Origin of the sequence: Pseudomonas cremoricolorata DSM 17059 = NBRC 16634, assembly GCF_000425745.1 — a bacterium.
Lineage (GTDB): Bacteria > Pseudomonadota > Gammaproteobacteria > Pseudomonadales > Pseudomonadaceae > Aquipseudomonas > Aquipseudomonas cremoricolorata.
This window is the reverse complement of record NZ_AUEA01000001.1, coordinates 453,926-511,596: the sequence shown is the minus strand read 5'-3', so window position 1 is coordinate 511,596 and position 57,671 is coordinate 453,926. Positions and strand designations below refer to the sequence as shown.

General features: G+C 64.4%; 49 protein-coding genes and 1 pseudogene (2 of these 50 running past the window's edge). 24 read left to right on the top strand and 26 right to left on the bottom strand.

From position 1 onward, the window contains the following. From H618_RS0102270 to H618_RS23350, 3 genes and pseudogenes are all read left to right on the top strand, one after another. Positions 1–336 carry the 3' portion of a 16S rRNA (uracil(1498)-N(3))-methyltransferase gene (locus tag H618_RS0102270; RefSeq protein WP_028693519.1) on the top strand. 372 nt of this gene lie to the left of the window's left edge, so 336 of the gene's 708 nt are visible here — the last part of the coding sequence; the start codon falls outside the window, past its left edge; the stop codon is at positions 334–336. 97 nt (positions 337–433) lie between these two features. Continuing rightward, positions 434–1,495: pseudogene (locus H618_RS23355) on the top strand (methyl-accepting chemotaxis protein); the annotation flags it as partial. Further along, complete coding sequence (locus tag H618_RS23350; protein WP_425414157.1) at positions 1,478–2,350, top strand: methyl-accepting chemotaxis protein; 873 nt, start codon at positions 1,478–1,480, stop codon at positions 2,348–2,350. The pseudogene H618_RS23355 and the gene H618_RS23350, both read left to right, overlap by 18 nt. Positions 2,351–2,394: 44 nt before the next feature. On the opposite strand, the gene H618_RS0102260 is transcribed toward H618_RS23350, so the two are convergent. From H618_RS0102260 to H618_RS0102205, 12 genes are all read right to left on the bottom strand, one after another. After that, positions 2,395–3,129 (bottom strand): amino acid ABC transporter ATP-binding protein, encoded by a 735-nt coding sequence (locus H618_RS0102260; RefSeq protein ID WP_028693517.1) that lies wholly within the window; start codon positions 3,127–3,129, stop codon positions 2,395–2,397. Beyond that, positions 3,122–4,105: an amino acid ABC transporter permease gene (locus H618_RS0102255; protein ID WP_425414156.1), complete on the bottom strand. Its 984-nt coding sequence runs from the start codon at positions 4,103–4,105 to the stop codon at positions 3,122–3,124. The genes H618_RS0102260 and H618_RS0102255 overlap by 8 nt, the downstream gene beginning before the upstream one ends. 116 nt (positions 4,106–4,221) lie before the next feature. After that, positions 4,222–5,019, bottom strand: coding sequence for a transporter substrate-binding domain-containing protein (locus H618_RS0102250; protein ID WP_028693515.1), 798 nt, complete (start codon positions 5,017–5,019; stop codon positions 4,222–4,224). Positions 5,020–5,456: 437 nt separating this feature from the next. Next, positions 5,457–8,030: a glucans biosynthesis glucosyltransferase MdoH gene (mdoH, locus tag H618_RS0102245; protein ID WP_028693514.1), complete on the bottom strand. Its 2,574-nt coding sequence runs from the start codon at positions 8,028–8,030 to the stop codon at positions 5,457–5,459. Next, on the bottom strand, positions 8,023–9,756 hold the full coding sequence (locus H618_RS0102240) for a glucan biosynthesis protein G (protein ID WP_281169459.1): 1,734 nt from the start codon (positions 9,754–9,756) through the stop codon (positions 8,023–8,025). Before H618_RS0102240 ends, mdoH begins: the two co-directional genes overlap by 8 nt. A gap of 262 nt (positions 9,757–10,018) precedes the next feature. After that, positions 10,019–10,456, bottom strand: coding sequence for a D-aminoacyl-tRNA deacylase (gene dtd, locus H618_RS0102235; RefSeq protein WP_028693512.1), 438 nt, complete (start codon positions 10,454–10,456; stop codon positions 10,019–10,021). After that, positions 10,453–11,424 (bottom strand): prolyl aminopeptidase, encoded by a 972-nt coding sequence (gene pip / locus H618_RS0102230; protein ID WP_028693511.1) that lies wholly within the window; start codon positions 11,422–11,424, stop codon positions 10,453–10,455. Before pip ends, dtd begins: the two co-directional genes overlap by 4 nt. A gap of 125 nt (positions 11,425–11,549) precedes the next feature. Continuing rightward, a complete protein-coding gene (locus H618_RS0102225) occupies positions 11,550–12,122 on the bottom strand; it encodes a lipocalin family protein (protein WP_028693510.1) in 573 nt (190 codons plus the stop codon). After that, positions 12,119–12,373 carry an outer membrane protein assembly factor BamE domain-containing protein gene (gene bamE, locus H618_RS0102220; protein WP_028693509.1) on the bottom strand — a complete coding sequence of 85 codons (255 nt, stop codon included), beginning with the start codon at positions 12,371–12,373 and terminating at the stop codon, positions 12,119–12,121. The genes H618_RS0102225 and bamE overlap by 4 nt, the downstream gene beginning before the upstream one ends. Positions 12,374–12,554: 181 nt before the next feature. Next, positions 12,555–13,151: a DUF924 family protein gene (locus H618_RS0102215; protein WP_028693508.1), complete on the bottom strand. Its 597-nt coding sequence runs from the start codon at positions 13,149–13,151 to the stop codon at positions 12,555–12,557. A 3-nt stretch (positions 13,152–13,154) separates the two neighbouring features. After that, the gene (locus H618_RS0102210; RefSeq protein WP_028693507.1) at positions 13,155–14,165 is read right to left on the bottom strand and encodes a class 1 fructose-bisphosphatase; all 1,011 of its coding nucleotides are present in this window, start codon (positions 14,163–14,165) and stop codon (positions 13,155–13,157) included. A 177-nt stretch (positions 14,166–14,342) separates the two neighbouring features. Then, a complete protein-coding gene (locus H618_RS0102205) occupies positions 14,343–16,793 on the bottom strand; it encodes a glycogen/starch/alpha-glucan phosphorylase (protein WP_028693506.1) in 2,451 nt (816 codons plus the stop codon). A 195-nt stretch (positions 16,794–16,988) separates the two neighbouring features. On the opposite strand from H618_RS0102205, the gene H618_RS0102200 reads away from it, so the two are divergent. Both H618_RS0102200 and H618_RS22040 read left to right on the top strand, forming a co-directional pair. Next, positions 16,989–17,387 carry a YkgJ family cysteine cluster protein gene (locus tag H618_RS0102200; protein WP_028693505.1) on the top strand — a complete coding sequence of 133 codons (399 nt, stop codon included), beginning with the start codon at positions 16,989–16,991 and terminating at the stop codon, positions 17,385–17,387. Positions 17,388–17,631: 244 nt separating this feature from the next. Beyond that, entirely contained in the window at positions 17,632–18,261 is a 630-nt protein-coding gene (locus H618_RS22040; protein ID WP_050577183.1) for a hypothetical protein, read from the top strand. Position 18,262: 1 nt separating this feature from the next. Here H618_RS22040 and typA read toward each other — a convergent pair whose 3' ends face one another. Both typA and thiI read right to left on the bottom strand, forming a co-directional pair. After that, positions 18,263–20,083: a translational GTPase TypA gene (gene typA / locus H618_RS0102190; protein WP_028693504.1), complete on the bottom strand. Its 1,821-nt coding sequence runs from the start codon at positions 20,081–20,083 to the stop codon at positions 18,263–18,265. Between the two features lie 126 nt (positions 20,084–20,209). Beyond that, a complete protein-coding gene (gene thiI / locus H618_RS0102185) occupies positions 20,210–21,664 on the bottom strand; it encodes a tRNA uracil 4-sulfurtransferase ThiI (protein ID WP_028693503.1) in 1,455 nt (484 codons plus the stop codon). Positions 21,665–22,036: 372 nt separating this feature from the next. On the opposite strand from thiI, the gene glnA reads away from it, so the two are divergent. From glnA to H618_RS0102135, 11 genes are all read left to right on the top strand, one after another. Further along, positions 22,037–23,443, top strand: a complete 1,407-nt coding sequence (gene glnA, locus H618_RS0102180; RefSeq protein WP_028693502.1) for a glutamate--ammonia ligase — start codon at positions 22,037–22,039, stop codon at positions 23,441–23,443. Positions 23,444–23,596: 153 nt separating this feature from the next. Beyond that, entirely contained in the window at positions 23,597–24,139 is a 543-nt protein-coding gene (locus tag H618_RS0102175; protein ID WP_028693501.1) for a chorismate mutase, read from the top strand. A 274-nt stretch (positions 24,140–24,413) separates the two neighbouring features. Further along, entirely contained in the window at positions 24,414–25,499 is a 1,086-nt protein-coding gene (glnL, locus tag H618_RS0102170) for a nitrogen regulation protein NR(II) (protein WP_028693500.1), read from the top strand. Further along, positions 25,496–26,932: a nitrogen regulation protein NR(I) gene (gene ntrC / locus H618_RS0102165; protein ID WP_028693499.1), complete on the top strand. Its 1,437-nt coding sequence runs from the start codon at positions 25,496–25,498 to the stop codon at positions 26,930–26,932. The genes glnL and ntrC overlap by 4 nt, the downstream gene beginning before the upstream one ends. A 70-nt stretch (positions 26,933–27,002) precedes the next feature. Next, positions 27,003–29,309: a pyrroloquinoline quinone biosynthesis protein PqqF gene (gene pqqF, locus H618_RS0102160; protein ID WP_028693498.1), complete on the top strand. Its 2,307-nt coding sequence runs from the start codon at positions 27,003–27,005 to the stop codon at positions 29,307–29,309. Positions 29,310–29,447: 138 nt separating this feature from the next. Further along, positions 29,448–29,519: a pyrroloquinoline quinone precursor peptide PqqA gene (gene pqqA, locus H618_RS22255; protein ID WP_003243383.1), complete on the top strand. Its 72-nt coding sequence runs from the start codon at positions 29,448–29,450 to the stop codon at positions 29,517–29,519. Between the two features lie 62 nt (positions 29,520–29,581). Further along, complete coding sequence (gene pqqB, locus H618_RS0102155; RefSeq protein ID WP_028693497.1) at positions 29,582–30,493, top strand: pyrroloquinoline quinone biosynthesis protein PqqB; 912 nt, start codon at positions 29,582–29,584, stop codon at positions 30,491–30,493. 20 nt (positions 30,494–30,513) lie between these two features. Then, positions 30,514–31,269 (top strand): pyrroloquinoline-quinone synthase PqqC, encoded by a 756-nt coding sequence (pqqC, locus tag H618_RS0102150; protein WP_028693496.1) that lies wholly within the window; start codon positions 30,514–30,516, stop codon positions 31,267–31,269. Continuing rightward, the gene (gene pqqD, locus H618_RS0102145) at positions 31,266–31,541 is read left to right on the top strand and encodes a pyrroloquinoline quinone biosynthesis peptide chaperone PqqD (RefSeq protein WP_028693495.1); all 276 of its coding nucleotides are present in this window, start codon (positions 31,266–31,268) and stop codon (positions 31,539–31,541) included. Before pqqC ends, pqqD begins: the two co-directional genes overlap by 4 nt. Next, positions 31,513–32,673, top strand: a complete 1,161-nt coding sequence (gene pqqE / locus H618_RS0102140; protein ID WP_028693494.1) for a pyrroloquinoline quinone biosynthesis protein PqqE — start codon at positions 31,513–31,515, stop codon at positions 32,671–32,673. The genes pqqD and pqqE overlap by 29 nt, the downstream gene beginning before the upstream one ends. After that, positions 32,666–34,474, top strand: a complete 1,809-nt coding sequence (locus H618_RS0102135) for an alpha/beta hydrolase family protein (RefSeq protein WP_028693493.1) — start codon at positions 32,666–32,668, stop codon at positions 34,472–34,474. Before pqqE ends, H618_RS0102135 begins: the two co-directional genes overlap by 8 nt. 21 nt (positions 34,475–34,495) lie before the next feature. Here the strand turns inward: H618_RS0102135 and H618_RS22250 are convergent, their stop codons facing one another. The 9 genes from H618_RS22250 to bioB form a co-directional block, all read right to left on the bottom strand. Continuing rightward, positions 34,496–34,654 carry a YqaE/Pmp3 family membrane protein gene (locus H618_RS22250; protein ID WP_033727371.1) on the bottom strand — a complete coding sequence of 53 codons (159 nt, stop codon included), beginning with the start codon at positions 34,652–34,654 and terminating at the stop codon, positions 34,496–34,498. A gap of 350 nt (positions 34,655–35,004) precedes the next feature. Next, positions 35,005–36,783 carry an acyl-CoA dehydrogenase C-terminal domain-containing protein gene (locus tag H618_RS0102125; RefSeq protein ID WP_028693492.1) on the bottom strand — a complete coding sequence of 593 codons (1,779 nt, stop codon included), beginning with the start codon at positions 36,781–36,783 and terminating at the stop codon, positions 35,005–35,007. A 197-nt stretch (positions 36,784–36,980) separates the two neighbouring features. Continuing rightward, positions 36,981–38,786 carry a phenylacyl-CoA dehydrogenase gene (locus tag H618_RS0102120; RefSeq protein ID WP_028693491.1) on the bottom strand — a complete coding sequence of 602 codons (1,806 nt, stop codon included), beginning with the start codon at positions 38,784–38,786 and terminating at the stop codon, positions 36,981–36,983. A 279-nt stretch (positions 38,787–39,065) separates the two neighbouring features. Beyond that, a complete protein-coding gene (locus H618_RS0102115) occupies positions 39,066–39,362 on the bottom strand; it encodes a hypothetical protein (RefSeq protein WP_028693490.1) in 297 nt (98 codons plus the stop codon). A gap of 131 nt (positions 39,363–39,493) precedes the next feature. Continuing rightward, a complete protein-coding gene (gene bioD, locus H618_RS0102110; protein ID WP_028693489.1) occupies positions 39,494–40,174 on the bottom strand; it encodes a dethiobiotin synthase in 681 nt (226 codons plus the stop codon). A gap of 1 nt (position 40,175) precedes the next feature. Further along, positions 40,176–40,997, bottom strand: coding sequence for a malonyl-ACP O-methyltransferase BioC (gene bioC, locus H618_RS0102105; RefSeq protein ID WP_028693488.1), 822 nt, complete (start codon positions 40,995–40,997; stop codon positions 40,176–40,178). Beyond that, on the bottom strand, positions 40,990–41,721 hold the full coding sequence (locus tag H618_RS0102100) for an alpha/beta fold hydrolase (protein WP_028693487.1): 732 nt from the start codon (positions 41,719–41,721) through the stop codon (positions 40,990–40,992). Before H618_RS0102100 ends, bioC begins: the two co-directional genes overlap by 8 nt. Beyond that, positions 41,714–42,886 carry an 8-amino-7-oxononanoate synthase gene (gene bioF, locus H618_RS0102095; RefSeq protein WP_028693486.1) on the bottom strand — a complete coding sequence of 391 codons (1,173 nt, stop codon included), beginning with the start codon at positions 42,884–42,886 and terminating at the stop codon, positions 41,714–41,716. The genes H618_RS0102100 and bioF overlap by 8 nt, the downstream gene beginning before the upstream one ends. A 1-nt stretch (position 42,887) precedes the next feature. Then, the gene (bioB, locus tag H618_RS0102090; RefSeq protein ID WP_028693485.1) at positions 42,888–43,946 is read right to left on the bottom strand and encodes a biotin synthase BioB; all 1,059 of its coding nucleotides are present in this window, start codon (positions 43,944–43,946) and stop codon (positions 42,888–42,890) included. Positions 43,947–44,035: 89 nt separating this feature from the next. Here bioB and H618_RS0102085 point away from each other — a divergent pair, with 89 nt between their 5' ends. The 4 genes from H618_RS0102085 to rarD all read left to right on the top strand — a co-directional run bounded on the left by H618_RS0102085 (position 44,036) and on the right by rarD (position 47,574). Then, on the top strand, positions 44,036–44,773 hold the full coding sequence (locus H618_RS0102085) for a ComFC family protein (RefSeq protein WP_028693484.1): 738 nt from the start codon (positions 44,036–44,038) through the stop codon (positions 44,771–44,773). A gap of 73 nt (positions 44,774–44,846) precedes the next feature. Continuing rightward, the gene (locus H618_RS0102080) at positions 44,847–45,608 is read left to right on the top strand and encodes a TOBE domain-containing protein (RefSeq protein WP_028693483.1); all 762 of its coding nucleotides are present in this window, start codon (positions 44,847–44,849) and stop codon (positions 45,606–45,608) included. 45 nt (positions 45,609–45,653) lie between these two features. Next, positions 45,654–46,628 carry a serine/threonine protein kinase gene (locus H618_RS0102075; protein ID WP_028693482.1) on the top strand — a complete coding sequence of 325 codons (975 nt, stop codon included), beginning with the start codon at positions 45,654–45,656 and terminating at the stop codon, positions 46,626–46,628. Between the two features lie 61 nt (positions 46,629–46,689). Next, positions 46,690–47,574 carry an EamA family transporter RarD gene (rarD, locus tag H618_RS0102070; protein WP_028693481.1) on the top strand — a complete coding sequence of 295 codons (885 nt, stop codon included), beginning with the start codon at positions 46,690–46,692 and terminating at the stop codon, positions 47,572–47,574. A 245-nt stretch (positions 47,575–47,819) separates the two neighbouring features. On the opposite strand, the gene H618_RS0102065 is transcribed toward rarD, so the two are convergent. Beyond that, positions 47,820–48,338, bottom strand: a complete 519-nt coding sequence (locus H618_RS0102065) for a glycine cleavage system transcriptional repressor (protein ID WP_028693480.1) — start codon at positions 48,336–48,338, stop codon at positions 47,820–47,822. 403 nt (positions 48,339–48,741) lie between these two features. Here H618_RS0102065 and H618_RS0102060 point away from each other — a divergent pair, with 403 nt between their 5' ends. Further along, positions 48,742–50,919, top strand: coding sequence for a malate synthase G (locus H618_RS0102060; RefSeq protein ID WP_028693479.1), 2,178 nt, complete (start codon positions 48,742–48,744; stop codon positions 50,917–50,919). A gap of 210 nt (positions 50,920–51,129) precedes the next feature. On the opposite strand, the gene H618_RS0102055 is transcribed toward H618_RS0102060, so the two are convergent. Then, the gene (locus tag H618_RS0102055; RefSeq protein WP_028693478.1) at positions 51,130–51,588 is read right to left on the bottom strand and encodes a response regulator; all 459 of its coding nucleotides are present in this window, start codon (positions 51,586–51,588) and stop codon (positions 51,130–51,132) included. A gap of 209 nt (positions 51,589–51,797) precedes the next feature. Between H618_RS0102055 and H618_RS0102050 the strand changes: the two genes are divergently transcribed. The 3 genes from H618_RS0102050 to H618_RS0102040 all read left to right on the top strand — a co-directional run bounded on the left by H618_RS0102050 (position 51,798) and on the right by H618_RS0102040 (position 57,367). Then, positions 51,798–53,735, top strand: a complete 1,938-nt coding sequence (locus H618_RS0102050) for a putative nucleotidyltransferase substrate binding domain-containing protein (RefSeq protein WP_028693477.1) — start codon at positions 51,798–51,800, stop codon at positions 53,733–53,735. Continuing rightward, complete coding sequence (locus H618_RS0102045) at positions 53,732–54,442, top strand: 3'-5' exonuclease (RefSeq protein WP_028693476.1); 711 nt, start codon at positions 53,732–53,734, stop codon at positions 54,440–54,442. Before H618_RS0102050 ends, H618_RS0102045 begins: the two co-directional genes overlap by 4 nt. Positions 54,443–54,553: 111 nt before the next feature. Continuing rightward, positions 54,554–57,367 (top strand): dermonecrotic toxin domain-containing protein, encoded by a 2,814-nt coding sequence (locus H618_RS0102040; RefSeq protein ID WP_028693475.1) that lies wholly within the window; start codon positions 54,554–54,556, stop codon positions 57,365–57,367. Here the strand turns inward: H618_RS0102040 and H618_RS0102035 are convergent. Then, on the bottom strand, positions 57,328–57,671 hold the final stretch of the coding sequence (locus tag H618_RS0102035; protein WP_028693474.1) for a lipopolysaccharide kinase InaA family protein. It continues 1,099 nt past the right edge of the window; 344 of the gene's 1,443 nt are visible here — the last part of the coding sequence; its start codon lies beyond the right edge, outside the window; its stop codon occupies positions 57,328–57,330. The genes H618_RS0102040 and H618_RS0102035 overlap by 40 nt on opposite strands.

Below are 57,671 nucleotides of genomic sequence, written 5' to 3'. Positions count from 1 at the left end.
GCGAGCATCCGCGAGAACCTAATCCTGGGCCTTGAGCAGGCACGTGACACGGTGCTGCCCGAGGTGATCATCGAGAAACGCTTCAAGCCCTTCGTCGAAGACCGCCTGCCGGCCATCGCCGCCGGCACCCTCGGCCTGGTCGGCCACCCCGGCAACTACCCCGCCTGCCCCCGCGGGGTGAGCGAACCGGTGACCTTGGCGATTGGCCCGGAAGGTGGCTGGATTCCCTATGAAGTCGAGCTGCTGGGCAAGGCCGGGCTCAACCCGGTGCAGTTGGGCGAGCGCATCTTGCGGGTCGAAACGGCTGTAACGGCGCTGCTCTCACGCCTTTTCTGAACGACCGTTCAGCACTCGGTCATAAAGTTTACCTCCCTAACGCCGATGACCTCGTCAGTAGCAAGGACAGGCGGCCATCACCAGGGAGGTACCGACCATGAACCGCGGTTTCAGTCATTTTCTCAGCAATATCAGCGTCAATTTCAAGCTGGCCCTGGGCTTCGGCCTGGTCCTGCTGCTGACGCTGGCCATCACCATCACCGGCTGGAGCGGTCTGGCCAGTGTTATCGAACGCGGCGACAAGCTGGGCAACCTCTCGCAGGTGCTGCAACTGACCCAGGACCTGCGCATCGCCCGCCAGCAGTACCAACGCAAGAACAACGAAGACGCCATCACCCAGATGGACAAGACCCTCGACGAGCTGGAACGCCAGTTGCAGTCGGTGGCCGAGCGGCTGGCGGTGCCCGGTGATCTACAGCGGGTCGAGCAGCAGCACGAAGCCGTGCGCCAGTACCGACTCGCCTTCACCCAGCTCAAGGACGCCGCACAACAGCGCGACAGCAGCCGCAAACGCCTGGGCGACAGTGCCGATCAGGCCGCCGACTTGCTCGCCAGCCTCGAACAGCGCCTGCAACAGAACGGCAGCATCAGCCAGTACGCCAGCGCCGTCATGGCCGGCCAGGAACTGCAACGGGCGCGCTTCGAAGTGCGCGGCTACACCTACAGCGGTGAAGCCGAGCGGCAACAGACCGCGCTGGCGGCCATCGACAAGGCTATCAGCGAACTCACCGCAGCCACTGCGCAGTTGCCGGCCGAGTACGCCACTGCCCTGCAAGCCGCTCGCCAGGCCTTGAACGGCTACCGCGAGGCGGTGAACCAGGTCGCTGCCGCGCAGACTGCCAGCGAAAATGCCTTGCAGCACATGGCCGAGCAGGGTCAGGTGATGTTCGAGAACAGCAAGGTGCTCACCACCACCCAGACCGAGGCCCGCGACCACGACGCTCGCCAGGCGCAGATCATGCTGGCCGGCGCCACCCTGGTGGCGATCGTGCTGGGCATTCTTGCGGCCTGGGCCATCACCCGGCAGATCATCGTGCCACTGCGCCAGACCCTCGATGCGGCCGAGCGGGTGGCCAATGGCGACCTCAGCCAGACCTTGCAGGTCGACCGCCGCGATGAGCTCGGCCAGTTGCAGGCCAGCATGCAGCACATGACCCAGGGCCTGCGTCAGTTGATCGGTGGCATCGGCGACGGCGTCACGCAGATCGCCAGCGCCGCCGAGGAACTGTCGGCGGTGACCGGGCAAACCAGCGCGGGGGTCAACAGCCAGAAGGTCGAGACCGATCAGGTGGCCACCGCCATGAATGAAATGGCCGCCACCGTGCAGGAAGTGGCACGCAACGCCGAGCAGGCCTCCGAGGCGGCGCTGATGGCCGATCAGCAGGCGCGGCAAGGCGATCAGGTGGTCGGCGAAGCCATCGCGCAGATCGAGCGGCTTGCCAGCGAAGTGCTCAACTCCAGCGAGGCGATGAACGAACTCAAGAGCGAGAGCGAGAAGATCGGCAGCGTGCTGGATGTGATCAAGTCGGTCGCCCAGCAAACCAACCTGCTGGCGCTCAACGCCGCCATCGAAGCGGCCCGTGCCGGTGAGGCCGGGCGAGGCTTTGCCGTGGTCGCCGATGAAGTGCGCAGCCTGGCCCAGCGCACCCAGCAGTCCACCGAGGAGATCGAAGAGCTGATCGCCAGCCTGCAGCACGGCACGCAGCGTGTGGCGGGAGTGATGGACGCCAGCCGCGGCCTGACCGACAGCAGCGTCGAGCTGACCCGGCGTGCCGGCGGCTCGCTGGAGACCATCACCCGCACCGTGTCGTCGATTCAGGCCATGAACCAGCAGATCGCCACCGCGGCAGAACAGCAGAGCGCAGTGGCCGAAGAGATCAACCGCAGCGTGATGAACGTGCGCGACATCTCTGACCAGACCGCCGCAGCCAGCGAGCAGACCGCCAGTTCAAGCGTCGAACTGGCGCGCCTGGGTTCGCATTTGCAGGGGCTGGTGGCGCGTTTCCGGCTTTAAGTCGCACACCGGGCTGCGTGGGCAGCCCGGTGGTGCCTGTGCGGTTACAGCACCTGACGCAGGAAGGCTTGTGCCCGAGGGTCGTTCGGCGCGCTGAAGAACGCGCTGGGCGCTGCGTCTTCGAGCAGCTTGCCGTGGTCGAAGAACAGCACGCGGTCGGCCACTTCCCGGGCAAAGCCCATTTCGTGCGTGACGCAGACCATGGTCATGCCTTCCAGGGCCAAGGTCTTCATCACATCCAGCACCTCGCCGACCATTTCCGGATCGAGCGCCGAGGTCGGTTCGTCGAACAGCATCACCTTCGGCTCCATCGCCAGGGCGCGGGCGATGGCGACCCGTTGCTGCTGACCGCCCGAGAGCCGCGACGGGTACTCGTTGGCCTTCTCGCTGATACCGACTTTCTTCAACAGCGCCTGAGCCTTGGCTTCACGCTCGGCCTTGCCGCGCTTGCGCACCACTTTCTGCGCCAGGCACAGGTTCTCCAGCACGGTCATGTGCGGGAACAGGTTGAAGTGCTGGAACACCATGCCGACTTCGCGGCGATAGGCGTTGATGTCGGTCTTGGGGTCATCCAGTGCCAGGCCATTGATAGAGACATGCCCGGCGTCGAAGTTTTCCAGGCCGTTGAGGCAGCGCAGGAAGGTCGATTTGCCCGAGCCCGACGGCCCCAGCACCACCACCACTTCGCCTTTGCTCACTTGGGTGGTGACGTTGTCCACCGCACGCACCACCTGGCCGCGGGTGTCGAACACTTTCAGCAGGTCACGGACTTCAATCACTTTGCGCAAGCCTCCGCTCGAGCCGGCTGGCCAGGTGCGACAGCGGCAGGTTGATCAGCAGGTACAGGCCCGCCACGCAGAACCAGATCTCGAAGGTCGAGAACGAGGTGGTGATGGCTTCGCGACCGCTCTTGGTCAGCTCGGTGATGGCGATCACCGACACCAGCGAGGTGTCCTTGACCAGGCTGATGAACTGCCCGGCCAAAGGGGGCAGCACGCGCTTGAATGCCTGCGGCAGGATCACATGGCGCATCGACTGGCTGGCATTGAGGCCCAGCGAACGCGCCGCCTCGTTCTGCCCCTTGGCGATCGACTGCACGCCAGCGCGGACGATCTCCGCCACATAGGCGCCGGTAAACAGCGCCAGCGCCGCGACCCCGGCGAACTCACGGGAAAGGTTCAGCACCGTGCCGATGAAGAAGTAGAAGATGAAGATCTGCACCAGCAACGGTGTACCGCGCACCAGCTCGACATACACCGTGGACAGATCGCGCAGGGTCGGGTTGCTCGACAGGCGACACAATCCGGCAACCAGGCCAATCAGCAGCCCCGCCGCGCCGGACACCACCGACAGCCACAACGTGGTCCACAGGCCCCAGGCCAATGGCCCCGCGGCCCAGTGCCGGGTCACGCCGATGGCATCGCCCTCGGCCACATCGTCGCCGCGACTCAGTTGCAGGCTGTCGGCATCGACCTCGAGGGTCTGCGCATCGCCGCTTTCGCTGCTCAACGTCACCGTCGCCGTGCTGCCGGAGACGACGATCTCCTGCACCGAGCCGTAGTCGATGGCGCGTTGGGTTTCCTCGGCCTGATAGGCGAAATACTGCGGCACCCGATTCCAGCGCCATTCATAGGCCATCATCGAGGTCGACAAATACAGGCTGATCGCCAGTCCCACCAGCACCAGCGCGGTCAGCGCGTGCCAGGGCCACTGGGCTTTCTTGTGCTTGATCACAGCGTGCTCCGCGAAGCGCATAGCCCCAGGCGGCAAGCTGCAAGCCTCAAGCGGCAAGAAGAGGCAGCGTATCAGCGCCCAGCATCCTCTTGCCGCTTGCAGCTCGCAGCTTGCCGCTCAAAGCTTGCAGCTATCTCTTATTCCATTTCCTTGAGCCAGTCTTTGTTCTTGAACCACTTATCGTGAATACGATCGTAGGTCCCGTCATGCTTGATCTGGTGCAGGAAGTTGTTGATGAAGTTGATGCTGTCGTAGTCGCCTTTCTTCAGACCGAAGGCCAGCGGCTCGAAGGTGAAGGGTTCATCGAGGAACAGCAGCTTGCCAGCGCCGGCCTTCTCAACCGCCACGACGTTGTACGGAGCGTCGTAGACGAAGGCGTCGGCCTTGCCGTTGACCACATCCATGACCGCTTCCTGCTCGTTGTCATAGCCGTGGTACTTGGCCTTGCTGATCAGCTTCTTGGCGATCATCTCGCCGGTGGTGCCAAGCTTGGAGGTGATGCGGTACTTGTCACTGTTGAGGTCTTTGTAGCTCTTGATCTCGCCTTGCAGCTCCTTGCGAATCAGCAGGGTCTGGCCCACGACGATGAACGGTTCGCTGAAGTTCAGGCGCAGGTTGCGTTCCTGGGTCAGGGTCATGCCGCTGCCGATCATGTCGAACTTGTCGGTGAGCAGGGCCGGAATGATGCCGTCGTAGGCGGTGGAAACGGTTTCCAGCTTGACGCCCATGGACTTGGCCATGGCCTTGAGGATATCGACCTCGAAGCCGATGATCTCGCCGCGCTTGTTGGTCATCTGGAACGGCATGTAGGTCGGGTCCATGCCCACTCGCAACGTGCCGCGCTTGACCGCGTCATCGATGGCACCGGCCTGCGCGCAGGCTACTGCCGCGAGCGCAGTGACGCCCACCAGCAACCGCGAAAGGTATTTCTTCATCATCACCAAGTCCCCTAGCTGTAAAGGAGCGAATCTTATCGTTGGCTCGGCCCCAGGGGCTGTTGCCGTTTCAGCGCAAGCCGCGTTACTGCGCCAAATCTTGCCAGCCGAGGCGAAGGACGCAGAAAAGGGTCATTCCCTTTTCAAGTCCTTCAACGTTGGATGGCGCGATTTGGCGCGTAACCCGAAGGGCCGTGCCTGTTTTTTCGCACCTACCTCTCAAGCCGTGAGCGTGAGACGACGAAAAACAGGCGTCGGCGCGGTTGTGATGAAACGGCAACAGCCCCTAGATCGCCGGCGTGGCATTGCGGGGACGGATGCTAACGCATGGCGGCGCCAGCACCTAGCGCCGCTGGGGAGTTTACCGGGGCAGAAATGAATCGCGGGCGAATCGATCACTCGATTCACCCGCGAAAACTGTCGCAGAGCGGCGCAGCTCAGACGCCAACCAGACCTGCCGGCGCCAGAGGCTGGGGCTGCAACGGCAACAGCGGCGCGTGCGGATCGTTGCCGACCGAACTGCGCCAGGCCTCGAGCCAGCCCTCGTGCTGCTCGGTCCAGACTCGCTCGTGCAGACGCGACAGCGCCACCGGATCGCTCAGCAAGGCCAGGCGAGTGGCCAGGTCGATGCCCTCGGGGCCAACCTCCAGCGCCTTGGCGATACGCTCGCCACGCAACTGCTCGATGGCACCTGACTGACCGTGGCGCGCGGTGCCCATGGCACAGGCCAGAGCGTTCTGACGCGGGTCGACCACGGCGCGGACGAAACCGTCGCGCAAGGCGTGCCAGCGGTTTTCGTGGGCGTACTGGTCGGTCGCCAGCAGTTCGTGCGGCGTGGCGTATTCCTCGGGAATGAGGAACAGCTTCTCGTCCTTGGCCCGCAGGCCCAGGCGCACGCGGCTGGAAATCACCGACACCGGAATAGACAGCACCAACGAACCGACGATAGGCGCCAGCCACCACAGGAAGCTTGGATTCAGCCATGCCACCAGCCCGGCCCAGGCAAAGCCCAGCAGGGTCTGTGGACCATGGCGGCGCACCGCTTCGCTCCAGGGCGTGGAGTCATCGTCACGCTGCGGCGAGTTCCAGGTCGCTGCCCAGCCGAGGAACGCGGCGAGCACGAAGCGCGTGTGGAAGATCATGCGCACCGGCGCCAACAGCATGGAGAACAGCATCTCCAGCAGCATCGACAGGGTGACCTTGATGCGCCCACCGAACTCGGTGGCGCCCTTGGCCCAGATCAGGATGACGCTGAGCAGCTTGGGCAGGAACAACAGCACCACGGTGGTGGAGAACAGCGCAATGGCTTTCTCCGGGTGCCACTGCGGCCACAGCGGGTAGAGCTGGAACGGTTCGAGGAAGTACTGCGGCTCCATCAGCGTGTTGGTCGCCAGCAAGGCGGTCGACAGCACCAGGAAGAAGAACCACAACGGCGCCGACAGGTACGACATGACCCCGGTGAGGAACACCGCACGGTGCACCGGGTGCATGCCCTTGACCAGGAACAGGCGGAAGTTCATCAGGTTGCCGTGGCACCAGCGTCGGTCACGCTTGAGTTCGTCGAGCAGGTTCGGCGGCAGTTCTTCGTAGCTGCCCGGCAGGTCGTAGGCGATCCACACGCCCCAGCCGGCGCGGCGCATCAGCGCAGCTTCGACGAAGTCGTGAGAAAGAATCGCACCGGCGAAGGCACCCTTGCCCGGCAGCGGCGCCAGGGCGCAATGCTCGATGAAGGGCTTCATACGGATGATCGCGTTGTGCCCCCAGTAGTGCGATTCGCCCAACTGCCAGAAGTGCAGCCCGGCGGTGAACAACGGGCCGTACACGCGGGTGGCGAACTGCTGCATGCGCGCATACAGCGTGTCCATGCCCGAGGCACGTGGAGCCGACTGGATGATGCCGGCGTCCGGGTTGGCCTCCATCAGGCGCACCAGGCTGGTCAGGCATTCACCACTCATGACGCTGTCGGCGTCGAGCACGACCATGTACTTGTACTCGCCACCCCAGCGACGGCAGAAGTCGTCGAGGTTGCCGCTCTTGCGTTTGACCCGGCGCCGCCGACGACGGTAGAAGATGCGCCCGAAGCCCTTGGCTTCGCGGCACACTTCCAGCCACGCCTGTTGCTCGGCAACGGCGATGTCGGTGTCGTTGGTGTCGCTGAGCACGAAGAAGTCGAAGCGATCCAGCTCACCGCTGGCCGCCACCGACTCGAAGGTGGCGCGCAGGCCGGCGAACACCCGCGGTACGTCTTCGTTGCAGATCGGCATGACGATGGCGGTACGCGCATCGGACGCGATCGGCTCATTACCGGCACTGCTGCCGGAAATCTTGTACTTGTCACGCCCGGTGAGCAGCTCGAGGAAGCCCATCAACGCGGTCCAGAAGCCGGCCGAAACCCAACAGAAGAGGATGCCGAACAGAATCAGGATGGAGGTCTGCAAGGCATACGGCCAGACCTGCACGACGGTGTCCCACACCGGCTGCGAGGTGATCTCGTCGAGGTCGACGAACGACCAGCCCTGATACGGCAGGATGCCCTTCATGTACCAACCGGCGACCAGGGTCTGGCCGATCATCAAGGTCAGCAGGATGTAACGACGGATCGAGCCGACGGTCCGCCAGCGCGCCTTGGGCAGCTCGCGCTGCTCGGGTTGCGGGGCGTTGGTGCGGCCAGTCATGCGCCGCCAGATGCGCACCAGGATATTGGTGCGCCATGGTTCGGGCAGCACCAAGGTGCGCTTGATCGGCGGCGCCACCTTGAGGTTGAGCCGGCCATTGTCGTCGACGCCGAGCATCTCGGCGTCTTCCAGTTCGCTGGCACTGCCGATGTTCAGGCGTGTGCCGACCGATGCCTGCACGGCATCGGTGTCGGCACCGGCCGGTTGCCCGGCCAGGTGCTGGTGCAGCTCGCTGAACGAGGTGCAGTGGGCCAGCTCGGCGCGCTGCTGGTCGCTCAGCGGGAGGTGGGCCAGGTACTCGGCGAGCGAGACTGGCCGTGCGGTAGAGTTACTCATCGGCAGGCAACTGATAGCTCCAGGTCTCGGTCAGCACCTTCTCGGTGGTGGCCGGAGCCGGTGGGGTGGATGCTGCATCGGCAGCGGGTTGCTCGGCCGGCGCGGCAGCCTTGGCCTGTTTGGTCGCAGCCTTGTCGTGCTTGGTGTTTTTCTCGTGCTTGCTGTCGGCAGCCGGCTTGGCGGCCTCTACCGGCACGTCCTGCACCAGGGCGGCGCGCATCTCGGTGGATTTGCTCGCGTCCTTGACCTTCAAGCGCAGGGTCAGGCGCCAGCCCTTGGTTTCCGGGTTGTAGCGCAGGTTGTTCTCGACCACCTCGGCGTTGTCGCCGACGCTGACCTGACTGCGCACGGCGCTGTCTTCGGGCAAGCCCGCCAGTGCCGGACCTGCGAAGTCGACCAGGAAGGCCACGCTGCCGTCGGGCTGACGGATCAGGTTGGACTGCTTGACGTCACCGGTCGAACGCATGGTCTGGTTGACCCAGCCCAGGTCCTGAGCCTGGAACTTCGGCTCATCGATGGTGAAGTGCAGGCGGTAGTCGTAGTCGGCCGACTTGCCCGGTTCAGGCATGGTTTCGGGGCTCCAGAAGGCCACGATGTTGTCGTTGGTCTCGTCGGCGGTGGGGATTTCCACCAGATCGACGGTGCCCTTGCCCCAGTCGCCCTTCGGCTCGATCCAGGTGCTTGGACGCTTCTGGTAGTTGTCGTCGAGGTCTTCGTAGTCCTTGAAGTCGCGGTGACGCTGCATCAGACCAAAGCCACGCGGGTTCTCGACGCTGAAGTTGCTGACCGCCAGGTGTTTGGGGTTGTTCAGCGGGCGCCACAGCCACTCACCGTTACCACCATGAATCGACAGACCCTCGGAGTCGTGCAGGGCCGGACGGTAGTTGAGCACCTTCGACGGCTGGTTCGGGCCGAACAGGTACATGCTGGTCAGCGGCGCAACGCCCAGGCGGTTGACGTGGTCACGCAGGAACACCCGCGACTTGACGTCGACGATGGTGTCGTTGCCCGGACGCAGGATCAGCTTGTAGGCGCCGGTGGCACGCGGGGAATCGAGCAGCGCGTAGATCACCAGGTGCTTGTCGGTAGGCTTGGGTTTTTCCACCCAGAACTCGGTGAAGCGCGGGAATTCTTCACCCGATGGCAGCGCGGTGTCGATCGCCAGGCCACGGGCGGAAAGGCCGTATGCCTGGTCCTTGCCGACCACGCGGAAATAGCTCGCGCCAAGCAGGGTCATGATTTCATCCTGCTTGTCGGCCTTGTTGATCGGGTAAAGCACGCGGAAACCGGCGTAGCCGAGGTTTTCCGTGGCCTTGGCATCGTGCGGCACGTCGCCGAAGTCGAAGCGGCTCGGGTCGTACTTGATTTCCTCGACCTTGCTGGCGGTGACTTCGTTGATCTTCACCGGCGTGTCGAAGTGCATGCCCTGGTGATAGAACGACAGCTTGAACGGCGTCTTGTCGGCGCTCCATTCAGCCTTTTCCTGGAGGAAACGGATCTTCTGGTAGTCAGCGAATTTCATGTCACGGAACACCGCAGGCAGATTGCTCTTGGGTGCTTCGTACTTCTGGCCGGCCAGATCCTTCGCCTTGCTGGCAACGTCGTCAAGGTTGAATGCCCACAGCTGACCAGCGCTCATCAGGCCGACCAGGGCTACGCCTGCCAGGACTGCCTTGCGCAGCCGTTTCGCGGGAATTCTTGGTGCATTACAGGGACTTACGATCACGAGCAACCCTCGCCGAAAACAGATCATGAAACCAACGGCCAGCGACAATTGCCGGGTTGGCGAGCACTGTTCGGACCCCGTAAGGGCGTAATGATTCCCCAAACGGCTCCAGACAGTCCTCGAGTCAGAGTTAAACCGGCCTGCGGACGCAAGCCTTCGCAGCGCGCGATTATCCAGCAGGCCGCGTTACAACGCATCAGGGTGCCAGCACTATTTATCGTGAAAAATAGCGCTGAACCGGGATAACGAAAGGTTTTTTCGCTCAGATTTGTAACAGGAATGTTACAGGGCCATCATTGACCAGATGAACCTGCATATCGGCACCGAATCGGCCGGTGGCAACGCCCTCGTGTCGGGCCCGTGCCTGGGCCACCAGGTAGTCGAACAATTCGGCGCCCAGCGCCGGCGGCGCGGCAGTCGAGAAGCTTGGGCGCAGGCCGCTGCGGGTGTCGGCAGCGAGGGTGAACTGCGAGACCAGCAGCAGGCCACCGGCAACATCGCTGAGCGACAGGTTCATCTTGCCCTGGGGGTCGCTGAAGACCCGGTAATTGAGCAGTTTGTGCAGCAGCTTGTCGGCATGCTCGCGGGTATCGCCCGGCTCGACGGCGACCAGCACCAGCAAGCCCTGATCGACCGCACCGACCACCTCCCCGTCCACCTCGACACGCGCCTCGCGGACCCGCTGCAGCAAGCCCCTCATGCTTCTTCCAGAGGCAAATCGAGCAAGCGTCGGGCCATCTGGTCGGCGGCGCGTACCAGGGCGTCAGTGATGCCCGGCTCCGAAGCGGCGTGGCCGGCATCACGGATGACTTTCAGCTCGCTGTTCGGCCAGGCCTGGTGCAAGGCCCAGGCGTTGTCCAGCGGGCATATCACATCGTAGCGGCCATGCACGATCACCGCCGGCAGGTGGGCGATGCGCGGCAGGTCGCGAATCAGCTGGTCGGGTTCGAGGAAGGCATCGTTCATGAAGTAGTGGCATTCGATGCGGGCGATGGACAACGCGCGCTGCGGCTCGGCGAAGCGGTCGACCACCAGCGGGTTGGGACGCAGCGTGGCAGTGCGCCCTTCCCAGGTCGACCAGGCCTTGGCGGCGTGCATCTGGGCGATCTGGTCGTTACCGGTCAGGCGCTTGTGGAAGGCCTTGACCAGGTCATCGCGCTCTTCGAGGGGAATCGGCGCGATGTAATCCTGCCAGTAGTCAGGGAACAGGCGGCTGGCGCCTTCCTGATAGAACCACTGAATTTCCTGCGGGCGGCAGAGGAAGATGCCACGCAGGATCAGCCCATGGACACGCTCAGGGTGGGTTTGCGCATAGGCCAGCGCCAGGGTCGACCCCCACGAACCGCCGAACAGCACCCACTTTTCGATGCCCAAGTGCTCACGGATGCGCTCCATGTCGGCGACCAGATCCCAGGTGGTGTTGTTCTCGAGGCTGGCGTGTGGCGTGGAGCGCCCACAGCCACGCTGGTCGAAGGTGACGATGCGGTACAGATTGGGATCGAAGTAGCAACGGCTCTGGGCATCGCAACCGGCGCCCGGCCCGCCGTGAATGAACAGCACCGGCAAACCCTCGGGCGAGCCACTTTCATCGACATACAACACATGCGGCGCTTGCACGGCCAGATCGTGCCGGGCGTAGGGTTTGATCTGCGGGTACAGGGTCTGCATTGCGCACTCCGTGTGAGGATTTGGTCTGCCGGCGGCAATCATAAACCCGAATCGTCACTTTGAGCAGGCTGTCTGTAGCGTGCCGCGGGCGATCGCGCAGGGATATCGACCTGCGAGTCGCACCCTCAATGCATCATGGCGATATCACGATCGGCCGTGCGCCAGATCAGGCGCTTGGTGTCGTAGCCCTGCTGGCGGGCCTTGGCCAGCAGGTGCTCACGCTCCCAGGCCGGTACGTTGGCCGTGCGCGAGAGAATCCACAGGTACTTGCGATCGGGGCTGCCGACCAGCGCCGTGCGGTAGCGCTCATCGACGTAGAGAATCCAGTAGTTGGCGCGGGTCAGACCCGGCAGCAGGCGGCTCAGGCCATTGTCGAACTCCACCCACAGCTTGTCGCTGTGGCCTGCCGTTTGCGGGTCGGCATGGCCTTCGACGCGCAGCCATTCATCACCCAGGGTGCGGCAGCGGTTGAGCACATCGAGGCTGCCGTCGGGTTTCAAGTTGTAATGCGCCTCCGATTGCACGCAGGCGTCCTGAAAACGCATGGGCAGCCGCGCCAGCTCGAACCATTTGCCTTGGTAGCGCTTGAGGTCGACATTGCCTGCGGTATTCGGCGCCAGGGTGTCGCCGACTGGCGTGGCGCAGGCGCTCAGCAGCCCGAGCAGACAAGCCCCTGCCAGCAGTGGCAACGGCCTCACTGCAGGCCCTGCCCGGAATACATCAGTACCTTGTCGGCGGCGTACTGCACGCTGATGAAGCTCTGCTGATCGCCCCACGTGCAGCTGGTCATGCCCAGCGCGCCGGAACATTCGGTCGGTGTGCCCAACAGCTGTTCGACTTCAGCCTTGCTCATGCCGGACTTGAGCCGGGAATAGTTTTCCTGGTTGATCTTGCTGCAGGCCGCGAGGACGACGCACAGGGTCAGCAAGGCGAGAGAACGCAACGACATGGGGGAACACTCCTGGACACGGGACTCAGGCTGTAAGCCTGCAGCGTCCTTGGAGGGTGAAAATGCGTTCCGGTTCCGCGACCAACGGGGAATCCGGGCGTGCCATTGGTCGGATTGGCAGCGACGTAGCAAGACACCGGCCCGGCGACGCACCATGGCGTCGCCGGGCGGCAGCGCAAGGTCAGAAGCGCGAGCCTGGCTCGAGCAGGAAATCCATTTCCTCGCTGGTGCTCGGGCGCTCGAGCAGCAGGTTGCGGTGCGGGAAGCGACCGAAACGCTCGATGATGCGCTGATGCTGCTCGGCGTAGTCGAGGAACCCCTCGAACAGACGCCGGTTGGCCTCGGGCTGTTCTTCTAGCAGGGCCTGATAGCGCTCGACGCTGAGGTTCTGCCAGTCGAGCACCTCGGCATGTTCCAGCACCAGCAGCACGAACACCCGCTGGATCGGCAGCAGCTGGTAATCCCAGCCCTTCTGCAGACCCTGCATGGCCACCACCTGTGCGCGCCGGTCGCCGTCGAAGGCACGCGGCGTTTCGCGATAGAGCATGCGCGGCAACTGGTCGAGCAGCAGGATCAGCCCCAGCCAGCCTTGCGGGCTTTGCTGCCACTCATCCAGGCCACCGGCCAGCGCCTGCTCGACCAGCGGCTCGAACAGCGCGCGGGCGTCTTCGTCATGCTGCTTGCCGAACCACACGGTGCTCTTTTCGTCGGCGACGGCCTGGGCACTGCTGCCCCAACCGAACCACCACTCCAGCAACGGCTGCCAAGGTGCGAGCATGACTTACTCCTTGTGATACGCGGTAACGCGCTCGACCTCTTGCTTCGAGCCGAGAATCACCGACACGCGCTGGTGCAGGCTTTCAGGCTTGATGTCGAGGATGCGCTCGTAGCCGTTGGTGGAGGCACCACCGGCCTGTTCGATGATGAAGGACATCGGGTTGGCTTCGTACATCAGGCGCAGCTTGCCCGGCTTGCTCGGCTCGCGCGAATCACGCGGGTACATGAACAGGCCGCCACGGGTGAGGATGCGGTGCACGTCGGCCACCATCGAGGCGATCCAGCGCATGTTGTAGTTCTTTTTCAACGGGCCGGTCTCGCCTTCCAGCAGCTCGCCCACATAGCGCTGCACCGGGGCTTCCCAGTGACGCTGGTTGGACATGTTGATGGCGAATTCTGCGGTGGCTTCCGGCACCTTGATGTCTTCGTGGGTGAGCACGAAGCTGCCCAGTTCACGGTCGAGGGTGAAGCCCTTGACGCCGTTGCCCAGGGTCAGCACCAGCATGGTCTGCGGACCATAGATGGCGTAGCCGGCAGCGACCTGCTCGGTGCCCGGCTGGAGGAAGGCGTTTTCGTTGAGGGTTTCGTTCTGGCTCAGGTACTCGTGCGGGCAGCGCAGTACCGAGAAGATGGTGCCGACCGAGACGTTGACGTCGATGTTCGACGAGCCGTCCAGCGGGTCGAAGACCAGCAGGTAGGCGCCTTTGGGGTAGCGCCCGGGAATCTGGTAGGCGTTGTCCATTTCCTCGGAAGCCATGCCGGCCAGGTGGCCGCCCCACTCGTTGGCTTCGAGCAGGATGTCGTTGGAAATGACGTCGAGCTTCTTCTGCACTTCGCCCTGCACGTTTTCGGTGCCCATGCTGCCCAGTACGCCGCCTAGGGCGCCTTTGGACACGTGGTGGCTGATTTCCTTGCACGCACGCGCCACCACTTCGATCAGGAAGCGCAGATCGGCAGGGGTGTTGTTGCTACGGGTCTGCTCAATCAAATAGCGACTCAGGGTAACGCGAGACATGTATGGCTCCGACAGGATTGGGGGAGAAAAACCCCCGCAGTTTACAGGGTGAACAGCAAGCTAGCGAGCAATGCCCGTTGCCTGGCCGATCTGACGAAGAAAAGCCCGGGGAGTTCACCCCACCGGGCGGATATCGCCAAGGCCGCACGCTGCACGCGGGCGCGTGATGGGCACGGCTCAGTCGAGCGCGTTCCAGATTTCACCGGCGTATTCGGCGATGGTCCGATCGGACGAGAACCAGCCCATCCGCGCGGTGTTGAGTACCGCCATGCGCCACCACTGATCCGGCTGATTCCACAGCTCGTCGACACGTTGCTGAGCATCCCAGTAGGCATCGAAATCGGCGCAGACCAGGAAGCGGTCGTAGCCGACCAGGGCATCCATAAAGCCGCTGTAGCGCGACGGATCATCGGGCGAGAACACCCCGCCGCGAATGGCCTGGAACACGTCGTTGAGCCGGTGCGAGGCGCTCAACGCCGCGCTGGCGCCGAAATCGTCGGCACGTTTGCGCGCCTGCACCTGCTGCGCGGTCAGGCCGAAGATGAACATGTTGTCGGCACCGACCTGCTCGCACATCTCCACGTTGGCGCCATCCAGGGTGCCGATGGTCAGCGCGCCGTTGAGGCCGAACTTCATGTTGCTGGTGCCCGAGGCCTCGTAGCCGGCAGTGGAAATCTGCTCGGACAGATCTGCCGCCGGAATGATGCTCTCGGCCAGGCTGACGTTGTAGTTGGGCAGGAACACCACTTTCAGCAGGCCGCGCACGGTGGGGTCGTTGTTGACCACCCGGGCGATGTCGTTGGTCAGCTTGATGATCAACTTGGCCTGGTGATAGCTGGCCGCTGCCTTCCCGGCAAAGATCTTCACCCGCGGCGCCCAGTTGCCGCTCGGCTGGGAACGAATCGCCTGGTACAGCGCCACGGTGTGCAACAGGTTGAGCAACTGGCGCTTGTACTCATGGATGCGCTTGACCTGCACATCGAACATCGCCTCGGGATTGACCGTCACCCCAACCCGTTCCTGAATGATGCTGGCCAGGGCCTTCTTGCTGTGCAGGCGCTGGGCGGCGAACCGCTGGCGAAAGTCCTCGCGCTCGGCGAACGGTTCGAGGTTCTTCAGCAGCGTCTGCGGGCTATCGAGCAACTGCTCGCCGAGGTTGTCGGTGAGCATGCGCGTGAGCATGGGGTTGGCCTGGAACAGCCAGCGGCGGAAGGTGATGCCGTTGGTCTTGTTGTTGATGCGCTGCGGGTAGAGCTTGTGCAATTCGGCGAACACCGTGCTCTTCATCAGCTTGCTGTGCAGCGCCGACACGCCGTTGACGCTGTGCGAGCCGAGAAACGCCAGGTTGCCCATGCGCACGCGGCGGCCGTTGTCTTCCTCGATCAGCGACACCGCGCGCAGCACGTCGAAGTCGTGCTGGCCCTGGGCGCGCAGCGAATCGATGTGGTAGGCGTTGATCAGGTAGATGATCTGCATGTGCCGCGGCAACATGCGCTCCATCAGCGCTACCGGCCAGGTTTCCAGAGCCTCGGGCAGCAGCGTGTGGTTGGTGTAGGCCAGGGTGCCGACGGTGATTTCCCAGGCCCTGTCCCATGGAATCTCGTGTTGGTCGACCAGCAGGCGCATCAGCTCGGCGACGGCAATCGAGGGGTGCGTGTCGTTGAGCTGGATGGCCGCCGCATCGGGCAGGTTGAGCAGGCTGTCGTGCATGTTCAGGTGCCGACGCAGCAGGTCTTGCAGGGAGGCGCAGACGAAGAAGTATTCCTGGCGCAGGCGCAGTTCCTGACCGGCCTCGGTGCTGTCGGCCGGGTACAGCACCCGCGAGATGCTCTCGGCACGCGCCACTTCCGCCACTGCCCCAAGGTGGTCACCGGCGTTGAAGCGCTCCAGATGCAGCTCTTCCAGCGCGCGAGCGCGCCACAGGCGCAAGGTGTTGACGCTGGAGCCGCGCCAGCCCACCACCGGCGTGTCGTAGGCGACAGCCCGCACGGTTTCACCCGGCGTCCACACCTGACGCTGCTCGCCGTTGCTGTCGGTGAGCGTCTCGACCCCACCACCGAAGCTGATCGGGTAGATCACCTCGGGGCGCTCGAACTCCCACGGGTTGCCGAAGTCCAGCCAGTTCTCGGTCTGCTCCTGCTGCCAGCCATCGACCAGAGCCTGACGGAACAGTCCGTGCTCGTAGCGGATGCCATAGCCGTGGGCGGCGATGCCGAGGGTCGACATGCTCTCCATGAAGCACGCAGCCAGACGCCCGAGGCCGCCGTTGCCCAAGGCAGCGTCGGGTTCCAGCAGGCGAATGCGCTCAAGATCCACACCCAGGTCGGCGATGGCCTCGCGGGCGATATCCAGCAGGCCGAGGTTGCTCAGGCTGTCGTACAGCAGCCGACCGATGAGAAATTCCAGAGAGAGGTAGTAGACCCGCTTCTGGCTGCGCCGATAGGCGCGGCGGGTGTGATCCATCCAGTGCTCGACCATGTGGTCGCGGGCGGCCAGGGCCACGGCCTCGAACCAGTCGTGCTCGAAGGCGTGCTCAGGGTCCTTGCCGACCGAATAGGTCAGCTTGGCCAGCACTGCGGCACGAAACTCGGCTACCTCAGCGTCACGCACGTTGGATTCCTGGGTCATACGACATCCTCAGAGAAATTGACGGAAGCAGGGGGAGAAGTTGCAGACTAGACCCTTCTGACCGAAGGACCGTGGCTCGGTTCGAGGTTTTTTCCCACGCAGCGCCTTTGGGCAAATGGTTGTTCACATTTTGAGCAACTCGCGTATGATCGCGCGCCTCCGGACCGTGATCCGCCTGACCGTACCTTTATAACGATGAAAACCACCCTGATTGCCGCGGCCGAAGTCGACCGCCTGGAAACCTGGCAACGCTATGCCAGCCACATGTGCGGCGGCTGCCATTCGACGTGCTGCACCCTGCCTGTGGAAGTGAAGATCAACGACCTGATCCGCATCGGCGTGGTCGACGAATTCGAAAAATCCGAACCGCCGAAGTCTATCGCCAAGCGATTGCAGAAAGACGGCATCGTCGAGCGCTTCAACCAGAAGTCGGGCATCTTCACCCTGACCCGCATGAGCAACGACGACTGCCTGTACCTGGATCGCAAGAGCCGCCTGTGCACCATCTACGACAAACGCCCCGACACTTGCCGCAATCACCCACGGGTTGGGCCACGGCCGGGCTATTGCGCCTACAAGCCCAAGAAAGCCTGAAGTTGTGAGCTGCAAGCTGCAAGAACGAGCAAGAGCCTCGTAAGCCTTGCCAACACCGACCCACTCGAAGCTTGCAGCTTAAAACTCGAAGCTAAAAAAAAGCCCACCTTGCGGTGGGCTTTTTTCGTACTTCCGTACGACCCTCGGCGAAATCAATTCTGTAACAGATTCGACCCCTGACCGAGTGGTTAGTGGACAAAGTCTATGGCTATAGTCGCAGCCTCGTCAACTCTGGCTCGGTCCAATGTCATTCACTTCACCCGATCTGGCAAAGCAGATCGCCCTGTCTACGCCTCGCATAGATACCTATCTGGCTGCCTGTGGCGACGCCCTTTCCCCGCTTGGCGCAGCAATCGAGCTTTACGCCTGGAATTCGGCAGTCGCCGCCGCCTTCATGCATCCGCTGCAGTTCTGCGAGATCGTGGTGCGCAACGCGGTCGCCGAAGCGTTGGCATCCGCCTACGGTGATCGGTGGCCCTGGAGCCAAGGATTCTTCCTGAGCCTGCCCGACCCGAAGGGTAAAGCGTTCAAGCCACGCCAGGCGCTACTGGCCGCGCGGCTTAAAGCCGAAATGAGTGCAAAGGATGGTCAAGGATCGACAGACAAGGTCATCGCCGAGATGAGCTTCGCATTCTGGGAGTCGTTGTTCACCGCGCGTTTCGATGACGGGCTCTGGAACAAACACATCAAGCGCCTGTTTCCGAATGCACCGGCAACCCTCCCTTATCACAAGCTGCGCGCAGAAATCAGAGCAGCTGACCTCCAGCCTTGCCAACACCGGCCGACCTTGAAGCTTGCAGCTCAAAACTCGAAGCTAAAAAAAACGCCCCAGGTCGCAAGACCCGGGGCGTTTTTTTCACGCTATCTGAGCTAACTCAGTTCTTGGCTTTCTTGGCAGCGCGGGTACGCTCGCCTTCGTCCAGGATCTTCTTGCGCAGACGGATCGACTTCGGCGTCACTTCGCACAGCTCGTCGTCCTGGATGAATTCCAGGGCCTGTTCGAGGGTGTGACGAACTGGCGGTACCAGGGCGATGACTTCGTCTTTGCCCGAAGCACGCATGTTGTCGAGCTTCTTGCCTTTGGTTGGGTTGACGCCCAGGTCGTTGTCACGGCTGTTCAGGCCGATGATCTGACCACCGTAGATTTCCTGGCCGTGCTCGACGAACAGCTTGCCGCGCGCCTGCAGGGTTTCCAGCGAGTAGGTCAGCGCCTTGCCGGTTTCGACCGATACCAGTACACCGTTCAGACGGCCCGACATGTGGCCCGGCTTCATGGTCGCGTAGCGATCGAAGATCGAGGTCAGGATGCCCGCGCCGTTGGTCAGGGTCAGGAACTGGTTACGGAAACCGATCAGGCCACGGGCCGGGATGTTGTACTCAAGGCGCACACGGCCCTTGCCATCCGGAACCATGTTGGTCAGGTCGCCCTTACGCAGGCCCATCTCTTCCATCACCTTGCCCTGGGATTCCTCAGGGATGTCGATGGTGACGTTCTCGAACGGTTCCTGCTTGACGCCGTCCACTTCGCGGATGATCACTTCAGGACGGCCAACGGCCATCTCGAAGCCTTCACGGCGCATGGTTTCGATCAGTACCGACAGGTGCAGCTCACCACGGCCCGAGACCTTGAACTTGTCTGGGGAATCGGTTTCCTGAACGCGCAGGGCCACGTTGTACAGCAGCTCTTTGTCCAGACGGTCCTTGATGTTACGGCTGGTGACGAACTTGCCTTCCTTGCCGCAGAACGGCGAGTCGTTGACCTGGAAGGTCATCGAAACGGTCGGCTCGTCGACGGTCAGCGGCTTCATCGCCTCGACGGCAGTCGGGTCGCACAGGGTGTCGGAGATGAACAGCTCGTCGAAACCGCTGATGCAGACGATGTCGCCAGCCTGGGCTTCTTCGACGTCGACGCGGTGCAGGCCATGGTGGCCCATCAGCTTGAGGATACGGCCGTTGCGTTTCTTGCCGTCGGTGTCGATGGCGACGACCGGGGTGTTCGGCTTGACGCGGCCACGGGCGATACGGCCAACGCCGATGACGCCGAGGAAGCTGTTGTAGTCCAGTGCCGAGATCTGCATCTGGAACGGACCTTCACGGTCGACCGACGGCGCAGGTACGTTGTCGACGATCGACTGGTACAGCGGGGTCATGTCTTCGGCCATGGCGGTGTGGTCGAGACCGGCGATGCCGTTCAGGGCCGAGGCGTAGACGACCTGGAAGTCCAGCTGGTCGTCGGTGGCGCCGAGGTTGTCGAACAGGTCGAAGATCTGGTCCAGAACCCAGTCAGGACGCGCGCCCGGACGGTCGACCTTGTTGATCACGACGATCGGCTTCAGACCGGCTTCGAAGGCCTTCTTGGTCACGAAGCGGGTTTGCGGCATCGGGCCGTCTTGTGCGTCGACCAGCAGCAGCACGGAGTCGACCATCGACATCACACGCTCAACCTCGCCACCGAAGTCGGCGTGGCCGGGGGTGTCGACGATGTTGATGTGGTAGCCGTTCCAGTTGATGGCGGTGTTCTTCGCCAGAATGGTAATGCCGCGCTCTTTTTCCTGGTCGTTGGAGTCCATCACGCGCTCGTCGTTGAGCTCGTTGCGCTCAAGGGTGCCGGACTGACGCAGGAGTTTGTCTACCAGGGTGGTTTTGCCATGGTCGACGTGGGCGATGATGGCGATGTTACGCAGATTTTCGATCACAAGTGCATCTCGAGCAGAGGATTCGGTTGCCGTCAGTGTGGACGGCCAATATGAAGGTATCAGGCTCAGCGGGGCCGAAGGTCGGGAGGGCGATGGCGGATACTGCCGCCATACAGCCCCGGCGTCTTATGTCGGACGATAAACACGCACATTGGCATGTCCCTCACTGAGCAGGTGGTGTGCGTGCAAACGGCTCATCACACCCTTGTCGCAATAAAGCAGGTACTGACGGGTGTCATCGAGCTGCTTGAAGCGACTGTTGATTGCGTAGAACGGCAGGGTCTGGACTTCGATGCCGGCGATTTCCAGCGGCGCATCTTCCTGGGCGTCAGGATGGCGGATGTCGATGACGATCTGCCCGGGCAGCACCTGGGCCACCTCTTCGATCTCGATGTCCTTGCCCAGCTCGTCGATGACGTTGTCGATAGAGATGAAGCGCGCGCGCTCGAGGGCGCGCTCCAGCACGGCCATGTCGAACTGCTGTTCTTCATGGACCACCCGGTGCGGCTTGGCGCAGGTGGTCGGGTTGACCGAAATCACGCCGCAGTATTCTGGCATGTGCCGAGCGAACTCGGCGGTGCCGATCTGATAGGCGGTGTCGATGATGTCTTGCTTGTGGCTGGCCAGCAGCGGACGCAGGACCAGCTTGTCGGTGGCCTGGTCGATCACCGAAAGGTTCGGCAGGGTCTGGCTGGAAACCTGGGAAATCGCTTCACCGGTGACCAGTGCATCGATTTCCAGACGCTCGGCGACCTTGGTCGAGGCGCGCAGCATCATGCGCTTGAGGGTCACGCCCATGTAGCGGTCATCGACCTTGCCGAGAATCTCGCCGACCACTTCTTCGAACGGCACGCTGATGAACAGCACGCGCTGGCTGCTGCCGAATTTCTTCCACAGGTAGTGGGCGACTTCCATCACCCCCAGCTCGTGGGCGCGGCCGCCCAGGTTGAAGAAGCAGAAATGCGTGACCAGCCCGCGGCGCATCATCTGGTAGGCGGCGACGGTGGAGTCGAAACCACCGGACATCAGCACCAGGGTCTGCTCCAGCGCCCCCAGCGGATAGCCGCCGATGCCCTGATGCTGACCATGGATGACGTACAGACGCTGGTTGCGGATTTCGATGCGTACCAGCACCTCGGGGTTCTTCAGGTCGATACCGGCGGCGCCACACTGCTGACGCAGCTGGCTGCCGACGTAGCGGTCGACGTCCATCGAGGTGAAGTCGTGGTGGCCGCCGCGCTTGCAACGCACGGCGAAGCGCTTGCCGGCCAGCAGGTGACCGAAGTGCTCGCGGCATTTGTCGACGATGTCGTCGAAATCGCCCAGCGGGTACTCCTCGATGCGCAGCAGGTGGGCGATGCCCGGCGTGCAGGTCAGGCGCTCGATCATTTCGCGCTGAAGCTTTTCGTCTTCGACGCGGGTGACCACCTCGAGGTTATCCCAGACACCGTCCACTACCAGCTCAGGATCGAGGTCCTTGAGTACGGCGCGCACGTTCTTGCCGAGCTGACGGATGAAGCGCTTGCGCACTGGCCGGCTCTTGATGGTGATTTCTGGGAAGACTTTGACGATCAGTTTCATGGTCACAGCGCGCGATGGGCTCACCGAAAAATGAGGGGCGCGGATTATATCGGAAATTGATCGAAGGTTGAGCAACTTTTGTACAGAAGGTTGAATTCGCCCCTACAGCCCCAAAAGGAGGCACCGATAGATATTGATGCACCGCGATGGTGCGAACATCTCTCCAACAGCCTTCATTACGTGCAGCTTTCGCCCAGCGCACGCGGATAATCGCCCAGAAACGACGCCTTTTTTCCCGCCCTCGCCATAATCGGGCACTGGCATGCAATTTGCTCCCTTGTGAGGCAGGTACGCTTGGCCGACTATCCGCGCCCGGCAACACCCTTTTCCAGGGCCGCGGCCAACCGCGCTCTAGACCATCCGGAGGACAACATGTCGAAGTCGGTTCAACTCATCAAAGATCATGACGTCAAGTGGATTGATCTGCGTTTCACGGACACCAAAGGCAAACAGCACCACGTCACCATGCCCGCTCGCGATGCGCTGGAAGACGACTTCTTCGAAGCTGGCAAGATGTTCGACGGCTCGTCGATCGAAGGCTGGAAAGGCATCGAAGCCTCCGACATGATCCTGCTGCCCGACGACAGCTCGGCAGTACTGGACCCGTTCACCGAAGAGCCGACCCTGATCCTGGTCTGCGACGTGATCGAGCCGTCCACCATGCAAGGCTACGGCCGCGACCCGCGCGCCATCGCCAAACGTGCCGAAGAGTTCCTCAAGTCGACCGGCATCGGTGACACCGTGTTCGTTGGCCCTGAGCCTGAGTTCTTCATCTTCGACCAGGTCAAGTTCAAGTCGGACATCTCCGGCTCGATGTTCAAGATCTACTCCGAGCAAGGCTCGTGGATGACCGACCAAGACGTCGAAGGCGGCAACAAGGGCCACCGCCCTGCCGTCAAAGGCGGTTACTTCCCGGTTCCGCCGTGCGACCACGACCACGAAATCCGTACTGCCATGTGCAACGCCATGGAAGAAATGGGCCTGGTCGTCGAAGTGCACCACCACGAAGTGGCCACCGCTGGCCAGAACGAGATCGGCGTCAAGTTCAACACCCTGGTCACCAAGGCTGACGAAGTTCAGACCCTGAAGTACTGCGTACACAACGTCGCCGACGCCTACGGCAAGACCGCTACCTTCATGCCCAAGCCTCTGTACGGCGACAACGGCTCGGGCATGCACGTGCACATGTCGATCTCCAAGGAAGGCAAGAACACCTTCTCTGGCGAAGGCTATGCCGGTCTGTCCGACACCGCCCTGTACTTCATCGGCGGCATCATCAAGCACGGCAAGGCACTGAACGGCTTCACCAACCCGGCCACCAACTCCTACAAGCGTCTGGTACCTGGCTTCGAAGCGCCGGTGATGCTGGCCTACTCGGCTCGCAACCGCTCGGCCTCGATCCGTATTCCTTACGTGTCCAGCCCGAAAGCTCGCCGCATCGAAGCGCGCTTCCCCGACCCGGCTGCCAACCCGTACCTGTGCTTCGCCGCACTGCTGATGGCTGGCCTGGACGGCATCCAGAACAAGATCCACCCAGGCGATGCTGCCGACAAGAACCTGTACGACCTGCCGCCTGAAGAGGCCAAGGAAATCCCGCAGGTCTGCGGCAGCCTGAAAGAAGCCCTGGAAGAGCTGGACAAGGGCCGTGCCTTCCTGACCAAGGGCGGCGTGTTCTCCGACGACTTCATCGATGCCTACATCGAGCTGAAGTCGGAAGAAGAGATCAAGGTGCGCACCTTCGTTCACCCACTGGAGTACGACCTGTACTACAGCGTGTGATGTAAGCGACGCCTGTCGTCGCTTGCGCTACCCACAACGGCCTTCTTCGGAAGGCCGTTGCCGTTTCAGCCGTCAGCGAAATCGGAGACCTCCTACACATCAGCGCTTGCCGCAGGCGGCACACTTTCCTGCCCACATTTCGAGGACAGGCCCATGTACCCCATCATCCCCACCCTGCTGCTTTCCCTCTGCCTATCCGCCTGCACCGCAGCGCGCAAACCCGATACCGCTCTCGATACCTTGCTCGACACCGTCGAACGTCGACTGGCCCTGGCCAATGGCGTGGCCTTGCTCAAGTGGGACCAGAACATGCCGGTGCAGGCCGTGGCCCGCGAGCGGCAGATTCTCGATCGCGTCGCCGAAGCTGCAGCCGATCATCAACTCGAACCACGGCGCGCCACCGGCTTCTTCGCCGACCAGATCGAGGCCAGCAAACTGGTGCAGTACGCCCTGCTCAACCGCTGGCAACTCAAGCAGCAGGCGCCCGACACTCCGCGCCTGGACCTCAAGACCGCCCTGCGCCCGCAACTCGACGCCCTGCAGCACCAGTTGCTGAGCGACCTGCAACGCTTCGAACGCGAGCGCCCCGACGACTGCGCGCGTGCGCTGGCCAACGCCATTGCCGAGCGCGCTCGCGACCCCTTGCACGAACTGGCACTGCAACGCGCCACAGGACGCATCTGCGACGCCCTCTGAGCGCAATGCTCTATATTGGTGCACTGGAGCGCTGTGCGAGGGAGTGCACAGCCCACTTTGATTCATCCCCAGCCGCTCAGTGAGCCCTGATCGCGCAGTCACACGCAGGCAGCGCTGAATTTTGCTTCTTTTCAGAGCCTTGGTTTGTTTCTTGCAGTTTCCGTGGATCACGTTGATCGGATCACGCCGACACCGGCCGCCGCGTTTCAGGGCACCGACCGAGTCCTCGCGCTCAGCGCGCCGTCATGCGACTTATATGAGGTCACCCCAGATCATGACCATCAGCGACGCACAGCACAGGCTGCTGCTGGACAACCTGACCACCGCCACACTGCTGCTCAACGCCGAACTGCGCCTGGAGTACATGAATCCGGCGGCGGAAATGCTCCTGGCCATCAGCGGCCAGCGCAGCCATGGGCAGTTCATCAGCGAACTGTTCACCGAGTCGGTCGAAGCCCTCAGCTCGCTGCGCCAGGCCGTGCAACAGGCGCACCCGTTCACCAAGCGCGAGGCGCTGCTGACCTCGCTGGGCGGCCAGAGCATCACCGTCGACTATGCCGTGACGCCAATCCTGCACCAGGGCAGCACCTTGCTGCTGCTCGAAGTCCACCCGCGTGATCGCCTGCTGCGCATCACCAAGGAAGAGGCGCAGCTGAGCAAGCAGGAGACCACCAAGATGCTGGTGCGTGGTCTGGCCCACGAAATCAAGAACCCGCTGGGCGGGATTCGTGGCGCTGCGCAGTTGCTGGCGCGCGAACTGCCCGAAGATGGCCTGCGCGACTACACCAACGTGATCATCGAAGAGGCCGACCGCCTGCGCAATCTGGTCGACCGCATGCTTGGCTCGAACAAGCTGCCGTCGCTGGCCATGACCAACATCCATGAAGTGCTGGAGCACGTCTGCAGCCTGGTGGAAGCAGAAAGCCAGGGCAGCATCACCTTGGTGCGCGACTACGACCCGAGCCTGCCCGACGTGCTGATCGACCGCGAGCAGATGATCCAGGCGGTGCTCAACATCGTGCGCAACGCCATGCAGGCGATCGGCGGGCAAAACGCCCTGCGCCTGGGCCGCATCAGCCTGCGCAGCCGCGCCGTGCGCCAGTTCACCATCGGCCACATCCGTCACCGTCTGGTGGCGCGGGTCGAAATCAGCGACAACGGCCCCGGTATTCCGGCCGAACTGCAAGACACGCTGTTCTATCCGATGGTCAGCGGACGCCCCGATGGTACCGGCCTGGGCCTTGCCATCACCCAGAACATCATCAGCCAGCACCAAGGGCTGATCGAGTGTGAGAGCCACCCCGGCCACACCACCTTTTCGATATTCCTGCCGCTGGAACAAGGAGCCCCCGTCTCATGAGCCGAAGTGAAACCGTCTGGATCGTCGACGATGATCGCTCCATCCGCTGGGTGCTGGAAAAAGCCCTGCAACAGGAAGGCATGACCACCCAGAGCTTCGACAGCGCCGAGGGCGTGATGGGCCGCCTGGCACGCCAGCAACCGGACGTGATCATTTCCGATATCCGCATGCCGGGCACCAGTGGCCTCGACCTGCTGGCACAGATTCGCGAGCAGCACCCGCGCCTGCCGGTGATCATCATGACCGCCCATTCCGACCTGGACAGCGCCGTGGCTTCTTACCAGGGCGGCGCCTTCGAATACCTGCCCAAGCCGTTCGACGTCGATGAGGCGGTCGCGCTGGTCAAGCGCGCCAACCAGCACGCCCAGGAACAGCAAGGCCTGGCCGTGCCACAGGCACTGGCGCGCACACCGGAGATCATCGGCGAGGCGCCGGCGATGCAGGAGGTGTTCCGCGCCATCGGCCGCCTCAGCCACTCCAACATCACCGTGCTGATCAACGGCGAGTCGGGCACCGGCAAGGAGCTGGTGGCCCACGCCCTGCACCGCCACAGCCCGCGCGCGTCATCGCCGTTCATCGCGCTGAACATGGCCGCCATCCCCAAGGACCTGATGGAGTCGGAGCTGTTCGGCCACGAAAAAGGTGCCTTCACCGGCGCGGCCAACCTGCGCCGCGGGCGCTTCGAGCAGGCCGATGGCGGCACGCTGTTCCTCGACGAGATCGGCGACATGCCCGCCGATACCCAGACCCGTCTGCTGCGGGTGCTGGCCGATGGCGAGTTCTATCGGGTCGGCGGGCACATTCCGGTCAAGGTCGATGTGCGCATCATCGCCGCCACCCACCAGAACCTGGAATCGCTGGTGCAGGCAGGCAAGTTCCGTGAAGACCTGTTCCACAGGCTCAACGTCATCCGCATCCACATTCCGCGCCTGGCCGACCGCCGTGAAGACATTCCGGCCCTGGCCCGGCACTTCCTCGCCCGTGCGGCGCAGGAGCTGTCGGTCGAGCCCAAGCTGCTCAAGCCGGAAACCGAGACCTTCATGCGCAACCTGCCGTGGCCAGGCAACGTGCGGCAGATGGAAAACACCTGCCGCTGGATCACCGTGATGGCCTCCAGCCGTGAGGTGCTGATCGGCGACCTGCCGCCCGAGCTGCTCAACCTGCCGCAAGACGCCACACCGGTGACCAACTGGGAGCAGGCCCTGCGCCAGTGGGCCGACCAGGCCCTGGCCCGCGGCCAGACCAATCTGCTCGACAGCGCAGTGCCCAGCTTCGAGCGGATCATGATCGAGACCGCCCTCAAGCACACCGTCGGCCGCCGCCGTGACGCGGCGCTGTTGCTCGGCTGGGGCCGCAACACCCTGACGCGCAAGATCAAGGAACTGGGCATGAACGTCGCCGGCAGCGATGACGACGACAGCGAAGAACATTGACCACCCCTGCGGATTTCCCCGGTGTGGCGCTGCTGATGCGCTAGCATGACGCCTCCACCGAGGAGGCCCCATGCCTGACGCCACCCGCTCGCTGCGCCTTGCCAACGGCCTGCACCTGCTGTTGCGCCACAGCCCGCGCCTGAATCGCGCCGCGGCAGCGTTGCGGGTGCGCGCCGGGAGTCACGATGCCGCGCCGCGCTGGCCGGGGCTGGCGCACTTTCTCGAACACCTGCTGTTTCTCGGCACGGCGCGTTTCCCCCTCGACGACGGCCTGATGCGCTTCGTCCAGGGCGCCGGTGGCCAGGTCAACGCCAGCACCCGTGAACGCACCACCGACTTTTTCTTCGAAGTGCCCTGTGCAGCTTTTGCCGGTGGCCTCGAGCGCCTGTGCCAGATGCTCGCCGAGCCGCTGCTGGATATCGCCCGGCAGCAGCGCGAGCGCGAAGTGATCCACGCCGAGTTCATCGCCTGGTCACGCGATGCCCAGGCCCGAGGCGAATTCGCGTTGCTGCAAGCGGTGTCGCCGCGCCATCCCCTGAGCGGCTTCCATGCCGGCAACCGCTTCAGCCTGGCGCTGCATGACCCGGCCTTCCAGCACGCCCTGCGCGAATTTCACCAGCGCTTCTACTGCGGCGGGCAGATGACCCTGAGCCTGTGCGGACCGCAGCCGCTGGAGCAGCTAGAGGCGCTGGGCCGGCGCTACGCCGCGCAGTTGCCGGCAGGCACAGCCGCAGCGCAGGCGCCGCCACCACCGCTACTCGATGGCGCGCCGCTGCGTTCGAGCGAGCTGCTGTTCGCCCATGAATACCTCCCAGCCGGGGCTGAACGGGCGCTGCAACTGCTCGCTGAGCACATCACCGACCCACGCCCCGGCAGTTGGCTGCACACCGCCCAGCAGCGCCAGTGGGCGAGCGCTTGCCGGGTGCGAACGCTGTATGCATTCGCCGGCCAGGCGCTGTGGCACGTGAAGATGCTCGGCAGCGACGCCAGCCGTGCTGCCGAGCTGCGCACGCTGCTGTATCAGTGGTTCGACGCCCTGCGTCAGGCCCCGGCAGAGCAGCTCGACGAGCATTTCAGCCGCGTGCAGAAGCGTCGCGCCGACACTGCCAGCGCCGTGCAACTGGCCCGTGCCGACTGCGCCGGTCTGCCGTTGAGCGGGCTGGATCAACAGGCGCAGCACGCACTTGCAGCGCTGCTCGACTCGTTGCCCAGCGCAGGCCACGCGCACTGGCCGCTGCCGGCTGCCGAAGCGCTGCTACTCGATACGCTGCCGGCCAGTGACGGTGCGGTGTTGCCGGCTGCGGTGGATGTCGCGCAGAGCCTGCCCAGCCTCGGCCACACGGCCAGCTTCACCCTGCGCTGGCGCTTGCCGACCGCAGCCCCGACTGCGCTGCTGCAGGCCTTGCAGCCCTTGCAGGCACGGGCCAGTCAGGCCTCGCTGCATCTACAGCTCGACCATCCTGGGTGCTTTTTGCAACTTCAGTGCCGCGGCCCGCAAGCGGCGGTGATTCGCACGGTGGCGCTGGCCATTGAACACCTGCGTGACGTTTCCAGTGCCACGGCGCTCAGTGAGCAGGCCAGCGCGCCCGTCACGATGCCGATCCGCGCCTTGCTGGCGCATCTGCCCGAGGCCCTGGTGAAGCAAGCGCCCGGCGCGGCGCGCATGCTGATCAGTGACGATGCGCTGTGCGCAGATGCGCAGTGGCAGGCCCAGGCCAACGGTTTCGACGCGGCCGGTTTGCAGGCGCTGGCCACGGCCATGCGGGCCGTGCCCGGCCAACCCGCAGCCGACGGCTTTGCCCGGCCGGCGCAGTCGCGGCGCTGGCAGCGCGTGGAAACCTCAGGCAGTGAACACGCACTGTTGCTGTTCTGTCCGTTGCTGCCCAGCCAACAGGCGGCCGGTCGCCTGCTTGCGCAGCTGCTGCAAGGCCCGGTCTACCAACGCCTGCGCGTCGAGCTGCAACTGGGCTATGCGGTGTTCAGCGCCTTTCGTCAGGTCGAAGGCATCGGCGGGCTGTTGTTCGGCGTGCAATCGCCCCACACCCCTGCGCCGCGCATTCTCCAACACCTGCACGGCATTCTGGCGGCGGCTGTCGAGCTGACGCCCCAGGCGCAGCAGGCCCTGACCGAACAGTTCGAGCAGGCCAACATGGACCCGGCAGACATCGCCCACTGGGCCTGGCAGAACCGCTTGGCGGGCAACCCCGGCAGCCTGCAGACCCTGCGCGAGGCGCTGGGTGACGTACGCCATGCCGACCTGCAACGCTTGCAGACAGCGTTGCTTGCCGCAGACGCGCCCTGGCTGTGCCTGGCCAATAGCGCGGAGCCGGCGACACCATGGCCTCCTTCAAATGAATTGTTACCGGAACGGCAATAGGGTTTATCGGATGATTCATCAGCCGATTCCATACACTTCTTGTACGATATTGCCCGATCACTCGATTGAACCCCCTCCCTCGCTTGCCACCAAATGACTAGCGACATCCCTTCAACCCCCTTCGCAAGGAGTACGGCCATGTGGACCAAACCTGCTTACACTGATCTGCGCATTGGCTTCGAAGTCACCATGTACTTCGCCAACCGCTAAGGCCAGCGCTGTTCAACGCCTCGGCTCGCCGGGGCGTTTTGCTTTTTGCCCACGGAGTCGCCATGTACGTCCAGATTCTCGGTTCCGCCGCCGGTGGCGGTTTCCCGCAGTGGAACTGCAACTGCGCCAACTGCACGGGTTTTCGCGATGGCAGCCTGAAGGCCAAGGCGCGCACGCAGTCGTCGATCGCCTTGTCCGACGATGGCGAGCACTGGATTCTGTGCAATGCCTCGCCCGACATCCGCGCACAACTGCAAGGTTTCGCGCCGATGCAGCCGGCGCGCGCCCTGCGCGACACCGGCATCGATGCCATCGTTTTGCTCGACAGCCAGATCGACCACACCACCGGCCTGCTCAGCCTGCGCGAAGGCTGCCCGCACCAGGTCTGGTGCACCGACATGGTCCATCAGGACTTGAGCACCGGCTTCCCGCTGTTCAACATGCTCAGCCACTGGAACGGCGGCCTGGTGTGGAATCGCATTGCCCTGGAAGGCAGCTTCGTCATCCCGGCCTGCCCGAACCTGCGCTTCACCCCATTCCCGCTGCGCAGCGCCGCGCCGCCCTACTCGCCGCACCGTTTCGACCCGCACCCAGGTGACAACCTCGGCCTATTGGTGCAAGACACCCGCACCGGCGGCACGCTGTTCTACGCCCCAGGGCTGGGCCAGTTCGATGACGCCTTGCTCGACATGATGGGCAGCGCCGACTGCCTGCTGGTCGACGGCACCCTGTGGACCGACGATGAAATGCAGCGCCGCGGCGTCGGCACCCGCACCGGTACCGAGATGGGCCACCTCGCCCAGCACGGCCCAGGCGGCATGCTCGAAGTGCTAGAAGGCTTCCCGCGCCAGCGCAAGGTGCTTATCCACATCAACAACACCAACCCGATTCTCGACGAAGACTCCGCCGAACACGCCGAGGTCCTGCGCCGCGGCGTGGAAGTGGCGTTCGACGGCATGAGCCTCGAACTGTGACGGTCGACCCAGGAGTTTCGATGCGCGATCAACCGGCGATGTCGCCTGCCGAATTCGAGCAGGCCCTGCGCGCCAAAGGCGCCTACTACCACATCCACCACCCCTTTCATGTGGCCATGTACCAGGGCCGCGCCACCCGCGAGCAGATCCAGGGCTGGGTCGCCAATCGGTTCTATTACCAGGTCAACATCCCGCTCAAGGACGCGGCGATTCTCGCCAACTGCCCCGACCGGGAAATCCGCCGTGAATGGATTCAACGCCTGCTCGACCACGACGGCGCGCCGGGTGAAGACGGCGGTATCGAAGCCTGGCTGCGCCTGGGCCAGGCGGTGGGCCTGGACCCTGAGCAACTGCGCTCGCAGGAGCTGGTGCTGCCGGGGGTACGTTTCGCCGTCGACGCCTACGTCAACTTCGCCCGTCGCGCCAGTTGGCAGGAAGCGGCCAGCAGCTCGCTGACCGAGCTGTTCGCGCCACAGATTCACCAGTCGCGGCTCGACAGCTGGCCACAGCATTACCCATGGATCGACCCGGATGGCTACGCCTACTTCCGCACCCGCCTTGGGCAGGCCCGGCGCGATGTCGAACATGGCCTGGCGATCACCTTGCAGCACTACACCACCTATGCCGGCCAACAGCGCATGCTGGAAATTCTTCAGTTCAAGCTGGACATCCTCTGGAGCATGCTCGACGCCATGAGCATGGCCTACGAGCTGGACCGCCCGCCGTACCACTGCGTGACCCGCGAGCGGGTCTGGCACAAGGGAATCACGTTATGAGCCTGGACCTCAGTCACATCCCGCGCTGGCGCCCGGGCTATCGCTTTCAGTACGAGCCGGCGCAGCAGGGCCACGTGCTGCTGTATCCCGAAGGCATGATCAAGCTCAACGAAAGCGCGGCGCTGATCGGTGGCCTGATCGACGGCCAGCGCAGCGTGGCGCAGATCATCGGCGAACTCGAGCAGCAGTTCCCCGGCATCCCCGAGGTGGCCGTGGACATCGAGCAGTTCATGGAGGTGGCCCGTGCCGAACACTGGATCATCCTCGCCTGAGCCGGCGGGAAAACCGCCGGTAGGCCTGCCGCTGTGGCTGCTCGCCGAGCTGACCTACCGTTGCCCGCTGCAATGCCCGTATTGCTCCAATCCGCTGGACTTCGCCCGTCAGGGCGAAGAACTGAGCACCGAGCAGTGGTTCAAGGTGATGGCCGAGGCGCGGCAGATGGGCGCCGCGCAAATCGGCTTCTCCGGCGGCGAGCCGCTGGTGCGCCAGGACCTTGCCGAACTGATCGGCGAAGCGCGGCGGCTGGGCTACTACACCAACCTGATCACCTCAGGCATCGGCCTCACCGAAGCGAAGATCGCGGCCTTCCGCAAGGCCGGTCTCGACCATATCCAGATCAGCTTCCAGGCCAGCGACGAACAGGTGAACAACCTGCTCGCCGGCTCGAAGAAGGCCTTCGCGCAGAAACTGGAAATGGCCCGCGCGGTGAAGGCCCATGGCTACCCGATGGTGCTGAACTTCGTCACCCACCGGCACAACATCGATCACATCGCGCGCATCATCGACCTGTGCCTGGCCCTGGAGGCCGACTTCGTCGAGCTGGCCACCTGCCAGTTCTATGGCTGGGCCGAACTCAACCGCCTCGGCCTGCTGCCGACCCAGGCGCAATTGCAACGGGCCGAACGCATCACCAACGAGTACCGCGAGCGGCTCAAGGCGCAGGATCATCCGTGCAAGCTGATCTTCGTCACCCCGGATTATTACGAAGAGCGCCCCAAACCGTGCATGAACGGCTGGGGCAGCCTGTTTCTCACCGTCACCCCCGACGGCACCGCCCTGCCCTGCCACGGCGCGCGCCAGTTGCCGGTGCAGTTTCCCAACGTGCGCGACCACGACCTGCGGCATATCTGGTACGACTCGTTCGGCTTCAACCGCTACCGCGGCTTCGACTGGATGCCCGAGCCGTGCCGCAGTTGCGATGAAAAGGAAAAGGACTTCGGCGGCTGCCGTTGTCAGGCCTTCATGCTCACCGGCGACGCCAGCAAGGCCGACCCGGTGTGCGGCAAGTCGCCGGACCACGGCATCATCCTCAAGGCCCGCGAAGAGTCCGAGCACAGCGCCGTGAACATCGAGCAGCTGACCTTTCGCAATGAACGCAACTCGCGGGTGATCGCCCGTGGCTGAGTTCAGCGCGGCCCAGGCGGTGGCCGCCGGCACCGATTTCGCCGAATTGCGCGTAAGCGATGCGGGGTTGTTGTGGAATGAACTGCGCCCCGCCGATGGCGCGTGTCGTCTCTGGCTGTGGCGCGATGAGCAGGCCCATTGCCTGACCCCGGACGGTTTCAGCGTGCGCAGCCGGGTGTATGAATATGGCGGTGGCAGCTTCTGCGTCGGCGCTGGCGAGGTGCTGTTCGTCAACGAGGCTGACCAACAGATCTACCGCCAAGCGCTGCAAGGCGGCGCGCCGCAGCGGGTCAGCCAGGATGCGAGCAGTCGCTACGGCGACCTGCACTGGCACGCCGGCCTGTTGCTGGCGGTGGAAGAACACCACGCTGAACAGGTGGTGCATCGCCTGGTGGCCTTCGCCGACAGCCAGCGCCAGGTGCTGGCCGAAGGCGCGGATTTCTACGCGGCGCCAACCTTGAGCGGCGATGCCCAGCGGCTGGCCTGGATCGAATGGTCGCGCCCGGCGCAGCCCTGGAGCCACACCCGCTTGATGAGTGCTCAGCGCGGCGCCGATGGCCGCTGGCATACGCCGCGCTGCGTGGCCGGAGCCGAGCTGCCGCAGGCCTTGCAGCAACCACGCTTCGATGCTGCCGGGCGCCTGCTGTGCCTGAGCGACCTGAATGGCTTCTGGCAGCCCTGGGGCGAGTGCGCTGAGCGCTGGCAAGCCTTGCCGGCCCTGGCTGCCGACCACGCCGCGGCGCCCTGGCAACTGGGCGCCTGCACCTGGTTGCCGCTGGCCGACGAGGGCTTTCTGGCCACCTGGTTCGAGGACGGCTTCGGTCATCTGGGCGTGCAGCGGGCGGGGCACACCGAGCAGCACTTGGCCAGCGCCTACAGCCGCTTTCGCAGCCTGGCGCTGGACGCGCAGTACCTCTACGCGATTGCCGCATCGCCTACCCAGTTGCCCTGCGTGTTGCGCATCCGCCGCGCTGATGGCGCGCTCACGGTGCTGGCCGGAGGAGGCAGCCCACTTGCCGCGCAACAGATCAGCCAGCCGCAGCCGCTGACGTACCCCAGTGGCGGAGCTACCGCCCACGGCTTCTTCTACCCGCCGAGCCAGGCGCAGGGCGCGGCGCCGCTGCTGGTGTTCGTGCATGGCGGGCCGACCTCGGCCTGCTACCCGGTGCTCGACCCCCGCATCCAGTTCTGGACCCAGCGCGGCTTTGCCGTGGCCGACCTCAACTACCGCGGCAGCACCGGCTATGGCCGCGCCTACCGGCAGGCTTTGCACCTGCGCTGGGGTGACAGCGACGTCGAAGACGCCTGCGCCGCCGTGGCGCACCTGGCCGCGCGCGGGGTGATCGACCCCACCCGGGCATTCATTCGTGGCGGCAGTTCCGGGGGCTACACCACCCTCTGCGCGCTGGCGTTCAGCAAGGTCTTTCGCGGCGGCGCCAGTTGGTACGGGGTCAGCGACCCGCTGGCACTGGGGCGCGTGACGCACAAGTTCGAAGGCGATTACCTGGACTGGCTGATCGGTGACCCGCACGCCGACGCCGAGCGCTATCGGCAGCGCACACCGCTGCTGCACGCCAGCGACATCGAGGTGCCGGTGATCTTCTTCCAAGGGGAGCTGGATGCGGTGGTGGTGCCGCAGCAGACGCGCAGCATGCTGGATGCGCTGCGCGCCAACGGCGTCGACGCCGAGGGGCATTTCTACCCTGGGGAACGCCATGGCCTGCGCCGGGCGGCGAACCTGGCCCATGCCCTGGAGGCGGAATGGCGATTCTATTGCCAGATTCTGGCAGAGCGACCATGAGGGGCGCCGGGCGCCCCCACGTCAGCGTTTGGCGATGATGTACACCGCGTGGACGATGCCTGGGATGTAGCCAAGCAGGGTCAGCAAGATGTTCAGCCAGAACGCACCGGCGAAACCGACCTGCAGGAACACGCCCAGCGGGGGCAGCAGAATGGCGATGATGATGCGGATGAAGTCCATGCGTGATTCTCCGTGAAGGGGTTTCAACACAGACTCGCGCGGCTTGGCGGAGGTTCAACGCAAGCTACGCCCCAGAGCGGCGCAGGCGCCCGGGTTAAATCGCGCGCACAGAGAAAACCCCGCATAAGCGGGGCTTTCAGACTGTTTCCCTGACATCCATATCGCTCACCATCCTGGTGAGAACTCCTGCGTAGTCCCTGTTCTGTCCTTTGCGCTTCCTGCGCTACGTCCTTGAAACAAAGATTACGCCGGTAACAAATCTGAGAGAAGTGGCGAAAAGTCACCACGTCATGTAGGAAATAACTTACAAGCGAGGTCCATTCCCATTTCCGTCCGTCAGACCCGCCGCCTCAGAACTGCTCGGCACTCAACAAATACAGCGACTCACTGCCGGCCTTGACCGAGGCAATCAACGAATCCAGGCGCGGCAGCAGGCGGGCGAAATAGAAGCGTGCGGTGCCCAGTTTTGCCGAATCGAACGCAGCATCGCCACTACCAACCTGGGCAGCGCCGGCCATGCGCGCCCACATGTAGGCGTAGGCGACATAGCCGAAGGCATGCAGGTATTCCACCGAAGCCGCGCCGATCTGCGTGGGGTCGGCCTTGGCCTGTTGCAGGACCCAATCGGTCAGGTCGTTCAGGCGTTCGAGGGCGTCAGCCAAGGGCCGGGTGAATTCATCCAGCTCGCTGCCTGCGCCATCGATAAAGCCTTGTACTTCTTCCGAGAACACCCGGTAGAACGCGCCACCGCTGCCGACCACTTTACGGCCCATCAGGTCGAGCGCCTGAATGCCGTTGGTGCCTTCGTAGATCTGCGTGATCCGCACGTCACGCACCAGTTGCTCCTGGCCCCATTCACGAATGTAGCCATGACCACCGAACACCTGCTGGCCGTGCACGGTGCATTCCAGGCCCAGGTCGGTGAGGAAGGCCTTGGCCACTGGGGTCAGCAGCGCGACCAGCGCTTCACTACGCTGCACCACGGCAGGGTCCTGGCTGTACTTGGCGTTGTCCAGTTGCAGCGCCACGTACGTCGAGAACGCTCGGCCGCCCTCGATCAGGGCCTTCATGGTCAGCAGCATGCGCCGCACATCGGGGTGGACGATGATCGGATCGGCCAGTTTGTCCTTGGCCTGGGCACCGCTCGGCGAGCGGCTTTGCAGGCGCTCGCGAGCATATTCCACGGCGTTCTGGTAAGAGCGCTCGGCCGAGGCCAGGCCCTGGATGCCGACCCCGAGACGTTCGTAGTTCATCATGGTGAACATCGCCGCCAGGCCCTTGTTGGCCTCGCCGACCAGGTAACCGGTGGCGCCGTCGAAGTTCATCACGCAGGTGGCCGAGGCCTGGATGCCCATCTTGTGCTCGATGGAGCCGCAACTGACCGCGTTGCGCGCACCCAGGCTGCCGTCGGCATTGACCAGGAATTTGGGCACCAGCAACAGGGAAATGCCTTTCGGGCCAGCGGGGGCGTCGGGCAGTTTCGCCAGCACCAGGTGGATGATGTTTTCGGTCAGGTCGTGCTCGCCGCCGGTGATGAAGATCTTCGTGCCGCTGACCTTGAAACTGCCATCGGCCTGGGGTTCGGCGCGGGTGCGGATCAGCCCCAGGTCGGTGCCGGCGTGCGATTCGGTGAGGCACATGGAGCCGGCCCAGACGCCTGCGTACATGTTCGGCAGATACGCCTGCTTGAGCGCTTCGCTGGCATGCGCATGGATCGCCAGGCAGGCGCCTGCGGTGAGCATCGGGTACAGGCCGAACGACAGGCTGGCGGCATTGACCATTTCCTCGACCTGGGCCGAGACCACTTTGGGCATGCCCATGCCGGCGAACGCCGGATCACCGCCCACCCCAACCCAGCCGCCTTCGGCGTAGGTGCGGTAGGCGTCGATGAAGCCTGCCGGTGTACGCACCGCACCGTCCTGCCAATGGCAACCCTCTTCGTCGGCCGCGCGGCTGAGCGGGGCGATGCTGCGCCCGGCGACCTTGCCGGCTTCTTCCAGCACCGCCAGCGCCGTGTCGATATCGACCAGCTCGGCCAGTGCCGGCAGCTCGGCCCAGCGTTGCGCCACGCCGAACACGTCGTTGAGAAGGAACTGCATATCACGCAGGGGCGCTTTGTATTCAGCCATGACAACCTCTCGCGGTAGGGATCGAGCGCGGCCTGACGGGCCGCCGCACAGAATTGCTCGGAGTGTAACGTAACAACATCTAGGGTACATGCGGTCGCAGAGAGACTGAAGAGTCAGTTCCGGTCACCACTGCCTACCCGTTTCGCAGACAAAAAAACGCCTGCCGCAAGGGCAGGCGCAGGCAGGGCGCAGGTCGATCAGATCGACAGGCCGAAGGCTTCCTCGTCCATCGCCATCAGGTTGTCGGCACCGGACAGCATCGCTGCCACGTGGCTGCGGGTGCGCGGCAGGATGCGCTGGAAGTAGAAGCGCGCGGTTTGCAGCTTGGCGGTGTAGAACGCCTCTTCGCTGGTGCCGGCAGCGAGTTTTTCCGCAGCCAGACGGGCGATGTCGGCCCAGAAATAGGCCAGGCAGGCATAGCCGGAGTACATGACGTAATCCACCGAAGCCGCGCCGACTTCTTCGCGGTTCTTCATGGCGGCCATGCCGATCTTCATGGTCAGCTCGCCCCATTCCTTGTTCAGCGCTGCCAGCGGAGTGACAAACTCCTGCACCGCTTCGTTGCCTTCCTGAGCCTGGCAGAACTTGTGCACGATCTTGGTGAAGCTCTTGAGCGCCTCGCCCTGGGTCATCAGCACCTTGCGCCCGAGCAGGTCGAGGGCCTGGATGCCGGTTGTGCCCTCATAGAGCATGGAGATGCGGCTGTCGCGCACGTTCTGCTCCATGCCCCACTCGGCGATGAAGCCGTGACCGCCGTAGATCTGCACCCCATGGTTGGCGGATTCGAAGCCCACTTCGGTCATGAACGCCTTGGCGATCGGGGTCATGAAGGCGAGCAAGGCGTCGGCTTTCTTGCGCGCTTCTTCATCTTCGCTGTACTTGAGGATGTCGACCTGCTGAGCGGTGAAATACACCATGGCGCGGTTGCCTTCGGCGAACGCCTTCATGGTCAGCAGCATGCGCCGCACATCGGGGTGAACGATGATCGGGTCGGCGCCTTTCTCAGGGGCTTTCGGGCCGGTCAGCGAACGCATCTGCAGACGATCACGGGCATACTTCAGGCCGCCCTGGAAGGCCACTTCAGCGTGGGCCAGGCCCTGCAGGGCAGTGCCCAGACGCGCGGTGTTCATGAAGGTGAACATGCAGTTCAGGCCCTTGTTGGCCGGCCCGATCAGGTAGCCGGTGGCGCCGTCGAAGTTCATCACGCAGGTGGCGTTACCGTGGATGCCCATCTTGTGCTCCAGCGAGCCGCACTGCACGGCGTTGCGCTCACCGACGCCGCCTTCGGCGTTGGGCAGGAACTTGGGCACGATGAACAGCGAGATGCCTTTGGTGCCGGCAGGGGCGTCGGGCAGGCGCGCCAGGACGATGTGCACGATGTTCTCGGCCATGTCGTGTTCACCGGCAGAGATGAAGATCTTGGTGCCAGTGACTTTGTAGCTGCCATCGGCCTGCGGCTCGGCGCGGGTGCGCAGCATGCCCAGATCGGTGCCGCAATGGGATTCGGTGAGGCACATGGTGCCGGTCCATTCGCCGGTGACCAGTTTGCTCAGGTAGGTGTGCTGCTGCTCGGCGGTGCCGTGGGCCGACAGGGTGTTCATCGCGCCGTGGGACAGGCCGGGGTACATGCCCCACGACCAGTTGGCCTCACCGACCATTTCGCTGACCGCAAGACCCAGCGATTCCGGCAAGCCCTGGCCGCCATGTTCGACGTCATGGGCCAGGCTCGGCCAGCCGCCTTCGACGAACTGCTGGTAAGCCTGCTTGAAACCGGTGGGGGTCTTCACTCCGGTTTCGCTCCAGGTGCAGCCTTCCTGATCGCCCACGCGGTTCAGCGGCGCCAGCACCTGCTCGCAGAACTTGGCGCCCTCTTCGAGAATCGCGTCGACCATGTCAGGGGTGGCGTCCTGACAGCCTGGCAGGCTCTGGTAGTGCGCCTCATAACCCAGCAATTCGTCGCGGACGAAGCGGATATCACGCAAGGGGGCTTTGTAGTCAGGCATGGCGATAAACCTCTAGTTATGAGTTTGGCGGGAAGCCCGCTGGCACCGAAACGCAGCGAATGGCTTTCGGTCAAACAAGTGTTTGAAACTTACGTTTAGAGGGAAGCGTTGTCAAGGCAGGACGATGGTGCCATTTCTGCCGTGAAACAGGGTGGTTTGGTCGTGGGGTTGGGCGGGGCGGGATAGAGTGTCGAATGTAGGCCGGCTTTGCCGGCCTTCGCGTTTAACCGCGAAAATCGAGAGGCAATAAGGAGTCTTGCAGAAAAAGGAACTGCCGATTCACGCCCAGGTATCGATGATCCGCCCAAGCATTTCGTCGGAGGCTTTGGCCACTTTGGCGCCCAGTTCGACCTGATGCGCTGCCAGCGCCTGCTCGACCGAAGCGGTGGCAAGATCCAGTTGCTGGCTGCGGTCGACACTGCGCAGGCGCTCGGCCTGGAAGTCGCTGGACTGGCTGGTGGCGGCGCGCTCGGCGCTGAGGTTGGCGACCTGGCTGGCGGCCTGATCGAAGCGGTTCTGGCCGTTCTGAATGGCGCCAAGGCCGGCGTAGAACGCGGAATTTCCAGTGATTTCCATGTCAGGCCTCCAAGGGCTCGGATTCAGCGGCAAAAACAGCACCGTGCTGATTGAAGCAGCACTGCGCAAACCATACGCCTGTAGACCATTAGTAGCCTAGTGCCATCCGACAGACGCAACCTGCTGCAAGCTCAGCGCAACCGGTGCAGATGCAGGTGCTGCGCCACGTGCTGCGCAGTGGCCTGTTCAAGCGTGGGAACATGGCCCAGGCAGGGTGCCGATAACCGTTCACTCAAGCTCGCCAGGTTCTCGTCCAGGCGCGAGGTCTGCGGCTCGATGATGTTGGCCACCCAGCCGGCCAGTTGCAGGCCATCGGCAGCGATGGCTTCAGCGCTGAGCACAGCGTGGTTGATGCAGCCCAGGCGCACCCCCACCACCAGAATCACCGGCAAGCCCAATGCTACCGCCAGGTCAGACAAATTCGCCTTGCCGCAAAGCGGCACCCGCCAGCCCCCAGCGCCTTCGATCAGGGTGAAATCGGCCTGCTGGGCCAGCACCCGCTGCATCGCGGCATGCAGCTGTTCGACACTCAACACCACCCCCGCCTCCAGCGCCGCCACATGCGGGGCGATGGCCGGTTCGAAGGCGAAAGGGTTGACCTGCTCGTAGGGCAAACGCAGCGAGCTTTGTGCGATCAACGCTTCGGCATCGCTGTTGCGCAGCCCCTCGGCGGTGATCCGGCAACCCGAGGCCACCGGTTTGGCGCCGAGCGTGCTCAGCCCCTGCGCCTGCGCTGCATACAAAAGGCCGGCAGCGACCGTGGTCTTGCCGACATCGGTGTCGGTGCCGGCAATGAAATACGCCTGATTCATTTCAATCCTCGCCCATCAGCGGTTTGCGCAGCACGCCGTACACCACTTGGTAGGTCGCCGGCAGCCCTTGCGTGTCGCGGAAACGTTCGTAGGCGCGCAGCAGGCCGTCGATTCGCGCTCGACCGGTAAGCCCGGTAGGCCGGCCAGGGTTGAGGTTGTGGGCACCCAGCGCCTTGAGCTCGTGGGTCAGTCTGCGCACGTCGGGGTAATGCAGCACATGGGCCTGGCGCTGCACATCGAGCACCTGCAAAGGGCTGGCAGCGGTCAGGCGCTGGTAGTCGTCGAAGTGGCGGAAGCGATTGACGTGCACCTGGCCGTCGACCGCCTGCCAACTGGCACGCAGTTCATCGAGGGTGCCGACGCACAAGCTGCTGAATGCGAACACCCCGCCTGGACGCAGTACCCGCGCCGCCTCGTCGAGCACCGCAGAAAACTGCCCACACCATTGCAGCGCCAGGCTGCTGAAGATCAGATCGAAACAGCCGTCCTGCAACGGCAGACGTTCCGCGTCGCCAGCCACATGGTGACGCGCGCCACCCTGCTGCCGGGCGTGGTCGAGCATGCCCTCGGCCAGATCCACGGCAACGCCATCCTCGCCATGACGCTCGGCAAGAATGCGACTGAAAAAGCCGGTGCCGCTGCCCAGGTCCAGCCAGCGCGGCGCCGTCAGCGGCTGCGGCAGGCGTCCGAGCAAGTTGTGCCCCACCGCACGCTGCAACGCGGCAACGCTGTCATAGCTGGCGGCCGCACGGGAAAACGACGCCGCCACCTGACGTTTGTCCGGCAATGTACCGGGCAGGTTGGGCTGGGATAGATCAGTCATCACCACTCTCATGCAGGAAACTCTTGATGCCTTCGGCCAGATCCTGCGGGTACTCCAGCAGGAAGGCATGGGAACTCTCTTCGACCAGGCCGACCTCGACGTCAGGCAGCAGCTCGCTCAGGGCCTGCGCCGCTTCGGCCGGCACCAGCGCGTCGCTGCCGGCGAACAGGTGCAGTTGCGGGCCGCTGTAGCGCTGCAAAGCCTCGCGTGTATCGAGCTGGGCCAATACCTTGAGACCGTTGGCCAGATACAGCGGGTCGGTGTCGGGCACGCCGATGCCCAGTTGTCGAAGCAAGGTGCGCGGCTGTTGGGCGCCCTCGCTGCACAGGCTGCGAAAGCGCTTGAGGGTCACCTGGGTGTGGTTCTGGCAGCCGTCGAGGAAGGTGCCGAAGGTGTCGGCGGCCATGCCATGGGGCCAGTCCGCGCGGGCGACGAAGCTGGGGTTGCTACCCAAGGTCAGCAGCCCGCAGCAGTGATCGCCACGGCGCTCGGCCAGGGCGCTGGCGAGCATGCCGCCCAGCGACCAGCCGCCGAGCCAGACATCCTTGGGCAGGCGCCGGTCGAGGTAGTCCAGCCACACCTCCAGCGCGCTGTCGGCCAGCTCTGGCAACGGCGCCAGTTCGACGTGCAGACGTGGGTCCTGGGCCCGCAGGCTGGCGGCCAGGGGTTCGAGGGACGCGGTGCCCAGCCCCCAGCCGGGAAGAAGAATCAGTCGGTCACGCATCGGCAGGCTCCAGTTGTGGATAACAATCGGCCAATACGTCCAACAATAGCTGCACCTGCGCCTCGCTGTGCGCCGCGCTGAGGGTGACCCGCAGCCGCGCGCTGCCCGCCGGCACCGTGGGCGGACGAATCGCAGTGACCAACAGCCCGCGCGCGCGCAGCCGGCGCGACAGCTCGATGGCCCGGGCACTGTCACCGATGACGATCGGCTGGATCGGCGTGATGCTGTCCATCAGTTGCAGGCCAATGTCTGCCGCGCCCTGGCGGAACTGCGCGATCAGCCCATCGAGGTGTTCACGGCGCCAGCTTTCCCGGCGCAGCAGCTCCAGGCTTTTCAGCGTGGCGCAGGCCAGTGCCGGCGGTTGGCTGGTGGTGTAGATGTAAGGCCGGGCGAACTGCACCAGCGCCTCGATCAGCTCTTCACTGCCGGCCACGAATGCCCCGGCGGTGCCACAGGCTTTGCCCAGGGTGCCGATCAGCACCGGCACTTGATCCACACCCAGGCCGAAATGCTCGACCACCCCGCCGCCCTGGGCGCCCAGGGTGCCCAGGCCATGGGCGTCGTCGACCATCAGCCAGGCGCCGCGGGCCTTGGCCACTGCGGCCAGCGCCGGCAGGTCGGCCATGTCGCCGTCCATGCTGAACACCCCGTCGGTGACCACCAGGCAGTCGCCCACGGCCTTGTCCAGACGGCTGGCCAGGCTCTGCGCATCGTTGTGCAGGTAGCGGCTGAAGCGCGCGCCACTGAGCAGGCCGCCGTCGAGCAGCGAGGCGTGGTTGAGGCGATCCTGCAGCACCGAATCGCCCTGCCCGACCAGCGCGGTGATGGCGCCGAGGTTGGCCATGTAGCCGGTGGAAAACAGCAGCGCACGCGGGCGCCCAGTCAGATCGGCCAGGGCTTCTTCCAGCTCATGGTGCGGGGTGCTGTGGCCGATCACCAGGTGCGAGGCACCGCCACCGACGCCCCAGCGCTCGGCACCGGCGCGCCAGGCGGCGATCACCTCCGGGTGGTTGGCCAGGCCAAGGTAGTCGTTGTTGCAGAAGGCCAGCAGTGGCTGGCCGTCGACCACCACCTGCGGGCCTTGCGGGCTCTGCAACAGCGGGCGCTGGCGATACAGGTCAGCGGCGCGCCGCTGGGACAGGCGCGCCGTGAGATCGAACGCCACTTCAGGCCGACGCTGCGTCGTAGAACAGTTCGCTGCTGCGCTGCTCGACCAGCGCCTGCTCGATGGCCGCCTGATGCACCTCGTCGGCGTGCTCTTCACGCGCTTCAGGCTTGATGCCGAGGCGGGCGAACAGTTGCATGTCCTTGTCGGCCTGCGGGTTGCCGGTGGTCAGCAGTTTTTCACCGTAGAAGATCGAGTTGGCCCCGGCCATGAACGCCAGTGCCTGCATCTGTTCGTTCATGGCTTCGCGGCCTGCCGACAGGCGCACATGGGACTTGGGCATCAACAGCCGCGCCACGGCCAGCATGCGGATGAAATCGAACGGGTCGACATCGTCTTCATTTGCCAGTGGCGTGCCTTCGACCTTGACCAGCATGTTGATCGGCACCGACTCGGGGTGCTCCAGCAGGTTGGCCAGCTGGATCAGCAGGCCGGCGCGGTCGTCGAGCGATTCGCCCATGCCAAGAATGCCGCCCGAGCAGATCTTCATGCCGGCATCGCGCACGTAGGCCAGGGTCTGCAAACGCTCGCTGTAGGTACGGGTGGTGATGATGCTGCCGTAGAACTCCGGCGAGGTGTCGAGGTTGTGGTTGTAGTAGTCCAGGCCCGCCTGGGCCAGGGCGCTGGTCTGCTCCTGATCGAGCTTGCCGAGGGTCATGCAGGTTTCCAGGCCCATGGCCTTGACCCCTTTGACCATCTCCAGCACGTAGGGCATGTCCTTGGCCGACGGATGCTTCCAGGCCGCGCCCATGCAGAAGCGGGTCGAGCCGATGGCCTTGGCCCGTGCGGCTTCTTCCAGCACCTTCTGCACTTCCATCAGCTTCTGTTTTTCCAGCCCGGTGTTGTAGTGGCCAGACTGCGGGCAGTACTTGCAGTCTTCCGGGCAGGCGCCGGTCTTGATCGACAGCAAGGTCGAGACCTGCACTTGGTTGGGGTCGAAATGCGCACGGTGGACGGTCTGCGCCTGAAACAACAGGTCGTTGAACGGTTGTTGGAACAGGGCCTTGACCTCAGCCAGGGACCAGTCGTGACGTGTTGTTGCAGTTGTGCTCGCGCTCATCGGCGTTTCCTTGTTTAGGCTGTTGCTGCGCCGCGACAGGGAGCCCCCGCCAGCGCCTCACGGATAGCCCGCATACTCACGGAAGGCCCATGAACTGTCAACTTGCGTTAAAAGCACTGGTCAACAACTGGTTAAATAGCGAGCAAACCTGCTCACTGTGCAGCGAGCCGGCCGAGCAACCCTACCCGCTTTGTCACCCCTGCGAGAACGAACTGCCCTGGCTGATCGACGCCTGCCAGCGCTGCGCCCTGCCGTTGCCCGCAGCCAACCTCACCTGTGCGGCCTGCCTGCGCCGGGCGCCGGCCTTCACCTCGGTGGTCGCGCCCTGGCGCTACGGCTTCCCGCTCGATAGCGTCATCAGCCGCTTCAAGCACCATCGCCAGTGGCCGCTGGGGCGCGTGCTGGCGCTGCTGCTCAGCCACGACCTGCGCCACCGCTTCGAAGAAGGCTTGCCGCGTCCGCACCTGTTGTTGCCCGTGCCACTGGCCAGGCGACGCCTGCGTGTGCGCGGCTTCAACCAGGCGGCGATGCTCGCCCGCTGGCTGTCGGCCGAGCTGCAGCTGCCGTGCAGCGAAGGCTGGCTGACGCGCTGCCGCGACACGCCTGCGCAGCAAACCCTCAGCGCCCGCGCGCGACGACGCAACCTGCGCGACGCCTTCAGCCTGACGCCAGCGGCGCAACCTGCCGGCCTGCACCTGGCGATCATCGATGACGTGCTCACCACCGGCAGCACCGCGCAGACCCTGGCAGCCCTGCTGCGCCGGGCCGGGGCGCAGCGAGTCGACGTCTATTGCCTGGCGCGCACGCCGAGCCCAGCGCAGGCTTGACTTGCACCGGGGGCAGAGGCAACGTCGCGGCTATCTCTCCTTCCGCTACCGTCCTGGAACCTCCACCCTGCCCATGCCCTTGCCTACCTTGCTCACCCAGCACATCGCCCGCCGCCCGCAGCGCATCGCCCTGCTCCAGCATGTCGCCGAGCAAGGCTCGATCACCCGCGCGGCGAAAGCCGCCGGCATCAGCTACAAGGCCGCCTGGGACGCCATCGACGAACTCAACAACCTGGCGGCCAGCCCGTTGGTCGAGCGCAGTACCGGTGGTCGTGGCGGCGGTGGCGCAAAACTGTCGAACGAGGGCCAGCGGGTGCTCGATCTGTACCTGCGCCTGCAAGCGCTGCAAGCCCAGGTGCTGCAAGCCGAACAGGCCAGCGACCTCGACCTGCTCGGACGCCTGATGCTGCGCACCAGCGCGCGCAATCAACTGTCCGGCACGGTCAGCCTGCTGCAACGCGAAGGACGCCACGACCGCATTGGCCTGACCCTGGCCGGGGGCGCGCAGATCACCGCGCTGATCACCCCGGACAGCACCGAACGCCTCGACCTGGCCCTGGGCGATACCGTGGTCGCGCTGCTCAAGGCTGGCTGGGTGCGGCTGTCGCTGGGCGACGAAGCGCTCGACCCCGACGACAACTGCCTGCAGGCGCAGGTCAGCGAATGCCTGGCCGGGGATGACGGGCAAAGTGAGGTGCGCCTGCAACTGGGCAACGGCCAGAGCCTGTGCGCCATCGCCGACAGCGCCTGGCTGCAGCGCCATGGCATCGGCCCGGGCAGCGCCATCGAAGCGTTGTTCCACCCCTCCTACGTGCTGATTGGCACGCCGTTGTAAGGGTTGCGCTACCATGGGCGACTGTTCAGGCCCTGCGGAGCGCCCATGTCTCATCCATTCGACACCCTCACCCCTGATCTGGTCCTGGACGCCGTAGAGAGCGTCGGTCTACTCAGCGACGCTCGGGTGCTGGCGCTCAACAGCTATGAAAACCGGGTATACCAGGTGGGCATCGAAGGCGAGCAGCCACTGATCGCCAAGTTCTACCGGCCCGATCGCTGGAGCGACGCGGCGATTCTCGAAGAGCACCGTTTCAGCGCCGAGCTGGCCGAGTGCGAGGTGCCGGTGGTGGCGCCGCTGCAGTTCGACCAGCGCAGCCTGTTCAGCCATCAGGGCTTTCGCTTCACCCTGTTTCCGCGGCGCGGCGGCCATGCCCCTGAGCCGGGCAACCTCGACCAGCTCTACCGCCTCGGCCAGTTGCTCGGACGCCTGCATGCGGTGGGCGCCACGCGGCCCTTCGAGCACCGCGAGACGCTCACCGTGTCAGCCTTCGGCCACGCCTCGCTGCGCACCTTGCTCGACGGCGATTACGTGCCCAGGGAACTGCTGCCGGCGTTCGAGTCGGTGGCCCGTGACGTGCTCGACCGGGTCGAGAAGATCTACGCCCGTACCCCGCATCAGGTCATTCGCCTGCATGGCGACTGCCACCCCGGCAACCTCATGCACCGCGACGACACCTACCATATCGTCGACCTCGATGACTGCCGCATGGGTCCTGCGGTTCAGGATCTGTGGATGATGCTGGCCGGCAGCCGTGAGGAACGCCTCGGGCAACTGGCCGAGCTGATCGACGGCTATAACGAATTCCACGACTTCGACCCGCGCCAACTGGTCTTGATCGAGCCGTTGCGCGCGCTGCGTCAGTTGCATTACAGCGCCTGGCTGGCGCGGCGCTGGGACGACCCGGCGTTCCCGCACAGCTTCCCCTGGTTTGGCCAGCCGCGTTACTGGGGCGATCAGATCCTCGCCCTGCGTGAACAGTGCGCCGCGCTGGATGAAGCGCCGCTGAAATTGTTCTGAATCCGCCAGGCGGGTTGTCTACACTACCCGCCGCTTCACCCTCACACAGCAAGGAACGTTCATGCACGCCGCCAACCCGCGACGCGGGTATCTGCTGGGCCTGTCGGCCTACGTCATCTGGGGCTTGTTCCCGCTCTACTTCAAGGCCATCCAAAGCGTGCCGGCGCTGGAGATCATCCTGCACCGGGTGCTCTGGTCGGCGCTGTTCGGTGGCCTGATGCTGCTGGTGTGGAAGCACCCCGGCTGGTGGCGCGACCTGCGCCAGAACCCGCAACGCCTGGCGGTATTGGCCCTGAGCGGCAGTCTTATCGCGCTGAACTGGCTGGTGTATGTCTGGGCGGTGAACAGCGGGCGCATGCTCGAAGCCAGCCTTGGCTACTACATCAACCCGCTGGTCAACGTGCTGCTGGGCATGCTGTTGCTCGGTGAACGCCTGCGCCGCCTGCAATGGCTGGCGGTGGGCCTGGCCTGCGTCGGTGTAGCGCAGCAGGTATGGCAGGTCGGCAGCCTGCCTTGGGTGTCGCTGGCCCTGGCGCTGACCTTCGGCTTCTACGGCCTGATTCGCAAGAAAGCCCCGGTGGCGGCCTTGCCCGGCCTGGTCGTGGAAACCTGGATGCTGCTGCCGCTGGCCTTGGGCTGGCTGCTGCTGCACCCCGGCATGGGCAGCGCGCAACCGGGCTTCTACCTCACTACCGAGGCGCTGTGGTTGATGGCGGCAGGCCCGGTGACGCTGGTGCCGTTGCTGTGTTTCAACGCCGCTGCGCGGCATTTGCCCTACACCACGCTGGGCTTTCTGCAATACCTGGCACCGACGCTGGTGCTGGCCCAGGCGGTCTGGCTGTTCGACGAGCACCTGTCGTCCAGCAGCCTGGTGGCGTTCATGTTCATCTGGGCTGGGCTGCTGGTCTACAGCGTCGACACCTGGCTGATTCTGCGCAAACGCTGATCATTTTATGATCGAACCTCTGCAGGCCTTATGGCACAAGGCCTGCAGCGTTATCTCCAGAGCTTATCCACAGCCCCATCCCCGCCGTTTGTGCACAAGCAGCGTCGCTCTGTACATTTTCTGATCAAACTTCTACAAGCCACGCGCTACAAGGCCTACAGCTCTATCCCCCCAGCTTATCCACAAGGCAATCCCCGCCAACTCTGCATAACTTTGCCTGTGCATAACGACTGTGGAAAACCGCCCTAGGCCTCGGCGCGAACGGTCAGTTCCACCATCAGCTCATCGGCCAGGCCTTCCAGGCGCTGTTGCAGGCGCTCGAGCGACAGCTCGGCCGGCAGCGCCAGCACCGCTTCGGCGCGAAACAGCGGCTCGTTGCTCATGGGCGCGGGCTGTACCTGGGTACTGAGCCGTTCCACGTTCACCGCCAGTTGCGCCAGCACCCGGCTGATGTCACGGACGATCCCGGGCCGGTCGTTACCCACCAGTTCCATCGTCACCGCCTGACGCACTGCGCTCGGCTCGCCGCCGCTTTCGGCGATCTGCACGCGAATGCCCTGGCTGGACAGCGCTTGCAGCGAGGTCAGCAGACGGCCTTGCTCGGCGCTGGGCACTGCCACGCTGACGATGCCGGCAAATTGCCCGGCCATGCGCGACATGCGACTTTCCAGCCAATTGCCCTGATGCTCGCTGATGCAGCGCGCGATGCGTTCGACCAGGCCCGCCTGATCGGCGGCGATGACAGTTATGACCAGATGCTCCACAGCACGCTCCTCATGGCAGACAGGCGAACTCCGAGTATAGGCAACGCGCGGCAACCTGCCGCAGCGAGGTTCGCGACAATGATCGTGTACTGTTTGGAGATTTATCTGGAACAATCCACTTGGTTTTTGCGAACATGCGCTTTCCCAGCGTGACCTTGTGCGACCAAATGGTCGCCGAGCGACGCTTTTAGTCTGATGTTCACCGGCGAGCGGCTTCATGTAGTATTCGCCGAACCGGACTACAAGATGTCCTCCGGTTGTCTGCCGAGGCGCCTGTACGCCGCCCCTGTGGCGGATTTCACTGCCGCTTCCCGCCGCCTCAGGGCATGTCCGGGAGCCTTGCGGAAGGTGCGTTACAGGCTTTTTACGATGAGCGAAACAGCTGAGCAGAGTGAGGCAAGCAATGACTGAACACGTTCGAGTCGGTGGCCTTCAGGTCGCCAAGGTCCTGTATGACTTCGTCAACGACGAGGCCATTCCCGGGACCGGCATCGTCGCCACGCAGTTCTGGGACGGTGCTGGAAAGATCATCAACGACCTCGCTGCAAAGAACAAAGCACTGCTCGCCAAACGCGACGCACTGCAAGCGCAAATCGACGCCTGGCACCAGGCGCGCCAAGGCCAGGCGCACGACGCCGCCGCCTACAAAGCTTTCCTCCAGGAGATCGGCTACCTGCTGCCACAAGCAGACGATTTCCACGCCAGCACCCAGAACGTCGATGAAGAAATCGCCCATATGGCCGGCCCGCAACTGGTGGTGCCGGTGATGAATGCGCGCTTCGCCTTGAACGCCGCCAACGCCCGCTGGGGCTCGCTGTACGACGCGCTGTATGGCACCGACGCCATCAGCGAGGAAGGCGGCGCGGAGAAAGGCCAGGGCTACAACAAGGTTCGCGGTGACAAGGTCATCGCCTTCGCCCGCGCCTTCCTCGACCAGGCGGCGCCGCTGAGCGCCGGCTCCCATGCCGATGCCGTGGCCTACCGGGTCGAGGCCGGCAAGCTGGTGGTCGCACTCAAGGGCGGCAGCAACAGCGGCCTGCGTGACGATGCGCAACTGATCGGCCTGCACGGCGACGGCGCCGCGCCTACCGCGCTGCTGCTCAAGCACAACGGCCTGCACTTCGAGATTCAGATCGACGCCAGCACCCCGGTGGGCAGCACCGACGCCGCCGGCGTCAAAGACATCCTCATGGAGTCGGCGCTGACCACCATCATGGACTGCGAAGACTCGGTCGCCGCAGTCGATGCCGACGACAAGGTGCTGGTCTACCGCAACTGGCTGGGCCTGATGAAGGGCGACCTGGCGGAAAGTATCAGCAAGGGTGGCAAGACCTTCACCCGTACCCTGAACGCCGACCGCGAGTACGCCACGCCCAACGGCGGCAGCGTGACCCTGCACGGCCGTTCGCTGCTGTTCGTGCGCAACGTCGGCCACCTGATGACCAACCCGGCGATTCTCGACGCCCAGGGCGAAGAAATTCCCGAAGGCATTCAGGATGCGCTGTTCACCGTGCTGGCTGCGGTGCACAACCTCAACGGCAACACCCAGCGCAAGAACACCCGCAGCGGCAGTGTGTACATCGTCAAACCGAAGATGCACGGCCCGGAAGAAGTGGCCTTCGCCGCAGAACTGTTCGCCCGCGTCGAGCAACTGCTGGGCCTGCCGGCCAACACCCTGAAGGTCGGCATCATGGACGAGGAGCGCCGCACCACGGTCAACCTCAAGGCCTGCATCAAGGCGGCGGCCGAGCGCGTGGTGTTCATCAACACCGGCTTCCTCGACCGCACCGGCGATGAAATCCATACCTCCATGGAAGCCGGCGCGGTGGTGCGCAAGGGCGCCATGAAGAACCAGAAATGGATTGCCGCCTACGAAGACAACAACGTCGACGTGGGTCTTGCCACCGGCCTGCAAGGCCGCGCGCAGATCGGCAAGGGCATGTGGGCCATGCCTGACCTGATGGCGGCCATGCTGGAGCAGAAGATCGCTCACCCGCTGGCCGGCGCCAACACCGCCTGGGTACCCTCGCCGACCGCCGCCACCTTGCACGCGCTGCACTACCACAAGGTCGATGTGCAGGCGCGCCAGGCCGAACTGGCCCAGCGTACCCCGGCATCGGTCGACGACATCCTGAGCATTCCGCTGGCCGCTGACACCAACTGGTCGGCCGAGGAAATCCGCAACGAACTGGACAACAACGCCCAGGGCATCCTCGGTTACGTGGTGCGCTGGATCGACCAGGGCGTGGGCTGCTCGAAGGTGCCGGATATCAATGACGTCGGCCTCATGGAAGACCGCGCCACCTTGCGCATCTCCAGCCAGTTGCTGGCCAACTGGCTGCGCCATGGCGTGGTCAGCCAGGATCAGGTGATGGAAAGCCTCAAGCGCATGGCTGCGGTGGTCGACCGGCAGAACGCCGGTGACGCGCTGTACCGTCCGCTGGCGCCGAACTTCGACGACAACATCGCCTTCCAGGCCGCGGTGGAGCTGGTCATCGAAGGCGCCAAACAGCCCAACGGCTACACCGAGCCGGTGCTGCACCGCCGCCGCCGCGAGTTCAAGGCGCGGCACGGGCGCTGAGTCAGCCTGCCAATCGGGGCCGCTGTGCGGCCCCCATCACCACCCTCGAAAATGACAAGCGACAGCCCTAGGCTCTGCCTGACAAGCCCTGATACTTGGTGATCCTGCGTTGAAAACAGCCTCGGAATGCTCATTTACAACTAGTAAACTCCGCTTCCTCGGCTGTTTTCGCCTTGTCTCCCCGGCGTCTCAGAACTTTTCAGACAGAGCCTAGCCCCGCGCCCCTCCCTCCAGCTTCAACTCAGTGCTCACCAGCTCCAGCAACCGCCCCAGATCCACCGGCTTGAGCAGCACATCCAGCACCCCAAGGTGCATCGCCTCGACCGCCTCCTGCACGTCGGTATCCCCCGACACCACGATGATCGGCAGCTCTGCCCGTTGCGACAGGCGCACCTGGCGAATCAGCGCCAGGCCATCGTCCGGGGCCATGCGCAAGTCGGTGACCATCAGGCCAATGCGCGGATGCGCGCCGAGCTGACTGAGCGCCTGGCGCGCGCCATCGGCCACGCAGGTGTCGATACTGCGGCTGCGCAGGTAGGCCGCCAACGCCTCGCGGTTGACCGGATTGTCATCCACCACCAGCACCGCAGGCGCCGGCTCATCGGGTGCAACCACCCCAGCCAGAGCCTCGCGTTCAGCGTCGCTGAGGATGTCGTCGTGCTCAGTCATGCTCTTCTCGTCAAAAAACTTTCTTTCGCTCAGTTCAGACCGCAACTGACGCGTATACATACTGCCTTTCGTCGGCAATTTGACACCTTGCCCGTTAACCGGCCCTCCTAGACTTACGTCCAATGGGCAGCACCTGCCCAGCGGCCGACCATGGCCCGACAACAACGAGGCCCGCGCCACCTGCGCGGGCCAAGCATGCGGTCAGTGCGATGAGCAAACAGGACGCCTTCGATCAGGCAGGCAGAACAGCGGTGCTGCAGAACATTCAGGGCACGCTGCAGTTCCTGCAACGCTTCCCGCCGTTCAACCAGATGGAGCACAGCCATCTGGCCTACCTGGTGGAACAGTGCCAACTGCGCTTTTATGCCAGTGGTGAAAGCATCGTCAAGCCTGCTGACGGGCCTGTCACGCATTTCTTCATCGTCAAACAAGGCCGGGTGGTGGGCGAGCGGCAGTCGGCCACCGGTGCCGATACCCACGCCACCTTCGAAATCACCAGCGGTGAATGCTTCCCCCTGGCTGCGCTGCTCGGCGAACGTGCCACCCGCACCGAGCACCTGGCCGGCGAAGACACCTTCTGCCTGCAACTGAACAAAGCCGCGTTCATCCGCGTGTTCTCGCTGTCGGAAGTGTTCCGCGACTTCGCCCTGCGTGGGGTCAGCAGCCTGCTCGACCAGGTCAACCAGCAGGTGCGTCAGCGCGCCGTGCATACCCTGGGCAATCAGTACTCGCTCAACACGCCTCTGGGCGAACTGGCCATGCGTCATCCGGTGGTGTGCGCTGCCGACATGCCGCTGCGCGAGGCGGTCGGGCTGATGCACCAGCAGCAAGTCGGCAGCATCGTCATCGTCGATGCACAGCGCTTCCCGACCGGCATCTTCACCCTGCGCGACCTGCGCCAGGTGGTGGCCGATGCCAGCACCGACCTCAGCGCACCGATCGCCCGCCACATGACCGCCCGGCCGTTCTACCTCAGCCCCCAGGCCACCGCCTTCGATGCCGCCCTGGCGATGACCGAGCGACACATCGCCCATGTCTGCCTGGTGGATGAGCAGCGCCTGTGCGGGGTGGTCTCCGAGCGCGACCTGTTTTCCCTGCAACGGGTCGACCTGGTGCACCTGGCCCGCACCATTCGCCACGCCGCCCGCGTGGAAACCCTGGTGTCGCTGCGCGGCGAGATCGGCCAGCTGGTGGAACGCATGCTGGCCCACGGCGCGTCGTCGTCGCAGATCACCCAGCTCATCACTCTGCTCAACGATCACACCGTGTGTCGGGTCATCGAGCTGAGCCTGGCCGAACTGGGCGACCCGGGCATCGCCTTCACCTGGCTGTGCTTTGGCAGCGAAGGCAGACGTGAGCAGACCCTGCACACCGATCAGGACAACGGCATTCTGTTCGAGGCCGCCAACGCCATCGAGGCCGAGGCCATTCGCCAGCGCCTGCTGCCGCTGGCGCAACACATCAACCGCAGCCTGGCGCTGTGCGGTTTCACCCTGTGCACCGGCAATATCATGGCCGGCAACCCGCAGCTGTGCCTGTCGCGCAGTGAGTGGGCACTGCGCTTCGCCGGTTTCATCCGCGAGGCCAGCCCGGAGAACCTGCTCGGTTCGAGCATCTATTTCGACCTGCGCGCGGTATGGGGCGACGAACAGGGCTGTGAACACCTGCGCCAGGGCATCCTCGCCCAGGTCGCCGACAACCGCCTGTTCCAACGCATGCTGGCCGAGAATGCCTTGCGTCAGCGCCCGCCGGTCGGGCGTCTGCGCGAGTTCGTGCTGACCCGCCAGGGCAACGACAAGGCCGCCACCCTCGACCTCAAGGTGCAGGGCCTCACGCCCTTCGTCGATGGCGCCCGGCTGCTGGCGCTGGCCCATGGCATCGCCGCCAACAATACCGTCGAACGCCTGCGCCAGCTGGCACGGCGTGAAATCATCGACGCGCTCGACGCTGCCGCCTTCGAGGAGGCCTACCACTTCATTCAGCAGACCCGCATGCAGCAGCACCAGCGCCAGACCCGCGACAACCAGCCCTACAGCAACCGCCTCGACCCGGACAGCCTCAATCAGCTCGACCGACGCATCCTGCGCGAGTCGCTGCGTCAGGCCCAGCGCCTGCAAAGCAGCCTGGCGCTGCGCTACCAGCTATGAGCCTGCTGAGCTGGCTGCGCGCCCCCGCGCCGACCCTGAGCGAGGCGCTCAAGCAGCGTCTGGCGCAGTTGCCCGGCCCTGCGCCGTGGCGCGACTGCAGCCTGCGCGAGCAGCGCTGGGTGGTGCTCGACCTCGAGACCAGTGGCCTGAACGTCAACCGTGACCAAGTGCTGTCGATCGGGGCGGTGGTGATCGACGATGGCGCCATCGACTTCGCCCAGCAGTTCGAACGGACCCTGCACCGACCTGCACAGAAGACCACCTCCAGCGTGTTGATCCACGGCCTTGGGCCCAGCGCTTTGGCCGCCGGCTGCGATCCGGCCGAGGCCTTGCTGGAGTTGCTCGAATTCATTGGTGACAGCCCGCTGCTGGCATTCCACGCACCGTTCGACCAACGCATGCTGACCCGGGCGTTGAAAGACAGCCTGGGTCATCGCCTGCAGCATCCGTTTCTGGATGTCGCCGAGCTGGCGCCGATGCTCAACCCCGACACCGTGCTGCGCGAAGCCGGCCTGGACGACTGGATCGCCCGCTTCGGCCTGCACGTGCAGGAACGCCATCACGCCAGCGCCGATGCCCAGGTCACCGCGGAACTGATGCTCATCCTGCTCAGCCAGGCGCGCCGACAGCAGTTGGACAGTCCACGGCTGCTGGAACAGCAACTGAGCGCCTGGCGCCGACGCACGGCCCATCACCCCAGCCTTTGAGCAATGCTTGGGCAGGCGCGGCGCCCTGCCCGGCAAGCGGTAGCTCGCTACTACCGCTAACGGCTGCACAGGCGCCAGCGTTCACGGCTCCCTCACCACCGAGCCAGCACCATGACCCTGGAACAGTTCAAAGCCTTCGACCTGCAACTGAGCGCCCTGCTCGCTTCGCCGCCGCACGCCAACCCTGAGTTGCCCCTGGCCCGCGCACGCCACGACTATTTCGCAGCGCTGGCCGACTATTGGCTGGCCGACCCGCAGGCTGCAGGCAATCGCCGCCAGCGCCTGAGCGCGATCATGCGCCAGCAACTGCTGGCGCAGATCGACCTGCGCAGCGGCGACCACACCTTAGGCTCCGGGCACGCCGAGCTGATCCGCACGTGCCTGACCTCGCCGCTGCCCTCACAGCGCCAGCCGTTGCCCGCGGCGCAACGCCCGCAGATCTACCGACCGCTGCTGGACATCACCACGCCCAACTGGCGCAGCGCTTTGCACGGCGCCTTCGTGATCGTCGAAGGCGGCCCGCAAGGCAGCATGGCCGACCCTGGCCAGCCCAGCGGATACGCGCTGCTGTACAGCCTCTCGCATGGCATCGAAGCCTTCCATGACCTGGCCGATCTGCACATCGAGCTGTGCGAGCGCCTGGATGATCCACAGCAGAGCCGGCCGCTGCTGCATCTGCTCGACAGCCCGGCAGACCGCGACCGGGCGCACAACGCCGAGCGGCTGCGCTACGAGTGGTTCAACGATGACCTGGTGCAGGCCCAGGCACAGGCGCTGATCGACGCGCAGTACCACGCCCTGACGCAGGTCTGGCAAGCAGCTGCCGAACAGTCAGAAGTGAACTGGCCGGCCCTGCAAGCGCGTCTGCAACACACCGCCGAACTGCTGCCATGGCTCGACAGCCGCTGCGCCCTGCAAACCCGCTACGGCCTGCTGCTGGAACGCAACTCGCCGGCCTGGCTGAAAAACGCCTCCGCCGAGGGCCTGACTCACATCATGCAGACCATGCAGGAACTGGTCATCGCCATCGACCACGCAGCGGCACCGGGTGTGCTCAGCCATACCCAGTTCAACGAGCGCAACGGCCTGCTGGCCTGGACCCGCGAGCGTCTGCGAAGCGAGTTGCGCCAGCGTCATCAGCTCGATCTGGACCCACTTGCGGTGTATATCAGCGTGACCCTGGCGCGCCAGCGTGGCCCGGTGACCCACCCCGGCATAAGCACCGGCTGGATTCCGGTCGCCGCCCGGCCCCAGGTGGGCGACACCATCGAGCTGGTCACCCAGACCTATCGCCTCGATGAGCTGGCGCTGCTCAACGTCGGCCTGCTCGACATCGATTACTGGCTGACCGCTCGGATTCACGATGAGCAGGGCAAAACCGTGACAGGCATCAGCCCGACTCAGGTCAAGCGCATGGTGCGCGCGCTGAATGTCGGCGAACGGTACAGCCAGTACCTGCGCACCCACTTGCTCACCTCCCTGGAAGCGCAGTGGCGCCGGGACCAGTACGTGGCGATCAGTCGCGCACGCATGCGCGCCGAGGCGGCCAAGGCGCGCTATGCCGGACACTTTCTCGAAGACCCGTTCGAAAGGGGCTACAACTGGGCAACCCTGGCCATCGATCACCCCGACAGCCAGGCGCGCGAGACGCTCGATGCTGCGAAAATCAGCGTGCGCCAAGTGCTGATCGCCGGCCACACGCTGCACGATGTGATGTTGATCACCCCCGACGCCCCCACCAGCACGCGGCTGCTGGCCTACACCCCGGACGCCCCTGATCGACGTGCCTGGCGCGAGTTTCGCAACGCGCGGCACATGCTGCGCTCTCTGCGCGAAAAACCGCACCTGCGCGAGTACGTTCAGGACCGTCTGCCGATGCTTGACCGCGAGCAGGTCGAGCGCTGGCTGACCAGAGGCGGCCTGGGCGCCATCGCCCTGCGCCCGGCGATCACCGGCAACTTCCAGCAGGCCCGCTACCGCGCCGAGGTCAATGCCCTGCTTGCCGCCGTCGACGCCAGCACGCACACCCGCCTGGAACTGCTCGGCGAGTTCAGCCTGCATGCGTTTTCGGTACTGCTCGATCTGGTGAGCCTGGTACTACCGACGCGGGGCCTGACCGCCCTGGCGGTGGCTCGCTCGCTGCTGTCGGTGATCGATACCGAAAAGGCCTTCGGCAAAGATGATCGGGTCGGGGTGCTCAAACACCTGGTGGAGGCGTTCACCCACGCCAGCGACGCGGTCAACAGCATTGGCGGCACCACGGTGATTCGCCGGGCGATCCGCGCGCTACCGCCGACACCTCCGCTGAAACTGCCGACTTCGGCGGCGGTGCGGGTCAATGCCGATCGCCTGCACTACCGGGTCGATGGCATTCATAAGGAAGGCATCTACGAACAACGCTCGCCCTATCCGGGCCTGAGTCTGTACTTCATCAGAGATGCCTCGGGCACCCACTATCAGGTGGCCTTCGATGGCTATCGCTGGCGGGTGGTCGACCCGCGCATGCCGGACGCCTACGTCAAGGTGCCGGTCAAGCGCCGCGCCGATGGCGAGTGGGTGGTGGATTCACCGGTGCTGTGGTTCGACGGCCTGCCCGACCTGCCCGCGCTGATCGAGCGGTGCCGGCTCAGCGCCGTGCCGACAGAGGGCCAGGCACAAGCGGCAGACGGCCTGTACGAAATCGACCAGCAGTTGTACCTGCTGGCCGGGGCGCGCGCCCTGCCGCTGCGCCGGCACCTGCTGGAGAACCACTACCATCTGCTGATTCCCGAGCAGTCGGTACAAGGCGCCACGGCCTGGGCGATCCTGCGCTGGCAGCACGAGCAGTGGCGCATTCGCGTGCGCCAGCCTGGCCGCAGCAGCGACTGGCTGGCGTTGCCTGAGGCTTACGCGGTGAGACGCGGCAGCGCGGCGTCGAGCCGCTGATGCAAGGCACTGCCGCTCGGCCAGTTGCGCAGCAGGCGGGCGCGGTCACGCCCGTAGGCGCTGGCGAAGCTGAGCTGGGTGGCGTGCTGGCACATGGCGTCGAGGTCGATCAGCGACCACTGGCCGTCCTGCCAGAACAGGTTGTGACCCTTCATGTCGCCGTGGCTGATGCGCGCGGCGATCAGCTGCTGCATCAACTGCACCAGGGCATGCACTTGCTCGTCCGGGGCTGCGCCGCTGTCGACGTAGGGCGCGAAGCTGGCCGTAAGGTCAGGGCCATCGGCATAGTCGGTGAGCAAATAGG

Bases quoted from the DNA above. Each gene is read 5' to 3' on its own strand.
- H618_RS23350 (WP_425414157.1), top strand. From the start codon at position 1,478: ATGCAGCACATGACCCAGGGCCTGCGTCAGTTGATCGGTGGCATCGGC.
- H618_RS0102255 (WP_425414156.1), bottom strand. From the start codon at position 4,105: ATGCGCTTCGCGGAGCACGCTGTGATCAAGCACAAGAAAGCCCAGTGG.
- H618_RS0102250 (WP_028693515.1), bottom strand. From the start codon at position 5,019: ATGAAGAAATACCTTTCGCGGTTGCTGGTGGGCGTCACTGCGCTCGCG.
- mdoH (WP_028693514.1), bottom strand. From the start codon at position 8,030: ATGAGTAACTCTACCGCACGGCCAGTCTCGCTCGCCGAGTACCTGGCC.
- dtd (WP_028693512.1), bottom strand. From the start codon at position 10,456: ATGAGGGGCTTGCTGCAGCGGGTCCGCGAGGCGCGTGTCGAGGTGGAC.
- pip (WP_028693511.1), bottom strand. From the start codon at position 11,424: ATGCAGACCCTGTACCCGCAGATCAAACCCTACGCCCGGCACGATCTG.
- bamE (WP_028693509.1), bottom strand. From the start codon at position 12,373: ATGTCGTTGCGTTCTCTCGCCTTGCTGACCCTGTGCGTCGTCCTCGCG.
- H618_RS0102215 (WP_028693508.1), bottom strand. From the start codon at position 13,151: ATGCTCGCACCTTGGCAGCCGTTGCTGGAGTGGTGGTTCGGTTGGGGC.
- H618_RS0102210 (WP_028693507.1), bottom strand. From the start codon at position 14,165: ATGTCTCGCGTTACCCTGAGTCGCTATTTGATTGAGCAGACCCGTAGC.
- H618_RS0102205 (WP_028693506.1), bottom strand. From the start codon at position 16,793: ATGACCCAGGAATCCAACGTGCGTGACGCTGAGGTAGCCGAGTTTCGT.
- H618_RS0102200 (WP_028693505.1), top strand. From the start codon at position 16,989: ATGAAAACCACCCTGATTGCCGCGGCCGAAGTCGACCGCCTGGAAACC.
- H618_RS22040 (WP_050577183.1), top strand. From the start codon at position 17,632: ATGTCATTCACTTCACCCGATCTGGCAAAGCAGATCGCCCTGTCTACG.
- thiI (WP_028693503.1), bottom strand. From the start codon at position 21,664: ATGAAACTGATCGTCAAAGTCTTCCCAGAAATCACCATCAAGAGCCGG.
- glnA (WP_028693502.1), top strand. From the start codon at position 22,037: ATGTCGAAGTCGGTTCAACTCATCAAAGATCATGACGTCAAGTGGATT.
- H618_RS0102175 (WP_028693501.1), top strand. From the start codon at position 23,597: ATGTACCCCATCATCCCCACCCTGCTGCTTTCCCTCTGCCTATCCGCC.
- glnL (WP_028693500.1), top strand. From the start codon at position 24,414: ATGACCATCAGCGACGCACAGCACAGGCTGCTGCTGGACAACCTGACC.
- ntrC (WP_028693499.1), top strand. From the start codon at position 25,496: ATGAGCCGAAGTGAAACCGTCTGGATCGTCGACGATGATCGCTCCATC.
- pqqF (WP_028693498.1), top strand. From the start codon at position 27,003: ATGCCTGACGCCACCCGCTCGCTGCGCCTTGCCAACGGCCTGCACCTG.
- pqqB (WP_028693497.1), top strand. From the start codon at position 29,582: ATGTACGTCCAGATTCTCGGTTCCGCCGCCGGTGGCGGTTTCCCGCAG.
- pqqC (WP_028693496.1), top strand. From the start codon at position 30,514: ATGCGCGATCAACCGGCGATGTCGCCTGCCGAATTCGAGCAGGCCCTG.
- pqqD (WP_028693495.1), top strand. From the start codon at position 31,266: ATGAGCCTGGACCTCAGTCACATCCCGCGCTGGCGCCCGGGCTATCGC.
- H618_RS22250 (WP_033727371.1), bottom strand. From the start codon at position 34,654: ATGGACTTCATCCGCATCATCATCGCCATTCTGCTGCCCCCGCTGGGC.
- H618_RS0102125 (WP_028693492.1), bottom strand. From the start codon at position 36,783: ATGGCTGAATACAAAGCGCCCCTGCGTGATATGCAGTTCCTTCTCAAC.
- H618_RS0102120 (WP_028693491.1), bottom strand. From the start codon at position 38,786: ATGCCTGACTACAAAGCCCCCTTGCGTGATATCCGCTTCGTCCGCGAC.
- H618_RS0102115 (WP_028693490.1), bottom strand. From the start codon at position 39,362: ATGGAAATCACTGGAAATTCCGCGTTCTACGCCGGCCTTGGCGCCATT.
- bioD (WP_028693489.1), bottom strand. From the start codon at position 40,174: ATGAATCAGGCGTATTTCATTGCCGGCACCGACACCGATGTCGGCAAG.
- bioC (WP_028693488.1), bottom strand. From the start codon at position 40,997: ATGACTGATCTATCCCAGCCCAACCTGCCCGGTACATTGCCGGACAAA.
- H618_RS0102100 (WP_028693487.1), bottom strand. From the start codon at position 41,721: ATGCGTGACCGACTGATTCTTCTTCCCGGCTGGGGGCTGGGCACCGCG.
- bioB (WP_028693485.1), bottom strand. From the start codon at position 43,946: ATGAGCGCGAGCACAACTGCAACAACACGTCACGACTGGTCCCTGGCT.
- H618_RS0102085 (WP_028693484.1), top strand. From the start codon at position 44,036: ATGAACTGTCAACTTGCGTTAAAAGCACTGGTCAACAACTGGTTAAAT.
- H618_RS0102080 (WP_028693483.1), top strand. From the start codon at position 44,847: ATGCCCTTGCCTACCTTGCTCACCCAGCACATCGCCCGCCGCCCGCAG.
- H618_RS0102075 (WP_028693482.1), top strand. From the start codon at position 45,654: ATGTCTCATCCATTCGACACCCTCACCCCTGATCTGGTCCTGGACGCC.
- rarD (WP_028693481.1), top strand. From the start codon at position 46,690: ATGCACGCCGCCAACCCGCGACGCGGGTATCTGCTGGGCCTGTCGGCC.
- H618_RS0102060 (WP_028693479.1), top strand. From the start codon at position 48,742: ATGACTGAACACGTTCGAGTCGGTGGCCTTCAGGTCGCCAAGGTCCTG.
- H618_RS0102055 (WP_028693478.1), bottom strand. From the start codon at position 51,588: ATGACTGAGCACGACGACATCCTCAGCGACGCTGAACGCGAGGCTCTG.
- H618_RS0102050 (WP_028693477.1), top strand. From the start codon at position 51,798: ATGAGCAAACAGGACGCCTTCGATCAGGCAGGCAGAACAGCGGTGCTG.
- H618_RS0102045 (WP_028693476.1), top strand. From the start codon at position 53,732: ATGAGCCTGCTGAGCTGGCTGCGCGCCCCCGCGCCGACCCTGAGCGAG.
- H618_RS0102040 (WP_028693475.1), top strand. From the start codon at position 54,554: ATGACCCTGGAACAGTTCAAAGCCTTCGACCTGCAACTGAGCGCCCTG.